This window comes from Hymenobacter metallilatus (genome assembly GCF_003944705.1).
GTDB lineage: Bacteria > Bacteroidota > Bacteroidia > Cytophagales > Hymenobacteraceae > Hymenobacter > Hymenobacter metallilatus.
This window is the reverse complement of sequence record NZ_RWIS01000008.1, coordinates 1-57,171: the sequence shown is the minus strand read 5'-3', so window position 1 is coordinate 57,171 and position 57,171 is coordinate 1. Positions and strand designations below refer to the sequence as shown.

At 60.3% G+C, this 57,171-nt stretch carries 47 protein-coding genes and 1 tRNA gene (1 of these 48 only partly in view); 25 read left to right on the top strand and 23 right to left on the bottom strand.

What is annotated here, in order from left to right; translation table 11 throughout:
• The 4 genes from EI290_RS12810 to egtB form a co-directional block, all read right to left on the bottom strand.
• Positions 1-326, bottom strand: partial view of an MATE family efflux transporter gene (locus tag EI290_RS12810; RefSeq protein WP_125430840.1) — the 5' portion only. Its footprint begins 1,048 nt before the window's first position; 326 of the gene's 1,374 nt are visible here — the first part of the coding sequence; it begins with the start codon at positions 324-326; the stop codon falls past the left edge of the window.
• Between the two features lie 82 nt (positions 327-408).
• Positions 409-1,518: a pyridoxal phosphate-dependent aminotransferase gene (locus tag EI290_RS12805; RefSeq protein WP_125430837.1), complete on the bottom strand. Its 1,110-nt coding sequence runs from the start codon at positions 1,516-1,518 to the stop codon at positions 409-411.
• Positions 1,519-1,614: 96 nt separating this feature from the next.
• Entirely contained in the window at positions 1,615-2,673 is a 1,059-nt protein-coding gene (gene egtD / locus EI290_RS12800; RefSeq protein WP_125430834.1) for an L-histidine N(alpha)-methyltransferase, read from the bottom strand.
• A gap of 71 nt (positions 2,674-2,744) precedes the next feature.
• Positions 2,745-4,046, bottom strand: a complete 1,302-nt coding sequence (gene egtB, locus EI290_RS12795) for an ergothioneine biosynthesis protein EgtB (protein WP_125430831.1) — start codon at positions 4,044-4,046, stop codon at positions 2,745-2,747.
• Between the two features lie 263 nt (positions 4,047-4,309).
• On the opposite strand from egtB, the gene EI290_RS23035 reads away from it, so the two are divergent.
• From EI290_RS23035 to EI290_RS12780, 3 genes are all read left to right on the top strand, one after another.
• Positions 4,310-4,543, top strand: a complete 234-nt coding sequence (locus tag EI290_RS23035) for a KGG domain-containing protein (protein ID WP_125430828.1) — start codon at positions 4,310-4,312, stop codon at positions 4,541-4,543.
• Positions 4,544-4,697: 154 nt separating this feature from the next.
• Positions 4,698-5,768, top strand: a complete 1,071-nt coding sequence (locus EI290_RS12785) for an o-succinylbenzoate synthase (protein ID WP_125430825.1) — start codon at positions 4,698-4,700, stop codon at positions 5,766-5,768.
• A gap of 397 nt (positions 5,769-6,165) precedes the next feature.
• The gene (locus EI290_RS12780) at positions 6,166-7,443 is read left to right on the top strand and encodes a retropepsin-like aspartic protease (protein WP_125430823.1); all 1,278 of its coding nucleotides are present in this window, start codon (positions 6,166-6,168) and stop codon (positions 7,441-7,443) included.
• Here the strand turns inward: EI290_RS12780 and EI290_RS12775 are convergent.
• Positions 7,440-9,962: a reprolysin-like metallopeptidase gene (locus EI290_RS12775; protein WP_125430820.1), complete on the bottom strand. Its 2,523-nt coding sequence runs from the start codon at positions 9,960-9,962 to the stop codon at positions 7,440-7,442. The two genes, EI290_RS12780 and EI290_RS12775, sit on opposite strands and share 4 nt — an antisense overlap.
• A gap of 216 nt (positions 9,963-10,178) precedes the next feature.
• On the opposite strand from EI290_RS12775, the gene EI290_RS12770 reads away from it, so the two are divergent.
• The 4 genes from EI290_RS12770 to EI290_RS12755 all read left to right on the top strand — a co-directional run bounded on the left by EI290_RS12770 (position 10,179) and on the right by EI290_RS12755 (position 15,130).
• Entirely contained in the window at positions 10,179-11,330 is a 1,152-nt protein-coding gene (locus EI290_RS12770) for a lysophospholipid acyltransferase family protein (protein ID WP_125430817.1), read from the top strand.
• A gap of 174 nt (positions 11,331-11,504) precedes the next feature.
• Positions 11,505-12,428, top strand: a complete 924-nt coding sequence (locus EI290_RS12765) for an alpha/beta hydrolase (RefSeq protein WP_125430814.1) — start codon at positions 11,505-11,507, stop codon at positions 12,426-12,428.
• Positions 12,429-12,635: 207 nt separating this feature from the next.
• Positions 12,636-13,148, top strand: a complete 513-nt coding sequence (locus tag EI290_RS12760; RefSeq protein ID WP_125430811.1) for a phasin family protein — start codon at positions 12,636-12,638, stop codon at positions 13,146-13,148.
• Positions 13,149-13,441: 293 nt separating this feature from the next.
• Positions 13,442-15,130 (top strand): ABC1 kinase family protein, encoded by a 1,689-nt coding sequence (locus EI290_RS12755; RefSeq protein WP_125430808.1) that lies wholly within the window; start codon positions 13,442-13,444, stop codon positions 15,128-15,130.
• Positions 15,131-15,179: 49 nt separating this feature from the next.
• Here EI290_RS12755 and EI290_RS12750 read toward each other — a convergent pair whose 3' ends face one another.
• Positions 15,180-15,665 carry a nuclear transport factor 2 family protein gene (locus EI290_RS12750; RefSeq protein ID WP_125430805.1) on the bottom strand — a complete coding sequence of 162 codons (486 nt, stop codon included), beginning with the start codon at positions 15,663-15,665 and terminating at the stop codon, positions 15,180-15,182.
• A gap of 344 nt (positions 15,666-16,009) precedes the next feature.
• Between EI290_RS12750 and EI290_RS12745 the strand changes: the two genes are divergently transcribed.
• Positions 16,010-17,080: a hypothetical protein gene (locus tag EI290_RS12745; RefSeq protein ID WP_125430802.1), complete on the top strand. Its 1,071-nt coding sequence runs from the start codon at positions 16,010-16,012 to the stop codon at positions 17,078-17,080.
• On the opposite strand, the gene EI290_RS12740 is transcribed toward EI290_RS12745, so the two are convergent.
• The 3 genes from EI290_RS12740 to hppD all read right to left on the bottom strand — a co-directional run bounded on the left by EI290_RS12740 (position 17,077) and on the right by hppD (position 20,844).
• The gene (locus EI290_RS12740; RefSeq protein WP_125430799.1) at positions 17,077-17,592 is read right to left on the bottom strand and encodes a hypothetical protein; all 516 of its coding nucleotides are present in this window, start codon (positions 17,590-17,592) and stop codon (positions 17,077-17,079) included. The genes EI290_RS12745 and EI290_RS12740 overlap by 4 nt on opposite strands.
• Positions 17,593-17,716: 124 nt before the next feature.
• Complete coding sequence (locus EI290_RS12735; RefSeq protein ID WP_125430796.1) at positions 17,717-19,453, bottom strand: phospho-sugar mutase; 1,737 nt, start codon at positions 19,451-19,453, stop codon at positions 17,717-17,719.
• Between the two features lie 257 nt (positions 19,454-19,710).
• A complete protein-coding gene (hppD, locus tag EI290_RS12730) occupies positions 19,711-20,844 on the bottom strand; it encodes a 4-hydroxyphenylpyruvate dioxygenase (protein WP_185816978.1) in 1,134 nt (377 codons plus the stop codon).
• 201 nt (positions 20,845-21,045) lie between these two features.
• Between hppD and EI290_RS12725 the strand changes: the two genes are divergently transcribed.
• From EI290_RS12725 to EI290_RS12715, 3 genes are all read left to right on the top strand, one after another.
• On the top strand, positions 21,046-21,432 hold the full coding sequence (locus EI290_RS12725) for a hypothetical protein (protein ID WP_125430793.1): 387 nt from the start codon (positions 21,046-21,048) through the stop codon (positions 21,430-21,432).
• 117 nt (positions 21,433-21,549) lie between these two features.
• A complete protein-coding gene (locus EI290_RS12720; RefSeq protein WP_125430790.1) occupies positions 21,550-21,897 on the top strand; it encodes a DUF952 domain-containing protein in 348 nt (115 codons plus the stop codon).
• A gap of 125 nt (positions 21,898-22,022) precedes the next feature.
• On the top strand, positions 22,023-22,814 hold the full coding sequence (locus EI290_RS12715) for a hypothetical protein (RefSeq protein WP_125430787.1): 792 nt from the start codon (positions 22,023-22,025) through the stop codon (positions 22,812-22,814).
• Between the two features lie 57 nt (positions 22,815-22,871).
• Here EI290_RS12715 and EI290_RS12710 read toward each other — a convergent pair whose 3' ends face one another.
• From EI290_RS12710 to EI290_RS12670, 9 genes are all read right to left on the bottom strand, one after another.
• Positions 22,872-23,396, bottom strand: a complete 525-nt coding sequence (locus tag EI290_RS12710) for a DUF2911 domain-containing protein (protein ID WP_125430784.1) — start codon at positions 23,394-23,396, stop codon at positions 22,872-22,874.
• 101 nt (positions 23,397-23,497) lie between these two features.
• A complete protein-coding gene (locus EI290_RS12705) occupies positions 23,498-25,426 on the bottom strand; it encodes an ABC-F family ATP-binding cassette domain-containing protein (RefSeq protein WP_125430781.1) in 1,929 nt (642 codons plus the stop codon).
• A 123-nt stretch (positions 25,427-25,549) separates the two neighbouring features.
• Entirely contained in the window at positions 25,550-25,783 is a 234-nt protein-coding gene (locus tag EI290_RS12700; RefSeq protein ID WP_125430778.1) for a hypothetical protein, read from the bottom strand.
• Between the two features lie 189 nt (positions 25,784-25,972).
• A complete protein-coding gene (locus EI290_RS12695; protein WP_125430775.1) occupies positions 25,973-26,407 on the bottom strand; it encodes an organic hydroperoxide resistance protein in 435 nt (144 codons plus the stop codon).
• A 40-nt stretch (positions 26,408-26,447) separates the two neighbouring features.
• Positions 26,448-26,903, bottom strand: a complete 456-nt coding sequence (locus EI290_RS12690) for a MarR family winged helix-turn-helix transcriptional regulator (protein ID WP_125431235.1) — start codon at positions 26,901-26,903, stop codon at positions 26,448-26,450.
• A 166-nt stretch (positions 26,904-27,069) separates the two neighbouring features.
• The gene (locus EI290_RS12685; RefSeq protein ID WP_125430772.1) at positions 27,070-27,369 is read right to left on the bottom strand and encodes a rhodanese-like domain-containing protein; all 300 of its coding nucleotides are present in this window, start codon (positions 27,367-27,369) and stop codon (positions 27,070-27,072) included.
• Between the two features lie 85 nt (positions 27,370-27,454).
• Positions 27,455-29,317, bottom strand: coding sequence for a T9SS type A sorting domain-containing protein (locus EI290_RS12680; RefSeq protein ID WP_125430769.1), 1,863 nt, complete (start codon positions 29,315-29,317; stop codon positions 27,455-27,457).
• A gap of 149 nt (positions 29,318-29,466) precedes the next feature.
• Entirely contained in the window at positions 29,467-30,252 is a 786-nt protein-coding gene (locus EI290_RS12675; RefSeq protein ID WP_125430766.1) for a PASTA domain-containing protein, read from the bottom strand.
• A 153-nt stretch (positions 30,253-30,405) separates the two neighbouring features.
• Positions 30,406-33,231 (bottom strand): D-alanine--D-alanine ligase family protein, encoded by a 2,826-nt coding sequence (locus EI290_RS12670; protein WP_125430763.1) that lies wholly within the window; start codon positions 33,229-33,231, stop codon positions 30,406-30,408.
• Positions 33,232-33,482: 251 nt separating this feature from the next.
• Here EI290_RS12670 and EI290_RS12665 point away from each other — a divergent pair, with 251 nt between their 5' ends.
• The gene (locus EI290_RS12665; RefSeq protein ID WP_125430760.1) at positions 33,483-34,667 is read left to right on the top strand and encodes a phosphoglycerate kinase; all 1,185 of its coding nucleotides are present in this window, start codon (positions 33,483-33,485) and stop codon (positions 34,665-34,667) included.
• 228 nt (positions 34,668-34,895) lie between these two features.
• Here EI290_RS12665 and EI290_RS12660 read toward each other — a convergent pair whose 3' ends face one another.
• From EI290_RS12660 to EI290_RS12650, 3 genes are read right to left on the bottom strand one after another with little or no spacing between them, the layout of a single operon-like run.
• A complete protein-coding gene (locus EI290_RS12660) occupies positions 34,896-35,546 on the bottom strand; it encodes a hypothetical protein (RefSeq protein WP_125430757.1) in 651 nt (216 codons plus the stop codon).
• 45 nt (positions 35,547-35,591) lie between these two features.
• Positions 35,592-36,848 carry a site-2 protease family protein gene (locus EI290_RS12655; protein ID WP_246008943.1) on the bottom strand — a complete coding sequence of 419 codons (1,257 nt, stop codon included), beginning with the start codon at positions 36,846-36,848 and terminating at the stop codon, positions 35,592-35,594.
• Positions 36,832-37,470, bottom strand: a complete 639-nt coding sequence (locus EI290_RS12650; protein WP_125430754.1) for an HAD family hydrolase — start codon at positions 37,468-37,470, stop codon at positions 36,832-36,834. The genes EI290_RS12655 and EI290_RS12650 overlap by 17 nt, the downstream gene beginning before the upstream one ends.
• Positions 37,471-37,588: 118 nt before the next feature.
• Here EI290_RS12650 and EI290_RS12645 point away from each other — a divergent pair.
• The 11 genes from EI290_RS12645 (at position 37,589) to EI290_RS12595 (ending at position 51,475) form a co-directional block, all read left to right on the top strand.
• Positions 37,589-37,662: transfer RNA gene (locus EI290_RS12645), tRNA-Ile, on the top strand.
• Between the two features lie 723 nt (positions 37,663-38,385).
• Positions 38,386-39,366, top strand: coding sequence for an aspartate carbamoyltransferase catalytic subunit (locus EI290_RS12640; RefSeq protein WP_125430751.1), 981 nt, complete (start codon positions 38,386-38,388; stop codon positions 39,364-39,366).
• 117 nt (positions 39,367-39,483) lie between these two features.
• A complete protein-coding gene (locus tag EI290_RS12635) occupies positions 39,484-40,761 on the top strand; it encodes a dihydroorotase (protein WP_125430748.1) in 1,278 nt (425 codons plus the stop codon).
• A 110-nt stretch (positions 40,762-40,871) separates the two neighbouring features.
• Positions 40,872-41,192, top strand: a complete 321-nt coding sequence (locus EI290_RS12630; RefSeq protein WP_125430745.1) for a hypothetical protein — start codon at positions 40,872-40,874, stop codon at positions 41,190-41,192.
• A 92-nt stretch (positions 41,193-41,284) separates the two neighbouring features.
• Positions 41,285-41,797, top strand: coding sequence for a 5-(carboxyamino)imidazole ribonucleotide mutase (purE, locus tag EI290_RS12625; protein ID WP_125430742.1), 513 nt, complete (start codon positions 41,285-41,287; stop codon positions 41,795-41,797).
• Positions 41,794-43,044: a 5-(carboxyamino)imidazole ribonucleotide synthase gene (locus EI290_RS12620; protein ID WP_221766259.1), complete on the top strand. Its 1,251-nt coding sequence runs from the start codon at positions 41,794-41,796 to the stop codon at positions 43,042-43,044. The genes purE and EI290_RS12620 overlap by 4 nt, the downstream gene beginning before the upstream one ends.
• A 174-nt stretch (positions 43,045-43,218) precedes the next feature.
• Positions 43,219-44,241, top strand: coding sequence for a N(4)-(beta-N-acetylglucosaminyl)-L-asparaginase (locus tag EI290_RS12615; RefSeq protein ID WP_125430739.1), 1,023 nt, complete (start codon positions 43,219-43,221; stop codon positions 44,239-44,241).
• The gene (locus EI290_RS12610; RefSeq protein WP_125430736.1) at positions 44,238-44,981 is read left to right on the top strand and encodes a copper homeostasis protein CutC; all 744 of its coding nucleotides are present in this window, start codon (positions 44,238-44,240) and stop codon (positions 44,979-44,981) included. The genes EI290_RS12615 and EI290_RS12610 overlap by 4 nt, the downstream gene beginning before the upstream one ends.
• A 183-nt stretch (positions 44,982-45,164) precedes the next feature.
• On the top strand, positions 45,165-47,513 hold the full coding sequence (locus EI290_RS12605; protein WP_125430733.1) for a glycoside hydrolase family 20 protein: 2,349 nt from the start codon (positions 45,165-45,167) through the stop codon (positions 47,511-47,513).
• 90 nt (positions 47,514-47,603) lie between these two features.
• Positions 47,604-49,904 carry a GH92 family glycosyl hydrolase gene (locus tag EI290_RS12600; protein WP_125430730.1) on the top strand — a complete coding sequence of 767 codons (2,301 nt, stop codon included), beginning with the start codon at positions 47,604-47,606 and terminating at the stop codon, positions 49,902-49,904.
• 152 nt (positions 49,905-50,056) lie between these two features.
• The gene (locus EI290_RS12595; RefSeq protein ID WP_125430727.1) at positions 50,057-51,475 is read left to right on the top strand and encodes a glycoside hydrolase family 125 protein; all 1,419 of its coding nucleotides are present in this window, start codon (positions 50,057-50,059) and stop codon (positions 51,473-51,475) included.
• A 31-nt stretch (positions 51,476-51,506) separates the two neighbouring features.
• On the opposite strand, the gene EI290_RS12590 is transcribed toward EI290_RS12595, so the two are convergent.
• Together EI290_RS12590 and EI290_RS12585 are read right to left on the bottom strand one after the other, a co-directional pair.
• Complete coding sequence (locus EI290_RS12590; protein WP_246008942.1) at positions 51,507-53,582, bottom strand: HelD family protein; 2,076 nt, start codon at positions 53,580-53,582, stop codon at positions 51,507-51,509.
• Between the two features lie 118 nt (positions 53,583-53,700).
• A complete protein-coding gene (locus EI290_RS12585; RefSeq protein WP_125430723.1) occupies positions 53,701-54,285 on the bottom strand; it encodes a hypothetical protein in 585 nt (194 codons plus the stop codon).
• Between the two features lie 329 nt (positions 54,286-54,614).
• Here EI290_RS12585 and EI290_RS12580 point away from each other — a divergent pair, with 329 nt between their 5' ends.
• Positions 54,615-55,691, top strand: a complete 1,077-nt coding sequence (locus EI290_RS12580; RefSeq protein ID WP_125430721.1) for a T9SS type A sorting domain-containing protein — start codon at positions 54,615-54,617, stop codon at positions 55,689-55,691.
• A gap of 227 nt (positions 55,692-55,918) precedes the next feature.
• On the top strand, positions 55,919-56,944 hold the full coding sequence (thiL, locus tag EI290_RS12575) for a thiamine-phosphate kinase (protein WP_125430719.1): 1,026 nt from the start codon (positions 55,919-55,921) through the stop codon (positions 56,942-56,944).
• Positions 56,945-57,171 lie beyond the last annotated feature (227 nt).

Sequence of the window (57,171 nt, the reverse complement as noted above, 5' to 3'; positions counted from 1 at the left end):
AGGCCGAACAGGGCCAGCCCTATGCCCGCTATGAGGCTCATCCACACACCATTAACCAGCAGCCGGCCCAGGGCCGGTACGTCGCGGCGGCCGTCGGCGGCGGCTACCAGCGGCGTGATGCCCATGGTAGTGCCCAGGCCCAGCATCATCACCACCGTACTCACGTTCACGCTGAGCGACACGGCAGCCAGGGGCACTTTGCCGGTCTGGCCTACCACAATACTGTCGCACACGTTCACCAGCACGTGGCCGAGTTGGCTGAACATGACCGGGTACGCCAGGTCGAGCGTGGGCCAGAAGTGGGAGCGGAAAGCAGAGCGGGACATACGGTAGCAGCAAATACGGCCGCAAAGGTACGAGGAAGTGGCCCGGCTCCGGGCAGGGCGGCCACAACGGTTCCTGCTTTGCCTACACCGCCGCGGGTAGCTTGCGCAGGGCTGCCGAAAACCGGTTCAATGCTTCCCGCAACAAAGGTTCCGGCACGGCATACGACATGCGCACGAACCCCGGAGCCCCGCAGGTGCTGCCATCTACCACCGCCACGCCGGCCTGCTCCAGGCGGCTTACCAGCTCCCGGGAAGCTTCGGCTGCGGCCAGGCCCGGCGTCAGGTAGGCCCGCAAGTCGGGGAAGGCGTAGTAAGTGGCTTCGGGTAGGGCGGGCAGTACGCCGGGGAGCCGGTGCAGGTGGTCAAGCAGCAGGTTGCGGGTAGTATGCAGCTGGCTCACCAGCCCGCTGGCTACGCTGGCGGCGCTCTGCGTAACGGCCAGGGCCGCGTACTGTGCCGGCACCGATACCGCCCCGCCCGTGGCGTGGCGGTAGGCGGCGCACTGCCGGGCCAGCTCCGCGGGTGCCACCAGGTACCCCACGCCCCAGCTAATGAGTCCCAACGATTTGCTGAAGCCATTTACAACCAGGTGCTGCCCGTGCGGGTCCGGAAACTCCAGCAGGGAGGGCGTGGGCTTGGTGGCGAAACTCACCAGGTCGTAAATCTCGTCGCTGAGCACGTACAGCGCCGGAAAGTCCTGGGTAACGGTCAGCAGGTCCGCCAGTTCCTGGTAGTGGTACACCCGGCCGGTGGGGTTGTTGGGGTTGGAGAAGAGCAGTACCCGGGTGCGGGGCGAAATAGCCGCCCGCAGCTGCGCCGGGTGCAGGGTATAATTGTCCTCGGCGGACAGGGGCAGCTCCCGCACCGTGCCTCCGGCCCGGCTCACCAGCTCCCCGAACCCAAACCAGTTGGGAGTAGGCAGCAACACCTCGTCGCCGGGGCGCAGTATAGCCGTTAACAGGGCCGAAAGGGCAGCTTTGGCCCCGGGCGTTACCACCACGTGCTGCGGTGCTACGGGCGTGGCTTCCAGCTGCTGGTAGCGGCGGGCAATGGCTTCGCGCAGCACGGGCAGGCCGGCGGCATCGGCCACGGGCAGCTGCCCGGCCTGAATGGCGCGGATGGCGGCCTCCGCCGCAACGGCCGGGGTCAGGAAAGTGCCGTACCCGGAGGCCAGGCTGATGGAATCGGTCATAAAAAGTCAGCGGCAAGACACCCGGCCCAACGCAGCGTGGGCGGCTGTGCAAGAAAAAAAGATGGTAAACCCCAGGGCCGTTACCAGCCCAAACCCTTACGCGGGTTGCAGCAGCACGTCCGCAAAAAAGTCCTGCTCATCGGTGAAGATGTGCTGCACGGCCAGGCCGGCCGTTTGCGCCAGCTCGGCAATGCCCGGGCGGGTAAACTTATAGGAGTTTTCGGTATGCACCATCTCCCAGGCCGCAAAGTCAACCGCCCAGTCCAGGGCCGCAAAGCGCACCGTTTGGGCGCGGGTGCTCACCAGAAACGAGCGGACGGCCCCCGCCAGTGGGTCGTAGTCGGTGTAGTGCTGCCAGTGCGCCAGGTCGAAATCAGCACCCAGCTCCCGGTTAAGGCGGTGCAGCAGGTTGAAGTTAAAGGCGGCTGTCACGCCCTGGCTGTCGTCGTAGGCGGCCCGAATCTGGCGCGGGTCCTTCTGCAAATCGAACCCCACCAGCAGCCGGTCGTCGGGGGTGAGCGGCTGGGCCAGGTTGCGCAGAAACTGCAGCCGGTCGTCGGGCAGGAAGTTGCCGATGTTGGAGCCCAGAAACAGCACGGCTTTGCGGCCGGGACGGGCGGCCATCAGGCGGAGGGCATCGGCATAGTCGGCCACCACGGGCTCCACGCGCAGGTCGGGCAGTTCCGTTTGCAGGCTGGCGGCCAGCCCATCCAGCGCCGCCGCCGAAATATCCACGGGCACGTAGGTGAACCGGGCCCCGGTTTGCAGCAGGTGGCGCAGCAGAATCTTGGTTTTCAGCCCGTCGCCGGCGCCCAGCTCCAGCAGAAAAAAGGGCTCCTCCGGGCGCTGAGGCCGCAGCGCCTCCCCAATGGCGACCTGGTGGCGCGTGAGCAGAGCAAACTCGGTGCGGGTGGGGTAGTACTCCGGCAGGGCCATAATCTGCTGGAACAGCCGGCTGCCTTCATCATCATAGAAATACATGGATGAAAGCGTCTTGAACGGGCGGCTCAGTCCCTCCCGCACGTGGTGGGCCAGGTCGGTAGGCGTAGGTTCGTTGTGTGGGGTTGGTTGTTGGCTGTTCGTGAGTGATTTGGCGTGCTGGGAGGTGGGTTGTGGGAGAGTGGCCGCAGGGGTGGGAGGAGAATCAGACGACATGCAGAAGGGAGAAAAGACGACAACCGTCAGGCAACAAAAAACGAAAAACCAGCAACGAAAAACCGACCCCGCTACCGCGCCAGCCGGATGCCCGTGAACTGCCAGCGTTTGTCGGCGTGGAAAAAATTGCGGTACGTGAGCCGGATATGGCTTTCCGGTGTTGCGCAGGAGCCGCCGCGTAGCACCAGCTGGTTCAGCATAAACTTGCCGTTGTACTCGCCCAGCGCCCCGGCGGCCCGCTCGTAGCCGGGGTAGGGATGGTAGGCCGAGTACGTCCACTCCCAGGCCTCACCCAGCAGCTGATGGCACTGGTCGGCGGCCGCATCGGGGGGGAGGGGCTGGGGGTCGTAGAGGCCACTTTCCAGGAAGGTACCGGCGGCGGCATCCGGCCGGAACTGGCGGGCGGCAATTTCCCACTCCTGCTCAGTGGGCAGGCGGCAGCCCCGCCAGTGCGCATAGGCATCGGCCTCGTAAAAGCTGAGGTGCGTGACGGGGGCGGCCATACGTACGGGCTGGAGCCCGTGGTGGGTGAAGCGGTGCCAAGTGCCTTGGTGCTGCACCCAGTACAGCGGCGCTTCCCAGCCGTGCTGCTGCACCAACTCCCAGCCTTCCCCCAGCCAGTGCTGAAAATTGCGGTAGCCGCCGGCTTCCATAAATTCCAGATACTCACCGTTGGTTACCAGCCGGTTTTGCAGCTCGAAATCCGCCACATAGGTGTCGTGGGGGGCCTGTTCGTTGTCAAAGCAGAATCCTTCTTCCTGAAAGCCAATCCGGTACATACCGCCCCGCACGGGCAGCCAGCGTACGGGTGGGGTCGGTGCCGTCGGCGCGAGGGGCGGGGCAGGTTGGTAGGCCGGAGCCAGCGGGCTGGTACTCAGAATGTACTTGATATCGGTTACCAGCAGCTCCTGGTGTTGCTGCTCGTGCTGCAGACCCAGCTCCAGAATCGGCCAGGCGGCTTCGGGCAGCAGCTCCGGCTGCGCGAGCAGGTGCTGCATCTGCTCATCCACAAACGCGCGGTAAGCATACACCTCCTGCAAGGCCGGCCTCGACAAGGTGCCCCGGTCGGCGCGGTTCACGCGGGAGCCCAGCGAGTTGTAGTAGGAGTTGAACAGATAGGCATAGTCGGGGTGGTACACGGTGTAGCCGGGCAGGTAGGGCTTGAGCAGGAAAGTCTCCCAAAACCAGGTAGTGTGGGCCAGGTGCCACTTCGGCGGACTCACGTCCAGCGTAGGCTGCACCACCGTATCCTCGGGCAGCAGTGGGCGGCACAGGGCTTCCGTCTGGTGCCGGATGGCGGCGAAGCGCGCGGCAGCGGCCGTGGCGGAGTGGGAGGGAGCCGCAGGCGGGGCGGGGGCAGATAAGACAGACATATGCAGGAAAACTAGCCGGATAACTTCCAGTGAATAACGGGAAAGCCAGGCAGTAGTTTTCAGCTTGGTCCCGGATACTGGGTGCCGGGGAATGTACGGAGTTGCTCCGTATTAATACGGAGCAACTCCTCAGTACAAAGTGGTATTCTGCTGTAAGATCTTGGTATTTTGGGTTTTGAGGGCGTTCATACCGCAACTATGGTGCGTACAAAGAGAACTTTCCGCCGTAGCCAAACATCCATTTCCCCTTCACCTAACCTGCTATGAACACCAAACCAATCACTCGCACTGCTCCCGAGGCTCCCGTTGCCAAACGTCCACGAGGCTTTGCCGCCATGGATGAGGCCACACAGCGCCGCATAGCCAGCGAAGGAGGCCGAGCCTCCCACCTGAGTGGCCGCGGACACCGTTTTACCTCAGAAGAAGCCCGTGCAGCCGGCCGAAAGGGGGGCCAGGCTAGTCGCGGCCGCGGCACTCAGGGCACCGCCGCAGAATAACGCCCACGCTGAGGATACCGACGGAGCCGGTTCTGCCGGTTCTGTCGCTTGTAATGCGCCGCCTGCGGCCCGGGTTTTCGGGCGGCAGGCGGCGCTGACGTTTTCGGTGGGGTTGTATATTGCCGCAGCTCCTCCATTTTCTGCCTCCCTGCCCATGCTTCAGCTGCGCTATTCCCGGCGTGATTTGCGCTTCAACTTTCCGGCCCGTACCTCGCGTGGGGCCCTCGCCGAGCATACTGCCTACTACCTGCACCTGCAGCACCAGGAGCGGCCACAAGTGGTGGGTGTGGGGGAAGCAGCTCCGTTAGCAGGTCTAAGTCCCGATTTTCGCCCCGATTTTGAGGCTACGCTAGCGGAGTTTGTGCGGGAGTTCAATGGCCGGCAATTGCAGGAGCTCAGGCCCACGGAGGCGCTGGAGCTGGTGGCCCCCGAGTGGCCGGCCCTACGCTTTGCCCTCGAAACGGCCACCCTCGACTGGCAGCAGGGCGGGCAGCAGCGGCTCTACGATAACGCTTTTAGCCGGGGAGAAGCCGGAGTGCCCATCAACGGCCTGGTATGGATGGGCGACGCCGGCTTTATGCGCCAGCAAATAGAGCAGAAGCTGGCCGATGGCTATACCTGCCTCAAGCTGAAAATCGGGGGGCTTGATTTTGCGACGGAGCTGGCAATTCTGGCCGAAATACGGGCCCTGGCCGGCCCCGAGCGCCTCACGCTGCGCGTAGATGCCAACGGGGCATTCAGCCCTGCCGAAGCCCTGCCGAAGCTGGAGCAGCTGGCCCGCTTTCAGCTGCACTCTATTGAGCAGCCTATTCAGGCAGGGCAGTGGCGGGAGCTGGCCGCGCTGTGCCAAACCTCACCCGTGCCAATTGCCCTGGATGAAGAGCTGATTGGCCTTACGGACCCGCAGCAGCAACAGGCGCTGCTGGATAGTATTCAGCCCGCCTACCTCATTCTCAAGCCTACGCTGCTAGGGGGGCTGCAGGCCGCCCGGCACTGGATGCAGCTGGCTGAAGCGCAGGGCATCGGCTGGTGGCTGACTTCGGCGCTGGAGTCCAACGTGGGGCTGAATGCCATCAGTCAGCTGGCGGGCTCGTTTGCCACGCCGGGGTTTCCCCAGGGGCTGGGTACCGGCCAGCTTTACCACAACAACATTTCGTCGCCCTTGTATATCCGTGGCGGTTACCTACACTATAGCTCCCAAGCCACCTGGGAGATGCCCGGGTAGATGGTCCCCGCCCCCAGTCCGGACGAATGGAAGCGCCAGTGCTTTCCGGACGGCAGGTCAGGTATGGCCACTTGCCTTTATTGAATTATCCGGGTGTGAGCCGTTCTGATACTCGCTTGGTCCTTGGCGGAGGTAAGTAGCCCGGAAAGCAGCCGTCTGCGCTGGGTGCTGAGGGGACAATGGCCTGGTTTATGAACTCATACTGTACGGCTAATTGTCTGCCAGAATGGAGGAAACAGGCCAAAGATGCCGGTGCGCAGTCTGCCAGAGGTCGGCTTGCCGCCTCCAGGGCTGACAGGTAGCGAGGAGCCGTTTTACCGGGGTGTTTTTTCACTGGCCGGGGAGGTGCACTAGTTGGGTTTTTTCAGTAACTTACCAGAGTTCATTTACATGGGGTATGTTGCTGCCAATCTGTACGCTGGTATTTGCGGGCCGTAGCCGGGTGGCTTGGATCTGTGCCGGCCTGCTGCTGCTGATTTTAGGAACTGGGCAGGCCCAGCCCGCAGCATTCCAGTTCCGCAAACCCTCCATCCGGCAGGCGCAGGTACCCTTCGTACTTCAGCGCAACCTCATCGTGCTGGAAACCTTCCTCAATGGCAAGGGCCCCTACAACTTCCTGCTCGATACCGGCATTGGTACCTCCCTCATCACCGACCCCTACGTGGGCCAGGAGCTGAACCTGGCCATGGAAGGCCGGTTTCTGGTAGCCGGTGCCGGCGAAGAGCGCCCACTGGAGGCGTTTCAGGTACCCTCGGTGGCCGTACGCCTACCCGGAGGAGCGGAGGCGGCCGGGCTGTCTTTTCTGATTCTCTCCGACGATGTGCTGAACCTGTCGGGCTACGTGGGTATGCCGATCCATGGGCTGCTGGGCTCCGATGTGTTTCGCAGCTTCGTTGTGGAAATTGATCCGGAAATGCAGGTGCTGGTTCTGCACAAGCCTGCCCAGTACCGGCCTCCCCGCGGGCGGCGCTGGGCACGCATTCCGCTGGACATGGAAGGCCGGAAAACGTACGTAACGCTGCCAGTGCAGCTTAGCGAATCCCTGACCCTGCCGCTGAAACTGGTGTTGGACACGGGTGCCGGGCATGCACTTTCCCTGGAAACCACCTCCGACAGTCGCCTGCAGATACCCGCCACTCACATTCGTACGCCCCTGGGGCGCGGCCTGAGCGGCAATATCAACGGCTGCCTGGCCCGGGTACGGGCTTTGCAGCTAGGACAGTACACGTTATCAACCCTGGTTACCTCCTTCCCCGATGCCTCCGACGTAGCATCACGGGCCGAAACGCCCCGTAATGGCAACCTGGGCTTCGAACTGCTTAAACGGTTTAAAGTCATCATCGACTACGAGCATAACGTACTTATGCTTAAGCCAAACAGCACCTTCAAGGATCCGTTCGAGCATGATATGTGCGGGTTCGATCTGCTGGCTACCGGCCCCGATTACCGCAAATACAAAATTCTGCGGATAGAGCCCGACGGACCAGCATTCCACGCGGGCCTGCGGGTAGGCGACGAAATCCTGTCGGTGAATCTGATGCCGGCTGAGTTTTTCAACCTGAACCAGTTCAGTCGCCTGCTGCACTCCGAAGACGGCCGCCGGCTACTGTTCGTGGTCAGGCACCCCGATGGGGAGCTGTTTACGACCACCGTGCAGCTCAAGCGCCAGATTTAGGGTTGCAACTGCACCCGGCCCTGGGCTGCCGGACGCCCGTCTACCGTTAGCCGCCACGTGTACAGGCCGGCTGGCAGAGCCGGCAACACCAGCGGAACATCCGTGGTGCCCGCTGCAAGCGGCAGGGCCGGCAGGGTGGCCGCCCGGCGCCCCACCATATCATACAGCGTAACCTGTCCGGCGCCGGCCGCGGGGAGCTGCACCGTGAGAGTGCCCTGGCCTGGCGGCAGCGGATTCGGCCAGATACTGGCCCTGCTTGCAGGCCGTTGAATAAGTACACTCTGCACGCTGCTGTAACTACCGGTCTGTCCGCCTTCCTCTACCTGGCGCAGGCGCAGGTACCAGCGGCCCACTCCCAGGCCCGGAAGGCGTAGCTGGTAGCTGTGGCTGTGCTGGGTGCTGCCCTGGCCCGCTATAAAGGCCACTGCCCGGAACTCCTGCTCATCGGGGCCCTGTGCCTGCACCTCAAAGCCGGCATTGCGGATTTCCTGAGCCGTAGCCCACTGCAGCAGAGCCACTGAGCCCTCGGCAGAGGCCGTAAACCGGGTAAGTGTAACCGGTAGCGGCCCGCTCAGGGTAATATCAGCGTTGTTGATGTCAAAGAAAATGTTGTTTACTGCCTCTATCCGCAGCCGGCCGGTGGAGGTACGCACATTAGGAAACACAATGGATTGGCTACCATCATTGGGAGTACTGGCCGCCAGCACGTATGGAAACGTCTGGCCCCCATCGGTGGAAAAGCTGATGCGCACGTTGGCCGCGTTGATGGGAGCAGAGCTGGTGCCATTGACGCTCCAGGTAACCGAAAATGAGCTAAGCGGAGCCTGAGTAAGGGACGAATTGGCAGCAGTGAGCAGAAAGGGGCCGGCAGTAGTGGTTGTAACGGTGGTGCTGGCCGAGCCCACCCCACCGCCACCCGCCCGGTTGTCGCGGGCCGTCAGGCGAAAATTGATGGTGCGGGCCACCGTCGGTAGAATTTCGCCCAGGGTAGCCGTATTGCTCAGAATATCGGCCAGCCGCGGGAAAGTGCGCGTTCCGCTGGCAACCGGGATAAAGCTCCGGAACAAAGGCGCCGAAGTACTGGTGGCCGCCGCCGCGGGGGCACCGCCCTGGCTGCTCTGGTCCATTTGCTCCCAGGCGTAGGTGAGGGCATCATTGCCGGCATCCGTGGCCGAGCCCGTAAGCGTGAAAGGGGTGCCCTGCGGAATAGTATAGCTGGCCCCGGCTGTTACTACCGGGGCCTGGTTGCCGGTAGCCACGTAAAGCGGGCAGGACCCGCCGTAGTTGGTACGGGTATCCAGCACATAGCTCCGGATTTCATCCTGGCTGATGGCGTGGAAATAGGCATCGGAGCGGGCCTGAATGTTGTCGGCAGCGCAAATACCAGCGTAGGCCATAATGGTGGTGCCGCTGCCGGGCTCCATGGCTGTTTGGCGGTTGCGGTTACCGTTGCAGCTCCCCGATACACTGTTGAAAGTATGGTTGCCGCCGAACTGATGACCTACTTCGTGGGCCACATAGTCCACGTAAAATCCGTCGCCCACCGGGTTAGGCAGGCCCGTTACCCCGCGGGCTTTCAAGTTAACATCACACACGGCCTGCAGGGCCGCAATACCCCCACCTCCGGTACTGAATACGTGCCCAATGTCGTAGCCAGCCGTCCCGATTACCGCATCCACGGTAGTCTGGTTCTGGTTCAGCATGCTGGTGCCATCGTCGTTGGTGTAGGGGTCGGTGGCAGCATCGAGGTAAATGAGCCGGTCGTTGCCCCCAATGAGCACCAGCCGGATAGCCAGCTCCTTCTCATAGATACCCGTTACGCGGTTAATGGCTGTAACCATGGCAGCCAGCACATTGGCCTTGGTGGTTGGTACGGCGGGTACGGCATTGGCCGTTACGGCAGTAGCATACTCCCCGGTGCAGGCCAGTGCCAGCCGGTACGTGAGTAAGGTATTGCCAAAAGCGGCAGCCTGGGCCCGATTAGCCACCGCCGGTAGCTTGTTGGCCGGATTATGCGGAGTGCAAAGCCAGGGCTGGGCTGCGGGGGCCAGTGCCGTGCGGGTGGCATACAGGCCGGCCGCCGCATCAAGGGGCTCAATGAGTACCCGGCCGGCAGGGCTACCCAGCAGCAGGCCGTGAAAGCCCTGGGGAGTAAGGTCGAAGCGGCCGGAAACAGCCGGGTTCTGCAGGCTCTGGCCCGCGTACGTCTGGATGCTCGGATAACGGGCCGCCAGCTCCGGAGCCAGTACTGGTACCCGCCACACCCGGAAGGTTTCAGTTGAGCCATCGGGCAGGGGTAAGGGCAGCAGCACCCCCGCAGCTGCCTGGGTTTCGGGCGGAGCACTCCGCAGTGTGGCTTCTAGGGCCGCTGCCTCAACGGCCACGTTCCGGCCGCCCCGGTGCTTGCTTAGCGCCGTAGCCACCGGGTGCCAGGCCACAGAAGGAGTAAGCCGTTGAGCCAGGGCTGGGGCAGCGCCGGCCCAACTCAACCCAGCCGCAAGGAGTAAGCGTGCAAGCATATCGGAAGGAATAATGAGTAGAATTGCAATATATGAATTTAATAATTTCAATAAATAATTGACTTTGTTAAATATTTATTGAAACGAATATAGTAGTGCTACTCGCTTTACGAGCCAGTGCATGGTTTTTCATTCAGGGCTGAGTTAGCAAAATGAGTACATTAGAAGCCCATCCATTGGATACATTTCCACTGCCGCCGTCCCACCCAACCTCGTATGGCCTATCCTTCTGCTGCTCAGCCACAGCTGCCGCCCGCTATTCAGGCTAATCAGCATATCTACTCCGATTACTTCGATGAGCAGTTTGTAGAAACCCTGGACCGCAACGTGCTGCAACTGCTGGATCGGGTGTGGTTTCGCTCCGAGCTAATTGGGTTTGAGGACTATCCACAGCGCAACAACCCCGAGCGCCCCCTGATTTTTGCCTCCAACCACTCAGGCATGGCCTTTCCCTGGGATGCCATTGTGGCCCTCTCGCACCTCTGGCGCCGCCTGCCCGACCAGCGCGACCTGCCCCGGCCCCTGTCGGCCCCCATGCTCTCCCAGTCGGTGCTCATGAACCCGTTTCTGGTCAAGGACTTCTGGAAGCGAGCCGGGTGCGTGGATGCCACCACCCTGAACTTCGAAACCATGATGTTCTACAACGACCATAACCTGATGCTGTACCCCGAGGGCGTACCCGGCATTGGCAAGGGGTTCAACAACAAATACCGGCTGCAGCGCCTGGCCACCAGTATTGTACGCCTGGGTATTCAGCACCGCACCGATATCATCCCGTTTTATACCATCAACGGCGAATACCTGAATCCCTACACCTACAGCTGGGAGTGGGTGAACCGGCTGAGCAAAAAAATCGGCATTCCGTTTATTCCGGTGGGGCCGGTTATTCTGCTGGTGCTGCTGCAGCCCTGGTTTTTTTACATGGCCTTTCCGGCTAAGCTCACTTTTGTGCTCGGCACCCGCATCAAACCCTACGAGCTGACGGACAAGACCACCGAGCAGCTTACCCGCGAGGAGTACGAGGCCCTGGCCAATGAGGTGCGCGGGCGTATGCAGCAGGAAATGGACACCGCCGTGCAGCAGTACGGCCAGCACCCTTACCGCTGGCGGGAGCTGTGGCAGCGCATTAGGGCCAACTGGCGCTATTTTCCCTTCTTCCTGCCCTGGGCCTGGCCCGCGCTGTTTCAGGAGTTTGAGCGCCAGTACCTGCGTCACGGTCAGCGCGACTTTGACCTGGATTTGCGCAGCCCGGGTACCTACTGGCGCATGTTGTGGCGCAATCCTTTCACCCTCACCTTCTTCATTCCCGTATTAGGCTGGATTCCCATTGCTATCCGCGGCTACCGGGGGCATAAGATTAATCAATAAAAAAGTAAAAAAGCAGCCGTAGAAAACTGCGAATTCCGCTTGCAGGAGCAGGTAGCCCAAGGCAATAGTCAATTTCGACCGGCACTTTTTTTGCATCTGCGGGCTTATGCGTACTTTTTACCAGCTAGTTTTTTCGATTCGCGCGCTCCGTCCTCAATTCCCACCAGTACCTCAATGCCCTCTACCCAACACCTGCTGCTGAAGCAAGTATTAACGGCTGCTACCGGCCCGCTGGCGCGGCGGCGGCCCCGTTTGCCCGCCATGCGGCTGGCGTTTGAGTTGCTGTCCTTTGGCCAGCTCATGCCTTGGAATGTGTTTCTGGAGGATGCCTCGGTTGAGGGAATGCCGGCCGAGTGGGTGCGGCCGGCCGGCGCCGATACCAGCCGGGTACTCCTGTACCTGCACGGTGGCGGCTACGTTTTGGGCTCCCTGAATACCCACCGGGCCCTGGTAGGCACGCTGGCCCAGCGCTGTGGGGTTACAGCCCTGGCCATCAACTACCGTAAAGCACCCGAGTATCCGTTTCCGGCGGCGCTGGAGGATGCCCTGCTGGCCTACCGCTGGCTGCTGGCTCAGGGCTACGCGCCTACCAACATTATCGTGGCCGGCGACTCGGCGGGGGGCGGCCTGGCCCTGGCGCTGCTGGTGGCGTTGCGGGATGCCGGTGAAGCCCTGCCGGCCGCCGCTGTCGGCCTCTCGCCCTGGACCGACCTGATGCTGCCCTCGGGGCGGCTGCGCCAGGTGTGCCAGGAAGAAAGCCAGGTGCTGGAGGCCCTCGAAATTCGGGGATGGGGGCCGTTGTACGCGGCGGCTACTTCCCTGAAGCATCCGCTTCTGTCTCCCGTACACGCCCACCTGCACGGGTTGCCGCCCCTGCTCATCCAGATTTCCAATGCCGAAGTGCTGGGCGATGATGTGCAGCGCTTCGCCGAAAAAGCTCGTGCGGCTGGTACGCCCGTTACCCTGCAGGTGTTCGATGGGCTGGTGCATTGGTGGCATTTGTTTTGGCGGTTACTGCCCGAGGCCCGCACCGCCCTCGACCAGGTGGCTGCGTTTACTACCAGTATCTGGAGCCACTCTTTGGCCCGCGCTGCCTGAAACAGGCTAATAACTCATACCGCCACCTGACATTATCCAGGGCTCATCAAATGATGAACAAAAAATTACTCTCATCTTCAACTATATAGCAGTGTTTTCGTAGGTTTGTCCAAAGTAGTAGGCTTGCATACTATTTTGCTCGGCAGGGGCCTGCCTGTTTCACGCTTTACTTCATTCTCACCCCTTTACCTCTAACCTCTCAGCCCTATGGAAGATCTGTTTAAAAAGTTCATCAACGCCGGCGTTGGCTTTGCCTCCCTGACTAGTGACCGGGTGCAGAAAAGCATTGATGCGCTGGTGAAAGAAAGCAAGCTGTCGGAAAAAGAAGGCGCCAAAATTATGGACGACCTGAAAAAGAACACCGACGCCAAGCGTAAGGAACTGGAAAAGCAGGCCCAGGGCCTGGCAGCCCGCCTGCTGAAAACGGTAGGGGTAGCCCCCAACGCAGAGGTAGAGGAGTTGAAGCGCACCGTGAAAGGTGGCAAGGCTACGCCCGCCTCGGCCCCCAAAACGGCCGCTGCCCCCAAAAAGGCCACTGCTCCTAAGACGGCCGCTAAACCAGCCGCTAGCTCAGCCACCAGCAAAGCTGCCGGAGCCGTGAAAAAAGCTGCCACCGCCACCAGCGCCGCTGCTGGCAAAACACAAAAATCGGCGGCAGCCAAAGCTGGAGCTGCTAAAAAGGAAGACGGCAACGCGGCGTCTGCCGACAGCAAGTCATAAGGTGCCGCTGTAGGCCCGCAAAAACCCCGCCCACGGTTTGTGGGCGGGGTTTTTTCATCTGTCATCCGGCGTGGGAACAATGACAATTTTGTATGTGCGGACGTTTTGCTCCGCAAACGCCTGCGGCGGGCTGCGCGCCGGCAAGTGGGATGCGCTTGAGGAACACAAGGTCGTTTGCAAGGGGCCAACGGCTACTGCATGGCTGCTACAGCCGCCGTTCGGTGCTATTTTCGTGACGGACGGGCCCCAGAAAAATCCGTGCAAACCGAGAAATCCGTCTAAACCTGTGCTATATGTTTAAAAACACCATTTCCAACCTCACGCGCATCCGGCAAGTAGCCGAGGTGCTGATTCGCTACGGGTTTGAGGATGTGGTGACGAGCACGGCCCTGCGGCGGCTGGTGCCCCAGAGTCGGCGCCGCTCCTGGCAGGAAGGGGAGCAGGCGGTGTTTGAAACTACCCGCTGGCAGCGCATCCGCATGATTATCGAGGAACTGGGCCCCACCTTCATTAAGCTGGCCCAGGCCCTGAGCAACCGCGCCGACCTGCTGCCCGAAGCGCTGATAGATGAGTTTGAGAAGCTGCAAAGCAACGTGCCGCCCTTCCCCGTAGCCCAGGCCCGGCAGATTATCGAGCAGGAGCTGGGCCGGCCGCTGGCTGAGGTATTCGCTGAGTTTGATGAGGTACCGCTGGGTTCGGCCAGCATTGGGCAGGTGCACGGGGCGCGGCTGCTCTCGGGCGAGAAAGTGGTAGTAAAGGTGCAGCGCCCCGACGTGCAGGAAAAAGTGCGGACCGACCTGAGCCTGCTGCACGAGCTGGTGCGCCTTACGGCCAGCTTCCTGCGCCGCCAGGGCCTGAGCAACCCCCAGGATATCGTGGATGCCTTCGAGCGGAGCATGATGAAGGAGCTGGACTACACCTCCGAGGCCCGCTCGATGGAGCAGTTTCGCAAGCTGTACGAAGACTACGACTCGTTTTATATTCCGCGGCCCTACCGGGAGCTAAGTACCAACCGCATTCTGGTGATTGAGTACGTAAGCGGCTGCAAAATTACCGACAAGCCCCAGCTGCTGGAGTGGGGCCTGAGTCCGGAGAAAGTTGCCGAAACCGGCATGGATATTTACCTGACCCAGATTTTCGAGTTTGGGGCCTTCCACGCCGACCCCCATCCCGGCAACGTGCTGGTGCGCCCCGATGGTACCCTGGTGCTCATCGACTTTGGGATGGTAGGTCGCCTTACCCGCCAACAGAAATACGCCTTTGCGGGCGTATTTATTGGCATGGCCCGGCAGGATGCCCGCAGCATGGCCCTAAACTTCCGCCGCCTAGCCATTACCTCCGAAATTCCCGACATGCGCGCCTTCGAGGCCGACCTCAGCCAGCTGATTGAGGATTTTGCCCTGCTCGATGTGAAGGAAATGAGCATGTCGGACCTGGCCGATGCGCTACAGGGCATTATTTACCGCTACAAGCTGCAGGTGCCCGGGGCCGTGTTCCTGATTCTGCGGGCCCTGGTGATTCTGGAGGGCATTGGCAAGGTACTGCACCCCCGCTTCAATACCTTCGAGTTTGTGCGACCCTACGGGGCGCGCATCATCGGGGAGCAGTATTCCATGGAAAATATCCAGAGCGAGGCCCTGTACACCGGTACCCAGTTGCTGGCCCTGCTGCAAACCCTGCCCGGCGACATTCGCCAGATCATGCGCAAAATATCACGCGGGGATTTGCGCGTGCGGGTTGAGCTAAGCGGCTACCAGCTGCTCCTGCGCAAAGCTGACCAATTGGTAAGCCGCAGTATTATGGCCGCCATTACGGTAGCGGTGATTTTGTTTGCGGGGCTGAGTTTGCTGGGCCGTTACTCACCCGCTATGCCGTATTACAACGGGCTGCCCGGTATTACGTGGTGGAGCCTCTCGGTGGCGGTATTTCTGGTGCTGCTGCTGTTGCTGCTGGATGGCCGCCAGGAAAAGCGGCGGGAGTAGCCCAAGTTGCCTGGATTACTCCCGCTGCCATAACTCAGCATGAGGTTAGCTATTTCGTAGCCACTGTCACCGGGCCTACTCGCACCGACTGGCTATCCACCACCACCCAGCGCCCTTCCCGGCGTACCAGCACGTGCATACGCCGGTATTCGCCGCTGATATCCTTCCCGTTTTCGGTTCCGGCAGTTGTGATGTTATGCCGGAGGACGGCCATATCAGGACCGTAAAAGCGCACGTTGTATTCGCTGGGCTGATTGGAGGAGGTTTTAGACTTGCCCGACTCCATATCTTTTATCATCTCAGCTTTGGTTGCTACCATGCCATCAGCTTCGGTAAACAGGCAGTCGTCGGCCACGAGCTTACGAATAAAAGCCATGTCGTTGTTCACGGCGGCAGTGGTCCAGTCTTTATCGAGCTGAATAAGCTCTGCCTTCGTTTTCTCGGCATCGAAGGACATTTTACCAGCGGTTTTCTGCTGAGCCACTGCCACCGTACAGCTACAGGTGAGCAGGAGTAAACACAGGGTGCGTTTCATGGGACAAGGGGGTTAGGTGTAACGCCGCACGCATCCTGAAACCACATCACAACGCCGCAGCACTTATTTAATATAGTAAAAATTTTATATATGATTCGCTCAGGCGTGCTGTGTATGGCAACCATAACTAGCAGGATGCAAGCTGGTATAGGGTGTAATATTGAAGTCTGATATTATAAATAGATAGTGGTTGTAAATAAATGAATTAATCGGTTTATGTGGCTTCATTTGAAGTCTGAATCAGCTGAATTTTATCAGGTGCGAGCAACAATGGCCAGCTGAATAAAGCCCACTTTGCTCCGGCTCACTAGTACCCGGTGAGTCGAACTCCAAGCACACGTATTATGCAGCTGTTGCTCCTTACCCCACTACGCCGACTTACGGCTACCCTGTTGCTGAGTGTAAGCGGGCTGGCCACCCTGGCCCAGACCACCGGCGCCGACCAGGAAACCTACGAAACCCAAAAGCGCCTGAGCGTGGGCGTTACCAAGTACGCCGAAGCCCGCGCGGCTCTTACTGGCTTTATCCGGCGGCGGGCTTTGCGGGTGCAGAAGCAGGAAGAAACGCCCGAGCAGCTTACCGCCGAGTTCAGCCTCTCCGCTACCGATTTGCCCCGGCTGGACTCCCTGGCTGCGGGCCTGGGCTACGTGCTGGAAAACAACCTGAACACCCACAATCTGGCCTCCCGCCTACAGGAGCTGGGGGCCGATGAACGAGCAGAAGCGGCCCGGTTGGCCAATATGCAGAGCCGGCTACGGGAGGAGAAACTGCCGGCCGATGAGCGAATAGCCCTGCAGAATGACGTAGTACAACGCGAAACCCGCCTGCGCCAGCTGCAACAGCAGCAGCTGCTGCTCAGCAGCCATCAGGGCCAGGCCTACGTGTCGCTCCGGCTGTTCGATGAAATCAGCTTCCCCACGGGCAACCGGCGCGTGAGCTTCGTGAATATGCCGGGCGTGGAGTATGCTTATCTGCGGCTGGACAACCCCAAAGTGGGCCTCACCAGTCCGGCTTATCAGGGCTACGCCATCAAATACTTGTTCACGCGCGGCAAGAGCTACTTCAACCTGGGTGTGTACAAGCCCACCACCGCCAACAAAACCGATTCAGCTTTCGTGAATGAGCTGTTTGTCATCAACTTCGGGCAGGATTTCTACCCGCGCAATTTTGGCCAGGGCCGGCGGCGCTACCTCAACCTGTACACCAGCTACCAGGTGGGCGGCTTCATCCTGAACCGCAACGACGATACGCATAACGACTTCATCCCGAACCTGAACCTGGGCCTGGGCGTGGAGCTCATCAAAACCCGCCACATTTTGCTGGATACTAAGGGCAGCTACTTTGTGCCCCTCAACAGCCGCAGCCGCGACCTGCGCGGATTGTTGGGGCAGGCCTCGTTCAACTTTGTGTTTTAAGACGGTTCTGCCTCCTGTAGCACTTCCTGGTGCTTGTGCTGGTCGAAGCTGACTACTTCTATGCCCAGCGCCAGGCCCAGGAAACAGCCAATCCGTACTGCTCTTGAGTAGTTATGCGCACTGGTTACAACAACTGCCTGCGGGCTACCCGGAACCGACAACAGAATGGTATACTCGTTGCCCATATTGTATTCTGGGCCACCAGCGTCGCCGGTTGAAACGGACGTAAACGAGAAGTACTTTATCACTACACGCTGAACCGGGGGAAGCTGCTGCCAGGGCCCGGAGATAAAACCGAGCAGGCGGTGACCCAACCGGAAGCGGCGGCGGCTGGTGTCCACGGATAAGGTATGCGTATGTGCACCAAACATCAGCGCCAATACACCACTCAACACGGCCAGTACTGTGACGTGGTAATACTGGCACAGCGCCGCCACCGCCAGCAGCAGTGTTGCGGAGAAATAATCGGCAGAGGTTAATACCAGCGTAACAACGGGTTTCTTGTGAGCCATAACCGCCACAAGGTATGGAACAGCACTCTGTGCCGGTTATAGGCAAAAAAAGGTCTGCGTTAAAAACTAAGAAGCCTGAACTATGCGAGTTCAGGCTTCCGCATCTGCTGATGAATACAGTAGCTTATTTCAGCTGCATATCATCAATGATGCGCTGGATTTTCTCGCCGGCCAGCTTGTTGGCCAAGTCAAAGTCCACGGCGGATTTCAGAGGTTGCCGCACGCTGAAATAGAACTTGATTTTGGGCTCGGTGCCGCTGGGGCGGGCCGAGATTTTGCTGCCGTCTTCCAGAATGAACTGGAGCACGTTGGAGCTTTCCAGGCCGGTTTCAGTTTCGAGGTTGGTGCGCAGGTCGCGGATGCGGCCGGTATGGTAGTCGCGCAGCTCCACCACGGGCAGGCCGGCAATGGTGCGGGGCGGGTTGGCCCGTAGCTCGGCCATCATTTCCTGAATTTCCTCGGCCCCACGCTGGCCTTTTTTGGTGAGCGAAATCAGGTGCTCCTTATAAAAGCCGTAAGTGCAGTACATCTGCACCATTTCCTGGTACAGGGTACGGCCCTGGTCTTTGGCGGCCGCCGCCATTTCGGCCAGCAGGGCACAGGCCGAAATAGCGTCCTTGTCGCGCACGAAGTCGCCAATCATGTAGCCGTAGCTTTCTTCGCCGCCCCCGATGTAGTTCTGCTGGCCTTCCAGGTCGCGGATGATGCCGGCAATGTACTTGAAGCCGGTCAGCGTCTGGTAGGCTTTCACGCCTTGGTGGCGGGCAATGTCGCCTAGCACGTCACTGGTAACGATGGTGTACACGATGAAGTCCTGGTCGGTGGTTTTGCCGGCCTGGCTGCGGGCCGAGAGCAGGTAGTGCGTGAGCAGGGCAGCGGTTTGGTTGCCGTTTACCAGCACCCACTCGCCATGGTTGTTTTTCACGGCAATACCCACGCGGTCCGAATCGGGGTCGGTGGCCAGCACCAGGTCCGCGTCGAGGGCTTTAGCCTGGTCAAGGGCCATCTGCATGGCTACTTTCTCCTCGGGGTTGGGCGACTGTACCGTGGGAAAGTTGCCGTCGGGCGTGGCCTGGGCCTCCACGATGTGCACGTTGGTGAAGCCCAGCTGCGCCAGGGCCTTGGGCACCATGGTAATGCCGGTGCCGTGCAGCGGGGTGTACACAATCTTGAGGTCGTGCTGGCGCTGAATAGCAGCAGGGTTGATGCTCAAGGCTTTCACCTGAGCCAGGTAGGCCGCATCCAGCTCCTCGCCGATCAGGTGAATGCGTGAGTTGTTGGCCTCAAACCGCACGTCGGCCACCGACTGAATGGCCTCTACTTCCCGGATAATGTTCTTATCGTGGGGGGCCACTACCTGGGCCCCGTCGTTCCAGTACACTTTGAAGCCGTTGTACTCCTTGGGGTTGTGGGAGGCCGTTACCACGCAGCCGCTCTGGCAGCCCAGGTGGCGGATAGCAAACGACAGCTCGGGCGTGGGCCGCAGGGCTTCAAATAAGTACACCGTAATGCCGTTGGCCGAAAAAATACCAGCCACCAACTCGGCAAACAGCCGGCTGTTGTTGCGCGAGTCGTGGGCCACGGCTACCTTAATTTCCTGACCCGGGAACGACTGCACCAGGTAGTTGCTCAGGCCCTGGGCCGCCATACCCAGGGTGTAGCGGTTCATCCGGTTGGAGCCCGCCCCCATGATGCCGCGCAGCCCACCCGTGCCAAATTCCAGATTCCGGTAAAACGCATCCGACAGGAAATCATCCTGATTAGCGGCCAGCAGCTCGCGGATTTCGGCTTGCGTTTGATGGTCGTAGCTGGGCGTGAGCCAGTTGTTGATTTTGGCGTGGATTTCGGGCGTGAGGGCCATACGAAAGTGCTTTTGGGGGGATAAAGAGGAGTTCAGAGAACGGGAGTAAAGAAAAGAGGTTTTCCCGTCATTGCGAGGACGCAACGAGTAGTTAGGGTAAAGCTAAAAGCTAGTTCCCCTCCTTGGAAAGGAGGGGCTAGGGGTGGTTGATTATTGCTGAACGATGATTAGAACTAGCTCTAAAACTTGTTCTGCCGTTCATCAACCACCCCTGGCCCCTCCTTTCCAAGGAGGGGAACTAGACTTTAAAATTCTGCTTACAGATTGCCGCGCAAAGCCTGCTCCCGCTCAATGGCTTCGAACAGAGCCTTGAAGTTGCCTTTGCCGAACGACTTGGCTCCTTTGCGCTGGATGATTTCGTAAAACACGGTGGGGCGGTCCTCCACGGGCTTGGTGAAGATTTGCAGCAGGTAGCCTTCCTCGTCCCGGTCCACCAGCAGGTTCAGGTCACGGATGCTGTCCAGGTCCTCGTCGATTTGGCCCACGCGGTCCAGCAGGTCCTCATAGTAGGTGTTGGGCACCTGCAGGAACTCCACGCCGCGGCGGCGCAGCTCCGTTACGGTTGCCCGAATGTCGTGGGTGAGCAGGGCCATGTGCTGTACGCCGGCACCGTGGTAGAAGTCGAGGTACTCCTCAATCTGGCTCTTTTTCTTGCCTTCGGCGGGCTCATTGATGGGGAATTTTACGTAGCCGTTGCCGTTGCTGACTACTTTGCTCATCAGGGCCGAATACTCGGTGCTGATGTCGTCGTCGTCGAAGGTGATGAGCAGCTTGAAGCCCATTACGTCCTCGTAAAACTTCACCCACTGGTTCATTTCGCCCCAGCCCACGTTACCCACGCAGTGGTCCACGTACTGCAGGCCCACGGGAGCACCCTGCGGAATGCCGCTGGTTTTAGCCACGAAGCCGGGCAGGAAAGGCCCGTTGTACTTGCTGCGCTCCACGAAAGTGTGGATGGTTTCGCCGTAGGTGTAAATGCCGGCCATAGTTACCTCGCCGTGCTCATCCGATACGGTGTAGGGCTCAAAGGCGGGCCTGGCACCGCGCTTGGTGGTTTCCTCGAAGGATTTACGGGCGTCGTCCACCCACAGGGCCATTACCTTCACGCCGTCGCCGTGCTGGGCCACGTGGCGGGTGATGTCGGAGTCGGGCAGGAGGGAAGTGGTGAGCACCAGCCGGATTTTGTTCTGCTGCAGCACGTAGCTGGCCCGGTCGCGCTGGCCGGTTTCGGGGCCGGCGTAGGCCACCAGCTCAAAGCCAAAGGCGGCCTGATAAAAGTAGGCCGACTGCTTGGCATTGCCCACGTAAAACTCCAGATAATCAGTGCCGTTGAGGGGCAGGAAGTCGTGGGCGGGGTGGGCCTGCACGGCCGGTGAGGTCATGGTTTCCATAGAGAAACAGCTTGGGTGGCGGGTGGAAGTGTTGGTTGGGGTAAAAATACTGGTTTGGTCTAAATGATTCCCGTTGAAGGTCAACGATTCAGGAAAGGCAAGCCTAAACCCGCGCGGAAACGTATGTAGGCCGGGGCCGGAAGCGCGGGAAACTGCTGATTCCTCCCCACCTTTGCACCTTCACCTACTACCTTACCTAGTATGAATTCGGAAGAGCTGAACCGCGCCCTGGTGGCCCTCATCGAGAAGAAAGCCGAGCTGCACAAGCTCACCTATGACGATGCCCGCTACGACGACGTAGAGGAAGAGCTACACGACCTCGAGGACGATTTCAACGACGAATACGGCGCTTTCCTGGAAGCTGCCCTGGAAAAAGTACACAACGACCTGGGCTCCGACACCGACGTGCTGCTGCCCACGGCCTACCTGCCGGCCAACACCAGCGGCACGCCCACGCCCAAGGAAGGCGTCTGGATTGACTCCGAAAAGTACTCGGGCAAAGAGGCCCGCCTCACGCTGGTGCCCAACCCCACGCGCCTACTCATCACGGTAGGTAAAACGGTGCAGCAGGAAGTGTGGAAAGCCTAAATTTTTGAAAGCTGAGTGTTGAATTATGAATGATGAATTTTCAGCTTACATAAGCTGGTAGGCTGTCTGAACGGCTAATTCATCATTCATAACTCATCATTCAACACTCAACTCTCCATGCTCTACCGCATTGCACAGCCCGCCGACTGGCATCGGGCGCAGGAAACCGGCTTTTTTGAAAGCGCCGATTTAGCGGCCGAGGGCTTCATTCATGCTTCCGAGCCAGGGCAGGTGCTGGAAACGGCCCGACTGTACTACCGTGCCAGCCCCGGGGCAGTGCTGCTGGAAGTGGATGAAGCCGCGCTGGAAGCGGCAGGCATTCGGGTGGAGCGGGAGTGGGCCGAGCGACGCCAGGCGTATTTCCCGCACGTATTCGGGCGTATTCCGCTGGCGGCGGTGCGGCGCTTCTGGCCGTTTCCGGTGGCCCACGATGGTGCAGCCCACCTGCCCGTTGAAATAAATTAGACAAAACTGGAACTATTCTTGCAACGGCGCTATCAGCGGCCGGACCACCTGCTGGTCCGGCCGTTTTTGTTACAGTCTGATTCTTTTATTTAACGCCGATGCTTACTGCTACCCGTCTGTTTTCTATGCTATCAGCCGGAGGGCTGGCCCTGCTCTTATCCGCCTGCGGGGCCAGCACCTTCCTGGCCGTGGAGCCAGCTAATTCCAATGGTCCCTGGGTGAACGGGCACCCCACCAGCGTAGTCAGCCACCCCGATAGTGTGTACGTGCGCGCAGGCTTCCTTCGAGCCGACGATAACGAACTGGTATTTGAGGTGGCCTACCTGAACTACTCTGATAAGCCCATTCTCATTGCGCCCGAAACGTTCTACTACATGGCTGTGCCCGATACCCTGGCCGACAGCACCCGCGTACCAACCCAGTATTTCGCGGGCCGCCGCTTAGCCGCCGACCCGGAAGTGCGGCTGGTTCAGCTACAGGCCAGATTGAAGGAGCAGGAGCGCAAAGCCACTAACGTGAGCTGGTTTGAAATCCTGACCACCGTGACCGACTTAGCCGAAGACGTGTCCAGCATCAAGAAAAAGGAAACCGACCAGCAAGTTGCGGAGCGCGAAGCCCGCCACCAGGATAACCAGGCCTTTTTCGATAACCAACGCCTCGACCACGCCGACCAGGCACAGCAGCTGTACTCGCAGACCACAGCGCTGGAAGCCGTAGTGCTACGCAAGAACACGCTGGCTCCCGGCCAAGGTTTGCGCGGGCAGGTGTTCTTTCCGCGCCTGGATGTGGCGCGGAAGCTACGCCTAGTGGTGTTCTTCGATGAGCGGCCGGTGCAGTTCATCTTCAACCAAGCGTTGCGGGGCACCCGGCAATACCAGCCTGCTCCTGCCGCTGTAGCGCAAACAGAACCTCGTTAACACAGAAAAAGCCAGCGGATGCTTCCGCTGGCTTTTTCTGGAAGTAAAGCGCAAGTGCTATTTCAGCGCAACCAGCACTTCCTGGTTTTCCCAGCGCAGAATCAGGCCCTGGGGCGTTACCTCATACACCAGCCGCTCGGCCATGCTGGGGGCTTTGCGCGGGGTGGTCGTTACGCGGAGGGCGTCCTGCTTTTCATCGTACTTGAAAGCGCCCCACTGCTTGGCCGTTTTGTTGAAGATAACCGTCCATTGTTTCTCCGTTGGGATGACAAACAGCGCGTAGGTACCGGCGGGCAGGGCTTTGCCTTCTACCATCAGGGGTTGGTCGGTGGTGAAAGTGGTGGCTTCGTTGGCACCGGCCCGCCACACCTGGCCGTACGGAACCAGCCCACCCCAAATGGCGCGGCCCTTCACGGCGGGGCTGCTGTAGGCTACTGTTACGGTGGCTTTGCCGATTTTGCCGGTGGCCGTAGCGGCTGGGCTGGGCTTTTCTTTGGGGGCATCCTGGGCCTGACTGTGGCCGGCCCAAAGAATACCAACCAGCAACAGCAGTAGCACGCGGAAAAGACGAAGATTTTTCATTGGTGTGGGAAGGAGAGTGATGAAAAAAATACCCAGCCCCTTGGCAGAGGCTGGGTAAATTACAAAGTCGGCACCAATTGGTTTTAGCGGCCCACCAGCGGCTACACGAAGTCGGCCAGCTCCAGCCAGCGCAGGCCCTTGTCGTCGAGGGCAGTTTCGGTGCGTTTCAACTCAGCGGCCCAGTCGGCCAGCTCTTGGTGGGAGCCGGTGCCGGAATTGAGTTTCTCAATCAGCTCTTCTTTGCGAGCTTCCAGCTGCCCGATTTCCTTTTCCAGGGTTTCGTACTCTTTTTTCTCGGCGAAGGTGGCTTTGCGCTTGGGCGGGGCCGCCGCCACAGGGGCAGCTACCGGGGCCGGAGCCGGCGCGGCGGCTACGGCCTTGGCGGCGGCGCGGGCGGCTTTGGCTTCCTTCTCGGCCGCTTCCAGGGCGGCTTCGGTTTCCCGCTCGGCCAGGTACTCGCGGTAATCGGTGTAGTTGCCGGGGAAGTTAAGCACCTGCCCGCCGGGCTCCAGCACAAACAGGTGCTCGGCCAGCTGGTCGAGGAAGTACCGGTCGTGGCTGACGATGAGCAGGCAGCCCGAGAAGTGCAGCAGGAAGTCCTCCAAGATATTCAGCGTACCGATGTCCAGGTCATTGGTCGGCTCGTCGAGAATCAGGAAGTTGGGGTTCTTGATGAGCACCCGCAGCAGCTGCAACCGGCGCTTCTCGCCCCCGCTCAGCTTGCTGACCAGCGTGTACTGCTGGGCCGGCGGAAACAGGAACAGGCTCAGAAACTGGCTGGCCGTAAGCACGTCGCCGTTGGCCAGCTCAACCACTTCGGCCACTTCCTTCACAATGTCAATTACGCGCTGCGAGGGGTCGAATTCCAGCTCCGTCTGGGTGTAGTAGCCGAACACGGTGGTCTGGCCCACGTCCACGGTGCCCGAGTCGGGCTGGAGTTTGCCGGTGAGCATGTTCAGCAGCGTGCTTTTGCCCGCGCCGTTGGGGCCCACCAGCCCGATGCGGTCCTTCTTTTTGAATACGTAGCTGAAGTCGTCCAGCACCACGTTGTCGCCGAAGCGCTTGTTGAGGTGACTGGCTTCGATGATTTTGCCGCCCTGGCGGGTGGTTTTCACGCTCAGCTCCACCTGCTGCTTGCTCAGGTTGGTGCTGGCCTTCTCCTTGGTCACGTAGAAGGCGTCGATGCGGGCTTTCTGCTTGGTGCCGCGGGCCTGGGGCATACGGCGCATCCACTCCAGCTCCTTCTTGAACAGCTGGCGGGCCTTTTCCACCTCGGTGGCTTCGCGCATTTCCCGGTCGGCCTTCTTCTCCACGAAGTAGGCGTAGTTGCCCTGGTAGCGGTACATCTGGCCCTTGTCCAGCTCCACAATTTCGTTGGCCACCTTGTCCAGGAAATATCGGTCGTGGGTTACCATGAGCAGCGTCAGGTTCGGCGACGACAGGCGGTTCTCCAGCCACTCAATGGTGGCCAGGTCCAGGTGGTTGGTGGGTTCGTCCAGCAGCAGCACGTCGGGCTCCTCAATGAGCACGCGGGCCAGGGCCACGCGCTTGCGCTGCCCGCCCGAGAGCATGCGGATATTGCGGTTCAGCAGCTCGCCCAGAATGCCCAGCCGGCCCAGAATCTGCTGCACCTGCGCCTCGTAGTCCCAGGCGCTGAGGGCATCCATGCGCTCCATCACGCGCTGCAGGTCGTCGGGGTCGTGGTTGGGGTCGTTTACCACGTGCTCGTATTCCTTGATGGCTTTGAGCGTATCGTTCTGGCTGGCGAAGATGGTTTCCTCCACCGTCAGCGTTTCATCAAAGTCGGGGTTCTGGCCCAGGTAGGTTACCCGGATGCCCTTGCGCACGCTTACCTCGCCGGTATCGGGCGGCTCAATGCCGGCCAGCACCTTCATGAGGGTAGTTTTACCGGTGCCATTGATGCCCACAAAGGCCACGCGCTGGCCCTGTTGCAGGCCAAAGTTCAGGTCCTTAAACAGCCAACGGTCGGCGTAATTTTTTCCGAGGTTCTCGGCAGATAGCAAATTCATGCCGCAAAGGTACACTGTGGTGAAATGGTGAGTTGGTGAAATGGTGAGTTTTATGTTCAATCTGCGTCAGCCATGCTGGCAAAACATCAAACTCACTATTTCACCAACTCACCATTTCACTGATTATATCACCCGTACCCGGTCCCGGTTGGTGTCGTCGCGCAGGATTTCGAGGCCCCGGTAGGCCAGGGGACGGCCGGTATTGTGGGTCAACTCGCCCCCGTCGGCGTGCAGGTGGGCCACATCCAGAATCAGCTGATTGTATTTCCGTTCCCCCAGCTCAATGGCAACGGGGCGGCCGTGGCTGGAGCTGAAGGTGGCCAGGGCCTGGTCAATTTCTTCCAGAATTTTACTCATAGTGCAGCAAATGGGGCGCGGTCAGTGCAGAAATATAAAAAGTTGTCCGGATTTATTCGGGCCCGGCCCACCTGAGGCTGCGTGCAGCTCCGGGAAAACACAGAAGAGGAACCCCGCCTTGCCCCGGTTGACCTGGGTTGAAGGCAGTGTTCCTCTTCGTATTTTTTTCCTTGGTTCCGAACTGCCCGCTTAAGCGTTGGTTGTGGTGGTCAGGCTTACCTCAATATTGCCTCGGGTAGCGCGCGAGTAAGGGCAGATGCCGTGGGCGGCTTCCACCAGCTGCTCGGCCTGCGCCTGCTCAAAGCCAGGCAGGTTCACGTGCAGATCGGCCGAGATGCCGTAGCCGCCATCTTCAGCCTTCCCAAAGCCGATGAGCGCCTCCACCGTTACGTCCTGCAGCTTCACGCCGGCCTGGCGGGCGGCCACACCCAGTGCCCCTTCAAAACAGGCAGCATAACCGGCGGCAAACAACTGCTCGGGATTGGTCGCGCCGGCTTTGCCGGGGCCACCCATCTCCTTTGGGGTGCTCAGTGTCAGGTTCAGCACGTCATTGTTGGTGCTGATGGCGCCGTCGCGGCCCCCTTTGGCTTTGGCCTGAGCCGTAAATACTTTCTCGATTTTCATGAGAAACAGAATAAAAAGTAGAAAAGGAAGAAAAGCTGATTTATCTCAGCCGGGTAAGTAGTTGAGTGAGCTGGTTGCGCAGGGCCTCAAACTCGGCCTGCGGCAAGCCCATTTTTTCAAAGAGCTGCTCCGGAATACGGCAGGCGGGTTGCTGCAGTGCCACCCCGGCCGGCAACAGCCCGATAATTACGGACCGCTCGTCGCGCGGGTCGCGGCGCCGACTGATAAGCTGGCGCTGCTCCAGGCGTTTCAGCAGGGGGGTAAGCGTACCCGAATCAAGAACTAGGTGCTCGCCTAATTCCTTTACAGTCCGTTCCTGATGCTCCCACAGCAGTAGTAGTACCAAGTACTGCGGATAAGTGAGGTCAAACTGCTCCAGCAAGGGTTGATACGCTTTGGTAATCATACGCGAAGCGGCATACAGAGGAAAGCATAGCTGGTTTTCCAGTTGCTGTAGCGGATTCACGGGCGTAAGAGGGGCAGGTGCTGCGTCCATGGATACAAAGAAAGACATTTTAATTGAATACAATTAAGTTGTGTGCAATTAAATTCAATGCAAGCAACTGCATTTGGATTTATGGCTTGGTTATCAGATTATTACTTGTAAAAAAAGGTCGTACGGCATTACGCCGTACGACCTACAAAAGCGAAACTAGGTACGGTTACGCTTGCTGGTAACCCTGCATTCCTCCAATGAGGTTGCGTACGTGGTCGAAACCATGCTGCACCAGAAAAGCCTTAGCCGAAGCGGAACGGCCGCCGCTTTTGCAGTGCACCACAATTTCCTGATGCTTTAGATCTTCCAACTCGTCGAGCTTGGTGGGCAACTCTCCCAACGGAATCAGACGGCTACCGTCAATACGGCTTTCCTCGTTTTCCCAAGGCTCCCGAACGTCGATGATCAGGGGGGCAGAGCCATTGGCCTGGCGCTCTTTCAGCTCGGTGGCGGTGATGTCGTTCATATGGGCGACTACAGAAAAAGGGTGGTAAAATGGCGGCTGATAGCCGGGGCCGTAAGGTTAACAAGAAAGCGGTAAACTGCCGCTGCTACGGCTGGGTTATTGACAGCCGCTTGGTTACAAGAAGTCCGTCGGCTCGGGTGAGGCGCACAAAGTACAGGCCTGCCGGCAACGGCAGCCGCACCACTGGCTGCCCGGCCTCTGCTGCGGGCTGCTCCCACACCACCCGGCCCACAGCATCCAGCACAGCGGCCCGGGCATAGCTCCCCGCAATCTGCACCCAGCCATCCGGCGTTGGGTTAGGATAGAGCTGATACTGCGCCACTACTTCGGCCGGGGCGGCCGTGGCCGTTACCACGCCGGTTGTCACGGGCCGCAGCATCAGGGAGCCGGCGGGGCTGTAGCTACTGGCCGTGGAAGCGGGGCTCCAGGCCCCGAATGAGTTGATGAAAAAGGAGTTAGCCGGTGGAGCATTGTTAAGATCCAGCAGAAACTGTACGAACTGCGAGGTAGGCGGATGGCCGTAGCCGGCGTAGAACCGGCCGCTCACCGGCACCGGCGCATCAAACGGAATTTCGATGAACGTCTGGCCAGGTGGTAGCGTGGTTGGAATGGTGAAGCTTTTGGTGGCCTTGGGCGTGGCCGCCGGTTGCCCACTGCCATTGTCGTCCCAGATGTTGATGGTAATGGTTCGGCCACCTGCCGTAAGCAGCAGCGGCGCCAGTCGGATAGCCCGGATCTGGTCGGGGCGGTTGAGGTCGAAGCGCAGGGCGTGGTAGCTAGCGGGGCCATTGCTGGCCGGCGGCAGGCTCACGGTTGCTTCGGCCGTACCATCATCATAGGCGTAGTAGTCGGTTAGGTCCGTGAGGCGCGTGATGGTGTCGTTGGGCAGTGTGAGCGGGTTGGTTTCGTTGCTAAGCAGCACCAGGCGCTGCCGCAACTGCTTGGCGGCGGGGGTGGTGGGCACTGCTGCCAAGCGAGGGTTGCCTATAATGGGCTGCTGGCGCAGGCCGGCATCCAAGGAGCGGTTACCCTGCAGAAACCGGTTGCTGCCGCCACCCACCACATCCAGATAGCCTTCCCAGGAAATAGGTGTGGGGGCGGGGCCGGCATCGAGGTTATTCATGCTGGTGGCGGTTCGGTCAGTCAGCTCCTGGGCGGCGTTGAGGTTGAACTGCACCACCGGCATAGCTGCAAACCGCTTCAGGGCGCTGGGCAAAGGCTTGCTGAGGGCAATGTCGCGGTAGCTGGAGTCGGTGGCGGTGCGGTTCCGGTCAAGGCGCACGTAGTCCATGCTCCAGGCGTCGCGGTTGTTGTACAGGTAGCCGCTCACCCGAAACCGAAACTGGAAATTCGGGTGCAGAAAACCCGCCTGGTTAACCGGCAGCGCCTTAAAGCGGAAGTTAGTAGTGTCGCCGGGGCTACGCAGCTGCCACACCTGCTGCCACTGGTCGTTTACATCCTTAAAGTCAACGTAGAGCGCAATGGGCCGGGAGCCGCTGGGTGAGGGCGGACCGATAACACTGCCTGCCTGCCAGAAAAAGCTCAAGAACACGTTGCTGCCCGTTGACAGGCCACCCAGATTGAGCGCCTGGGAAGTGAGGGTGTCGGCGTCGCCAATCATGGAAACCACGCCCCGCGGCTGTCCTTTGCCGTTCAGCCCATCAAGGGTGGCCACGCCCCGGCTAATGGGGCGGCGCGGGAAGCGGTTGTTGATGAGGGCACCGCCGGCCGTTTCCCAGCGCTGCCCGTCGGGAGCACCTTCTTTCTGCCGGGAGAAATCATCGAAGAATGGCAGGGTCAGGGCCGTAGGCCGCTGGGCCGCCGCCGGTGCTACCAGGGCATGAGGCGGCTCCGCGCCCAAGGGCTGCACTACCTGAGCCCGCCCGGCGGCTGGCAGCAACCCGAGCAGCACGGCCGCGCCGCATAAAGAGCGTAACGAAAAAGTCATGAAGGCAAAATAAGGAATTCGCCGCGGGGTAGCGGCAGAACGGTATTCCCTCACGCCTAAAAGCGGCAAAAGGTTCGTTGGAGCACAACGAACCTTTTACGGTGTTAGTGTCATCGGATTGTCATTCCGACCGATGGGAGAAATGACAGTTACTCTACGGCTTTCACCGGCTCCTTGCCGGCCACCCACAAATCAACCAGCTGGCCCATGCGGATGGTGGAGCCGGTAGTAGCGGCTGGGCGCTGCTTTACCACGCTGCCTTCCGTTTGACCATCCTCGGGCTCCTGGTAGAAGATTTCGCCTACTTGCAGGCCCTGACCCACCAGCAGGGTAGTAGCCTCATCGGCGGGCATGTTTACGAGGTTAGGTACGGGAAATTCCTGGTTGCCCAGACCGTCGCCCACCTCCAGGTCCACGCGGGTGCCTTTGGTGATGGATGCGCCAGCGGCTATTTCCTTGCCGTTCACCAGCTGTTTCAGCACCGCATCCTTCTGGATGTTCGGCACAAATTTCAGCTGGCCCACCACCAGGTCGTAGCTTTTCAGAATCATCTGGGCGTTTTTCACCGAGCCATCCGTGAGCTTGGGCATCTTGATAACGGGCGGGTTTTTCATGGAAACCGACACGTAGATTTTACGCCCTTCCTTCACTTTTTCGCCCGCCTTGGGCTCCTGGGTAAGTACCGTGCCCGGCCGGATGCCGGCATCGTAGGTGCTGTCGTCCACGAAATAGGCGAGGTCCCGGTCGTCGAGGTAGTCCTCCAGGTCAGCCTGATTCATACCGGTAATCTTCGGTACCACAATGGTTTCGCCGTGGTTGGTGGTAATGGGCAGATAGACAAAGAAGAAGCCGAGCACCAGGGCGGCCGTGGCTACCGCAATAATCAGCACATGCTTCAGCAGGTCGGCCGGCGTATCGGAGCGAAAAAAGGACATAGGAGCGTAAGCTTTGGCTTGCGTAATCGGCCCCGCACATGGGGGCCGGAGAGGGTGAGGAAATAAACGGGTGGCGTAAGCCAAGGCTTGCGCCGGGCGCCGGCTGCCCAGGTAACGCACGGCGCAAGCTTTAGCTTGCGCCACGGTTTTCGATTAGCTTAACTGCTTTTCCGTGCGCTGCTTGCCGAACTCCAGAATCCGGTCGATGAAGTCGTAGGGCGTGTAGCCGGCCAGGGCCGTTTGGTGGAAGATGCAGGTGGCGGGCGTCATGCCGGGCAGGGAGTTGACCTCAATGATGATGACCTCAACGGCCCCGTTCTGGCGCACCCGCACAAAGGCATCGATGCGGGCGTAGCCCTGAATATTCAGGATTTCGGCCACCCGGCGCAGCTCCTTTTTCACCTCCTCCGACACGCGCTGCCGCTCCGAGAGGTCAGCGGCGTAGCGGGCCGGGGTGATGTTCTGGCCTTCGCCGGCCAAAAACTTCTCTTCCAGGCTCAATACCTCGCCGGTAGCCAGCGCTTCGGAGGCCTCAAATACCTCAATCTGCAACTGTCCGTTCTCGTCCCAGTGCGTGAGCAGGCCGCCGGTTACTTCCAGGAAGTGGGCCGCGCCGTCCCGGTCAATGAGAGTTTCCACCAGGAAGGCTTCCTTCTGCGGAAATTCCTCCTTAAAGCCCAGGCTAAGCGTGGTAGCGTCGGCGGGCATGAGGTCTTCCTGGCTGCGGAAGATAAGGCGGGTAAAAGCCTCCAACTCCTGGCGGCTCTTGATTTTCTTCACGGCCGAGGAGCAGCCGTCGTCGGCGGGCTTGGCGATGAAAGGGTAGGGAAATTGAGTTTCGAGGCTGCGGTAAAAGCCCTCGGCGTCGGCGTTCCACTCCAGGCGGTTGGCCATACGGTGCTCGGCTACGCGCAGGCCGGCCTCTCGCAGGCGCTTGTTGGTTTCGAACTTGTTGATGGTGATGCTGGAGCTTTCCACGCCCGAGCCGTTGTAGGGCAGCCCGAATTTCTCCAGCTCCCGCTGCAACGCACCGTCCTCGCCGGGGCGGCCGTGCAGGGCAATGAACACCTCATCCACCATGCCCGCCAGTTCCTCAAACGATACGCGCCGGGGCTGGGCTGTGGGCTGACCGGCGTAGGTGCTGGTAATGCCCTGGGCCTCGCGGCGGATGCGCTCCAGAATGGGGTGCAGGCCGTGGCCCGCTTCCATGTGCTCCACTTTCTCCCGGATGTCGTCGGCGTTGTCCTTCAGCATCACGTTGATGGGCAGCACGTAGAGGCGGAATTCCTGGCTGTTGCCGGTCAGAAACACCGGCACCGGCTCATACTTGATGCTGGAGCTGAGCTTCTCGTAGATGTTCCGCCCACTCTCCACCGAAATGTGCCGCTCCGAGGAGTAGCCACCCATAATTACGGCTACTTTGGTGCGGGTGCGCTCCTCCGAGGCCCGGGCCGCTACGGCTGCATCCAGTTGGGCCAGCAAACCAGCCAGCTTCACCGGCCGCAGCCCCCCGCGCCGCCGGGCCGCTATGGAGGTACGAATAAGGTAGGTGAGGAACTGGCTCGGGTTCAGCCCGATTTCGGCGGCCTGGTGGAAGAAGAACGAAGCCGGCAGCATGCCGGAGGTAGTGTTCGGGTCGTTGAGGAAAAGCTGAGTTTCTGGTTTCTGGTTTCTGGTTTCTGGCTGGTCGTTCGAGCTAGCAACTAGCAACGAGGAACCAGAAACTATAAATCCATCGAGGCGGGCGTACACCTGAAACCCAAACGTGCGGAACATTTCCTCGCAGGCCTCCCGGATGCGCTGAATGTCGGCCTCGGGTAAATCGATGGGCGTGACCTTACGGGAGAGGCCAGGCAGGTACTTCGAGCGGTAGTCGAACATTTCCTCGCCCTTCACAATTTCCGTGGGCGGCAGGGCCAGGGGCTGCCCGTCGGCGTCTTCCACTACAATGCAGGAAAACTCGCGGCCCTGCACGAAGCTCTCCACCAGCACCTGCGTTTCTCCTTCCACGCTGGTCAGGCGTACGGCTTCGGCCTTGGCAAGCCGCTGGTTAAGGGTAGTTAGCAGTTGTTCAGGCTGGTGAATCAGTTGCGCGTTGTCAGTTGCCGGTTGCCAGTTGGCAGAAGCGGCCAGCTCGTTTGGAGCAGGCAACTCAAAACTGGTAACTGGCAACTCAACTACCACCGGCAAGCCAATACCGTCCCGGATGTCTACCAACTGCTGCAGCCACACCACTTTCTGCGTGTCCGACAGCGCCTGCCATTCCGTTTGCGTGACGGTTTTGCGGAACAGGCTGCGCTCCATAGCGGTGGCAAACTTGTTCACGTCGGCTTCGCGCAGGATGCTGATACCAATGCTGCTGCCCTGGCGCGGGGCCTTGAATACCAGCGGCAGGCCCAGCTCCCGTACTAGGTAGTCGAGGGTGGCCTGCGCATCGGTGGCGTCCCATTCCTCGGCCGTAATCAGGCGGAAATCGGGGGTGGGACGGTCCAGGGCTTTGAGCAGTTTCTTCTGGGCAATCTTATCGATACCGAAGGCCGAGGGCAGGATGCCGGAGCCCGAATACGGAATGCCGTACCACTCCAGCAGGCCCTGAATAGCCCCGTCCTCGCCGGCCGGGCCGTGCAGGGCCAGGAAGGCGAAATCAATCAGGCTGGCTAGCTCCCGGGGTTCCACGCGGCGGCCCACTTCCGAGATGATGCGGTCCTGCTCCTCCAGGCTCAGCTCACCCAGGCTTTCGAAATACATCTGCACCGGCAGTTCCGTGCGCGGCAGCGCCGACACGGGCGGGTAAAAGTCCCGGATGGTGCCTTTGTAGATGTACTCCCAGTTCAGCAGAATGAAGTTGCCCCGGCTGTCCACGAATACGGGTACGGCCTCAAACAGGGACTTATCCAGATTATCGTACACGGTGCGGCCGCCCGCAAAGCTGATTTCCCGCTCGCGCGACGGGCCACCGAAGAAGATGCCAATTTTCATATCGAAGGCAAAGATAGATAATGAGGTGACAGGTGAGGAGGTGACAAGTGGGTACGGGATGCAGAGGCGTAGCCGCAGTATCTCGCGTGCTGATGAAATAGTGGTAACAATGTCAGCACGCGAGATTCCTCGACTTCGCCTCCGGTCCCTGGCTTGATACGCCACATGCTCGGAATGACGTTCTGCTTGTCACCTGTAACCTCATTTACCATTCCCTATCTTCGCCCCAGCCAAACCCCATTTCCTGTTCCATGAAAACGCTTGATCAGTACAACTTCGCCGGCAAACGCGCCGTGGTGCGTGTCGATTTTAACGTGCCGCTCGACAAAAGCTTCGCCATTACCGACGATACCCGCATCCGGGCTGCTACGCCTACCATCAAGAAAATTCTGCAGGATGGGGGCTCCGTGGTGCTTCTGTCCCACCTGGGCCGGCCCAAAGGAGGCCCTGAGGATAAGTTTTCCCTCAAGCACCTGGTGGCTCGCTTAAGCCAGGAGTACGGCCAGGAGGTACAGTTTGCCGCCGACGCCCTGCAGGCCGAAGCCCAGGCCAGCGCCCTGCAGCCCGGCCAGATTCTGCTGGTAGAGAATGTGCGCTTTTACGCCGAGGAAGAGAAGGGTGCCCCCGAGTTTGCCGCCAAGCTGGCCAAGCTCGGTTCCGTGTACGTGAACGATGCCTTCGGGGCGGCGCACCGCAAACACGCCTCCACCGCCGTTATGGCCGAGTCGTTTGCTGCCGAGGACCGCGTGGGCGGCTACCTGCTGCAAGGCGAGCTGGACAACGCCAAAAAAGTATTGGAGCAAGCTGAGCGCCCTTTCACCGCCATTATGGGTGGAGCCAAGATTTCCGACAAAATCCTCATCATCGAGAAGCTGCTCGACAAGGTGGATAACCTGCTCATCGGGGGTGGTATGGCCTACACGTTTGCCAAGGCCCAGGGTGGCCAGATTGGCAACTCCCTGCTGGAAGCCGACAAAATGGACCTGGCCCTGGAGCTAATTGAAAAGGCTAAGGCCAAAGGGGTAAACCTGGTGCTGCCTACCGACAGCCTCATTGCCGATAAGTTCGCCAACGACGCCGCCACCAAAGTAGCTTCCAACCACCAGATTCCGGACGGCTGGATGGGCCTGGACCTGGGCCCCGAGTCCATTAAGGCGTTCAGCGAGGTGGTGCGCAATTCCAAAACCATTCTCTGGAACGGCCCCATGGGAGTATTTGAGATGAGCAACTTCGCCAAAGGCACCGAAACCGTAGCCCAGGCCATTGCCGATGCCACCCAGCAGGGGGCCTTCAGCCTCATCGGGGGCGGCGACTCGGCCGCGGCTGTTAACCAGCTCGGCTTCTCGGAGCAGGTAAGCTACATCAGCACCGGCGGCGGCGCCTTGCTGGAGTACATGGAAGGCAAAGAGCTGCCCGGCGTAACGGCTTTGGGGTAAACGGTGAAATGATGCGGGCGTGAGCTGTCAGTGCGGGCAGCACCCGCAGGGTAGCGCCGCTACTCTGGCCTTCACAAAAAGCCAAGCCTCAGAATGCAAAAAGCCCCTGACGTCTGCGCTGGCGTCAGGGGCTTTTTGCATACGTCTGCGTTTCGTGCTTGAATATGGAAGGGTTGGGTGCGCGCTGCCCGCACTGACAGCTCACCTCCTCGCTACAGCATCATTTTACTAGTTCACGTACGGCGTTTCCAGGTCCTGGCCCATGAGCTTTACCGGGTCCAGGGAGAGGCGGCCGGTGAGGCGGGTGCTCAGGGTGCGCAGTTCGTGCTCAGACAGCACGTGCAGCTGGTGCAGCCAGTGCAGGCGGTGCAGCTGCAGCTCAATGGGGCCCAATGGATTTACGGTGGCGTACTCCTCGCGCAGGTAGGCATGGGCCCGCAGCCGCATGGCATCCACGAACGTGTCGAGCGCGTCCCGCTGGCCCGGCTGGTGCCGGAGGGTGAGATGGATGCGGTTGGTAATCAGCTGCACCCGCCGGCCTCGGTAGCGGCGGATGAGTATCACCGCCAGCAGGCCCAGCAGAAAGCCACCGCAGGCCACCCATAGCTCCATGGGCAAGGGGGCCTTATCGTGTAGCAGTCGGCTCAGACCCTGTACCAGCACCCAAATGGCTACCCAGGTACCAGCTGGCGGCATCCGGAGGGGCCCCGGCCGGTGGTATTCCAGCCCTACCGGCAGCAGCTCTTCGTAAGGAATTTCTGTTTCCAGCCACGCCTCACCCCGGCGGTTGCGCTGACTGATGTGCAGCCCGTGCTGCCGGAGCAGCAGCAGGGTAGTACCCCGAAAAATATGTGATTGAGCGAATTGCGGAACGGTCATGTAAGCGTGCCGGCAACGGCAGAAAGCAGGGGCCGGCTAAAATATTCAGCGAAAAACAATGGGAGAAGGGGTGAAGCAGAGCACAAAAATAACCAGCATCAGCCAGCCCAGCACTTTACGCCCTTTGGAAAGCGGCTGCTCATTGGGAGCCGGCGGATGAAAGATGCCCATAACCCGGGCCAGCAGCAGCCCGAACAGCAGCCAGCCCGGATTTCCATCGGCCGTGGGCAAAGCGGAGGCCAGGGCTATTTGCCCCAGCCAGACGGCCGCCGCCAGGAAAAGTGCCCGGCGTGGGGTAGGCATTGCCCTACGAAACACCAGCCACAGATAGACGCCGTAAGGTGCTGCTCCATACAGCCACATATCGGGGTTGGAGTACAACGAGAACAGCCCTAATCCCGCGTAGAAGATAAAGGCCGTGAACAGCACCACCGACACCCGCGCCGCCCGGCGTGGCCCCAGCAGCCCGTATACAATATGGCCTCCATCCAACTGCCCAATGGGCAACAGGTTAAGGGCCGTAAAGAACAGGGCCAATACCCCCGCTACCAGCACCGGATAATGCACCAGCTCATTCGGGTGGGGCATCCGGCCCGGCTCGGCCAGCCACGCCGCCATACCGCGAAACAACAGCGGCTGCGACAAAACCAAACTGGTTGCTGGCTTCACATGCTGGTAGGCATACTGCGCATACTCGGGGCCGAAGGGGCGGTATTCCGGATGAAACCCGTACAGATACTCCAGGGGCGGCACATGCGTAAGCCCATAACCCAGCACGGCCACGGCCATTATAAACCCTGCCAGCGGCCCGGCCAGTCCTACATCAAAAAACTCCTGCCGGGAAAACATTCGGTCCTTTATGCGGATAATTGCGCCAAAGGTGCCAATGCCCAGGGGAAGGGGAATAAAAAAGGGCAGCGTGGCCCGAATGCGGTAATAGCGGGCCGTAAAATAATGCCCGAACTCATGCACCGTTAATACTCCCAGAAAGGGCACTGAGTACCACAGACCGGATTTCAAAGTCGCCCAGACCTGCGCCCACGGCTGTAGCAACACCCCGAAAGGCAACCAAGCGGAAGCAAGAAACCGATTATTCATCAGTTGCACCCCCGCCAGAGTGGCCGTCAGAACCGTGGCCACAAATAAGCTCAGATGCAGGGCATAGCGTAGCGGGCGGGGCCACGGTGCCCGCTCATAGCGCCTGAAAACCGCCTGGGCATCCTGGGCGGCCGCCGAGTGAGAAGAAAAAACCGGCGCGTCGGGCAGCGGCGGGAGCGGTGAGTTTTCAGTTGGGGAAGGCACGGAGGGCGGCGGGCAAAGCGTCTTGCAGCGTGAGTGGCGGAGTCAGGAAAAGCGTGTGCAGTCCCAGGCGCTGGGCCGTAGCAATGTGCTGAGGACTGTCTTCAATAAACAACGTTTCTTCGGCCTTCCAGTTCATCTCCCGCAAGGCATGGTGGAATATTTCTTCGCCCGGCTTGCGCAGGCCTACCTGCTGGGAGTAAAACACCCGGTCCAGGCAGTCGGCAATACCCTGCTCTAACCCGTACTGGTCTTTCAGCCGGCGGTTTATTTCCTCAATATGAATGTGATTGGTATTTGATAGGAGGGCCGTCTGGTAGCCCTGGGCCCGGAGTTCAGCAAGAAGGGCCAGGCGTTCAGCCGGTACATCCAGCAGCATAGCGTTCCAGGCCGCGTCCAGTTCCGCATCGGTGGCTTGCAGGCCGTAGTGCTGCCGCAACCCCGCGCGGAATTGCGCGGAGCTGAGCTGGCCGGTTTCCAGCTGGTCGAACAGCTCGGCCTGAGCCGCCTGGGTGAAGGCAATAGGGCTGCCGTGCCGCTGCATCGCCTCCACCGTCAGGCTGTAATCAATGTTGATAATGACGCCTCCGAAGTCGAAAAGCAAGTTGGGCAACTGGTGGGGCATAAGGGCTGGGCTGATGAGCTGGCAGAATGTTTTTCCTGCTTAACGTAATTGCAAATTCCGTCGCAAAAGTCGAAGTTTGCACAGCTGAAATCAACTGCTTAGTAGCTGATGAAGTCAAGGGCCTATAGCTCAATCGGTTAGAGCAACTGACTCATAATCAGTAGGTCACTGGTTCGATTCCAGTTGGGCCCACGCAGTAAGCCGGCAACATCTTGATATTCAAAATGTTGCCGGTTTTTGTTTTGCCGAATGATTCATGCCGCCAGGCTGTATTCACCTGCCACCCTCCGGCTTGGCCGGATGAAACTCCAGGGCAACAGGTGTCGCAACCCCGGATGCGCTGCGGTTGCGGCAGCTTCCTGACCGTACGCTCAACTCATACCGCCTGCTCCCTCAAGTGCCGGCCTGCCCAGGCATAGGTAGAGCCCAGGATATGGAATGGAGTATTGTGAATAGATGAGTGAAAAAAATTACTGGCACTGATGCGTTACCGGGCGCAACAATGCCGTAGTTTTGCAGCATGCTTCAACCAAAAAACTTGTTGATGAAGCGTGGGGACCTGCTCGGCAAGGAACCACGAGTGGACCGGATGGTCTTCTCGCCTATCGGTTCTTCCGATTTTGCCTCTCGTATTTCTATTGATTTTTCTGGGTGTTGCCCCGCTACCGTTTCGGATTTCGAAACGGTTTTTTTATGTCCGTTGCATTCGTCGGTTACCATTCCGGGGCCCTGGCATCGGGTAACTGCTACTCCTAAGCCCTTATTTTCAGCGGGGCCAATACCAGCTGCGGATGGAGGGAGCAGCCGGCCTCCCGGCTTGCATCGGTTACCCCCTTTTTCCGTTGCGAACAGGCTTCAGTAAGTCCTTTCCTTGTGCGTTTCAGCTAGTCAACCTCACTTTTCCTCCACTCCGGTATGGCACGTAAAGACCTGCTCGACATTGCATCCCTTCACCGCGAGGAAATCGAGTTTTTGCTCGACCAGTCCACCTCCTTCAAAAAATTATTCACCCACTCGGTGAAAAAGATACCTGCCCTGGAGGGCAAGTCCGTGCTCATGCTGTTCTACGAGGCCAGTACCCGCACGCACTCCTCCTTCGAGGTAGCGGCCAAGCGCCTTTCGGCGGAGGTGACGAACTTCAACGTTGACCACTCCTCCATCACCAAGGGCGAATCGGTGCGCGAAACAATTGAGACGCTGCAGGCCATGCGCACCGACTACATTGTGGTGCGCCACAGCCACTCCGGCCTGCCCGGCATGATTGCCCGTCAGACCACGGCCTCCGTCATTAATGCCGGCGACGGGGCGCACGAGCACCCCACCCAGGCCCTGCTCGACGCCTTCACCATCCGGGAGAAGTTTCCGGACCCCCGGGGCAAAAAAGTTCTCATCATCGGGGATATTCTTCACTCTCGCGTGGCGCGCTCCACCAGCACCCTGCTGCAAAAGCTGGGCATTGAGGTGGCCTACCTCGGTCCGGGGTCGTTGGTGCCGAAATATGTGCCGGAGAATATCCGCCGCTTCACCGATTACGAGGCGGCCATGGCCTGGGCGCCCGATGTGGTGTACCTGCTGCGCGTGCAGATGGAGCGCCAGGACGTGCAGTTTTTTCCCAGCGTGCGGGAATACCACCGGGTGTATGGCATTACCACCGCCCGGCTGGCCGAAATCCGCGACCGGGGCCTCTACATCATGCACCCCGGCCCCGTAAACCGGGGCGTAGAGCTCTGCGACGCCGTAATGGACTACGAGCGGAGCCTGATTACCAACCAGGTTGAAAACGGCATTTCCATTCGTATGGCCGTGCTCGACTGGCTTACGCCGGGCGGGGAGTTTCCGCGGCAGGAGGCATATGCCGCCCGGCAGGGGACTGGCTCAACCCTGCTGGCACCCTAAGCACCTGGCCCAGTAGGTGGTCACGCTTCATCTGGCATCCACTGGTCAGGCATGACGTTCATTTTCAATAACCAGAGTCTTTCCCCCCCTTTACCGATTCACAACCCTCTTCCATCCATGCTCCTCCTTCAAAACACCCGCATCGCCTCCGAAAATTCACCTGTGCTGCTCGAGCGTGATGTTCTGATTGTCGAAGGAAAAATTCAGGAAATCGGCAAAAACCTGCCCACTCCCGAGGGTACCCGCGTTATCGACGCGCGGGGGCGGGTGCTGATGCCGGGCATGTTTGATGCCCACGTCCATTTCCGCGCCCCGGGCTTTGAGAACAAGGAAACCATTACCACGGGCAGCGAGGCGGCCATCAACGGGGGCATTACCGGCGTGGTGATGATGCCCAACACCCGCCCGGCTCTCGACTCGGCCACCGCCGTTGATAATGTGCTGGAGAATGCCAAGCACCGGTCCCGCATTCCGGTGTACACCTCGGGCTGCGTTACCAAAAACCGGGAGGGCAAGGAGCTGGCAGAAATTGAGGGTATGCGCGCCCTCGGAGTGAAGATGCTCACCGACGACGGCGACACTACCAGCGACCCGGCCGTGCTGCTGCGGGCCATGCAGTACGCCACCGAGTTCGGGATGTTTTTTGCCAGCCACTGCGAGGTGCCGGAGCTGGCCGGCCCCCGCGCCCTCAACGAAGGCGTGATGAGCTACCGGCTCGGCATCAAAGGCTCGCCGGCCTGCGCCGAGGAAATTATCATCGACCGGGACATCCGCCTGGCCCGGGCGGCGGGCGCGCATGTGCACATTCAGCACGTATCCAGCAAGCTCGGGATGGAAACCATTCGCTGGTGGAAGTCCCGCGGCGACGTGCGGGTAACGGCCGAAGTGGCCCCGCACCACCTGCTGTTCACCGACGAGCACATTGGCGACTACGACACGAACTACAAAATGAACCCGCCGCTGCGCACGCAGGCCGATTGTGATGCCCTGCTGGAAGGACTTATCGAAGGCGTGTTCGACCTCATTGCCACCGACCACGCCCCGCACACTCCGTTCGAAAAAGCCCAGGATTTCGTTAGCGCGCCCAACGGCATCACCGGCCTGGATACGGCGCTGGTGTCGCTCTACCATTACTTTGTGGAGCCCGGCAAATTCGGCTGGGATCTGGTGGTGAAGCGCTATTCGGCCGAGCCCCGCCGCCTGATGGGCCTGCCGGTACCTACCATTGAAGTGGGCCAGGAGGCCAACTGCGTCTTGTTCGATACCGCGGCGGAAACGACCTTCACAAAGGAGTTTATGAAGTCCAAATCCCAGAACACCCCCTTCATCAACCAGACGCTGAAAGGCAGCGTGGACATGGTGATTCTGGGTTCGGAAATTCTGCTGGAGCGCTGATAAATAGAGCGTGTCCTGCTCATCTGGCGTCCGCATGTGGCGCATCAAGCCAAGAACGGAGCGCAGAATTTCTGCCGCTTCGCTTACGAACGGGTTAGCTACACGGCATAATGGGAATTTCACCGCAGACAGGCGAAAGTACGGCATACGTGGTAGGCTGCTACGAGAAGGCCTCTTACAGCTATTTTACCCCTGTTGCATTTGTATTGCTAGGGTTTGTACTGGATTTTTTTCTGCCGCTGGCACTGCTCACGGCACTGCCTTGCAGCGTTATCGGCTTGTACTTCTCTTACAAAGGCTTTAAAGCATCCGGCAGGCTGGGCTACTTAGAAAAAAAGGATGTTGGCTACGCCAATATTCTACTAGGTATCCTTCTTTTTGTGGCTGGATTAGTTAGTGCCGGCTTTGCTTACGTTTGGATTAGCGGTTAGCACTTTTCCTCAGCGAAGCGGTAAAGATGCTTCGGCAAGCAGCCGCCAGGTGAAGCAGGATAGCCCATCAGCATGACGACCAAATAACTCCGATGAATACACCTTCCTTTCCCAATACCCCCAAACCCCTCATCGGCGTGGTGATGGGTTCCAGCAGCGACTGGGACACCATGCAACACGCCGTGCAGATTCTTACGGACTTTGGCGTGGCCCACGAGGCCCGCGTGGTGTCGGCCCACCGTATGCCCGACGACTTGTTTGCCTACGCCGAGCAGGCTGGCCCGCGCGGCTTACAGGCTATTATTGCCGGCGCGGGCGGGGCCGCCCACCTGCCGGGTATGCTGGCCGCCAAAACCACGGTGCCGGTGCTGGGGGTGCCGGTGGCCAGCCGCCATTTGCAGGGCGTTGATTCGCTGCACAGCATTGTGCAAATGCCCAAAGGAGTGCCGGTGGCCACGTTTGCCATCGGCAATGCCGGGGCGGCCAACGCGGCGCTGTTTGCCGTGAGCCTGCTGGCCCTGCACGATGCCGCTCTGGCCGCCAAGCTGCGGGACTTCCGCGCTGCCCAAACCGAAGCCGCCCGCGCCATGACCCTGCCGTTATGAGTGCCGATAATCACATGGCAGCTCGGCCCTTGATCTATCCGGGCAGTGTGGATGCGGCCGGCCGGCCGGCTACGCTGGGCGTGCTGGGCGGCGGCCAGCTGGGCCGCATGTTTGTGCACGCCGCCCAGCGCCTGGGCTACCTCACTGCCGTGCTGGAGCCCGACGCGCAGAGTCCGGCCGGGCTGGTGAGCCACCACCACATCCAGACCGCCTACGACGACCCCGCCGGGCTGGCGCAGCTGGCCGGGCTGTGCCAGGCCATCACCACCGAGTTTGAGAACGTGCCGGCCCAGGCCCTGCAGACCCTGGCGCATACCCGGCCCGTGGCGCCGGGCGCAGCCGTAGTGGGCATTGCCCAAAACCGCATCGAGGAAAAAGCCCACTTTACAGCCTGCGCCGACGTGTCGGGGGTAACGTGCGCGCCCTACGCGGTGATTGAAACGCCCGCCCATTTGCAGGCTGTCTGCACTGAGCGGCCCGATTTGCTGCCCGGCATCCTGAAAACCGCCCGCCTGGGCTACGACGGCAAGGGCCAGGTGCGCGTACAGACGGCCGATGCGCTGGCCGCCGCCTGGGCGGAGCTGGGCGGGGTGGCCTGCGTGCTGGAAAAGATGCTGCCGCTCACGGCCGAGTGCTCGGTGCTGGTGGCGCGCGGCTGGGACGGGCAAGTCGTCGTCTTTGCTCCGCAGCGCAACGTGCACGTCGACGGTATTCTGGCCCTAACCCACGCCTACGAAGGCGCTGTGCCGCCGCCGCTGGCCGCCAGGGCCGCCGCTGCCGCCGTGGCCATTGCGCAGCACCTGGACTACGTGGGGGTGCTGTGCGTGGAGTTTTTTGTGGTAGACGACGGCAGTGCCCACGGCGGGCTGGTGGTCAATGAAATGGCCCCGCGCCCGCACAACAGCGGCCACTACACCCTCGATGCCTGCAGCGCGTCGCAGTTCGACCTGCAGGTGCACGCCATGACGGGCTTGCCCTTGCCGCAGCCGCGCCAGCATTCCCCCGCCATCATGCTCAACCTGCTGGGCGAGGTGTGGTTTGACGCCAGCGGCCAGCCGCAGGAGCCCGACTGGCAGGCCGTGCTACGCCTGCCGGGCACGCACCTGCACCTTTACGGCAAGGCGCAGGCGCGCCCCGGCCGCAAAATGGGCCACCTGACCATCACCGGCCCGGATGTGGCCAATGTAAAGGCAGTGGCACGGCGCGCGGCTGAGCTGCTTAATTTGCCGGGGCTGGATTTCATGTAGCGTGCTACCTCAATTTGGGGTAAGCTGGCCCTACCTGTGGTATGAGGCAGAAGGATGAGGGGCGCGGCATCTGGCCCGCTGCCGTGTTGCCTGGGGTTGCGCCAGGCAACACGGCAGCGGGCCATCATCCAAAAAACAGTTTCTTTGAAGAAATCCATCCTGCCTGCTTCGCCTATGCCTACTCGTCGTAAATTTCTCTCATCCTCAGCCGCTGGCTTGGCTACATTGGCTGTCAGTCCGGCCGCGGCAGCCATAAGCCTGCCACCGGCCCCGGTGGTGGGTAAGCCCTTGGTAATTTCTACCTGGGACACGGGATTGGCGGCTAATGCGGGGGCATGGAAAGTGCTGAGTAAAGGCGGCCGCGCCCTGGATGCGGTGGAGGCCGGTGTGATGGTGACGGAAGCCTCGCAGAACTGCTGCGTGGGATTGGGTGGTAACCCCGACCGGGAGGGCATCGTGACCCTGGACGCCTGTATTATGGACGAGCAGTTCAACTGTGGCAGCGTAGCAGCCCTGGAACGCATCAAGCACCCCATTAGCGTAGCGAGGCGTGTGATGGAGCGCACTCCGCACGTAATGCTGGTAGGGGAGGGGGCCCAGCAGTTTGCCGTGGCCCAGGGCTTTCCGCTGGAGCCCCAAAAACTCAGTCCCGATGCCGAGAAGGCCTACCAGGAGTGGCTGAAAACCAGTCAGTACAAGCCCGTAGTCAATATTGAGAATTCGGGTACGCGCACCCCTGGTCCGGTAGGTGGAGCCAACAACCACGATACCATTGCCATGCTGGCTCAGGATGCGCAGGGCCGCTTAAGCGGCAGTTGTACCACCAGCGGGATGGGCTTCAAAATGCGCGGCCGCCTCGGAGATTCGCCGCTGATTGGTTCGGGCCTGTTCGTGGATAATGCCGTGGGTGCGGCGGCGGCTACGGGTCAGGGCGAAGACGTAATTCGTATTGCCGGGGCCCATACCGTAGTGGAGCTGATGCGACAGGGCATGACGCCAAAAGCTGCCTGCAAAGCGGCCGTGGAGCGCATTGCAAAGATTAAAGGCGATAAGGCCCGTACCATTCAGGTCTGCTTTATTGCCATTAATGCCCAAGGCCAGCACGGCGCATTTGCCCTGCAAAAAGGCTTCAGCTACGCCGTTTGCGACGCTCAGAATCAGCAGCAGCTACTGCAGGCCGATTTTCTGCTGCTATGAGGCCACGGGTGCTGGAAATCTGTGCGGGCTCGGTGCAGTCGGCGCTGGCCGCAGAGGCAGGAGGTGCCCACCGCATCGAGCTGTGCCAGCAGCTGGAGCAGGGCGGCACTACTCCTTCGCACGGGACTTTGGCGCGGGTACTGGCGCGGGTTCGCCTGCCGGTGTTTGTGCTGATCCGGCCGCGCCCCGGGAATTTCTGCTACGATGCGGAGGAGCTGGCCGTTATGGCTGCCGATATCCGACACAGTCGGGCGCTGGGGTGCGCGGGTATTGTGCTGGGGGCCCTGGATGAGGCGGGCGGTGTGGATAGGGCGGGTTGTCGGATGTTGATGGAAGCGGCCGGCCACTTGCCTGTTACCTTTCACCGCGCTTTTGATGCCTGCCCCAATCAGGCCCAGGCCCTGGAGGACGTGATTAGCCTGGGTTGCCACCGCGTGCTGACGGCGGGCGGGCAGCCGACCGCGCCGCAGGGGCTGCCGCAGCTGGCGGCGCTGGTGCGGCAGGCGGCCGGCCGCATCAGTGTAATGCCGGGTGCCGGGCTTACACCCACCACTATTCAGGCGGTAGCCCGGTACACCGGCGCTCACGAGCTGCATGCCAGCGCAAAAAAAATGGTACTAGGCTTATCGGCGGCACGCGCGTCGGAGTTTGATGTGCCGCGCTGGGAAACCGACGCGGATAGTGTGCGGGAACTGGTGGCCAGGCTAGGCGCTGACAGCGGAGAAACTGCCGGTGCCTAGCTTGGTCACCAGCTCCATGGCTACTGGATGAGCTACCTGCCGCAGGAGCTACCCAGGCCCGGTAACGGGGCACTACCGGCCGGAGCATAGCTTCGGAGAAATATCTTCGCTCAGCTGCTGAGTGCCGGAGTCCGGGTTTCTGGAGCCGGAGCTACTTCCCAATCTGCTTAACGTAGCGTTGCTGTGAAAAAAAATACGTGGATATCAGGAGGACTAGTGCTGGCCCTGGGCAATGCCGGTGGCCTGGCAGGTGGGCCGGCTCAGGCCCAGCAACTGGCCGAAGCAAGTAGTTCCATCTCCCTTATTCCGCAACCGGTGCGCCTGCGGGCGGGGAGCGGAAGCTTTGCCATTACGCCGGCCACGACAATTTATATCGACCCCCAAAACGAGGAGCTGCGCGCCATTGGGCTGGCACTGGGCCAGCAGCTGAAGCAGGCCACCGGAATGCAGCCGCCCGTAAAGCCCGCCACTGTGGGCAAGCCGGTTACCGGCGGAATTTTCCTGACGCTGCAGCGGCCGGTTGATACGCTGGGAGCCGAGGGCTACACGCTTCATGTGCAGCCTGCACGGGTGGTGCTGGCAGCCAATACGCCGCAGGGCGTTTTTCTGGGGCTGCAAACTATTGGGCAGCTACTGCCCGCCCAACGCGGGGCCGGGGCCGTGCGCTTGCCCGCCGTGGAGGTAGTAGACAAACCCCGGTACAAATGGCGGGGTATGCACCTGGATGTAAGCCGCCACTTCTTTCCGGTGGAGTTTATCAAGAAGTATATCGACTACCTGGCCCGGCACAAGATGAACACCTTCCACTGGCATCTGACCGACGACCAGGGCTGGCGCATCGAAATCAAAAAATACCCCCGGCTGACCTCGGTGGGCGGGTGGCGCGAGGGTACCCTGATTGGGCACTACAGCGACCAGCCTCACCGGTTCGATAGTACCCGCTACGGCGGCTTTTACACTCAGGAGCAGGTCAAAGATGTGGTGCGGTACGCTCAGGAGCGCTACATTACCGTGGTGCCGGAAATTGAAATGCCCGGCCACGCCGTGGCTGCATTGGCGGCGTATCCCGAATTTTCCTGCACGGGCGGGCCCTTCAAAGTGGAGCGGCTGTGGGGCGTGTTCGATGATATTTTCTGCGCCGGCAACGAGCAGACGTTTACCTTTCTGCAGGATGTGCTGGCGGAGGTAATGCCCTTGTTTCCGGGCAACATCGTGCACATCGGGGGCGACGAAGCCCCCAAGACCCGCTGGCATACCTGCCCCAAGTGCCAGGCCCGCATGAAGGCAGAAGGGCTACAGAATGAGCACGAGCTGCAAAGCTACTTTGTGCAGCGCATAGAGAAGTTTGTGAACTCCCGGGGCAAACGCATTATTGGCTGGGACGAAATACTGGAGGGCGGCCTGGCTCCCAATGCGGCCGTAATGTCGTGGCGCGGTATGGAGGGGGGCGTTATGGCTGCCCGCCAGCAGCACAACGTGGTAATGGCACCTGGGTCACACGTGTACTTTGACCATGCCCAGGGCGAGGCCAGTCTGGAGCCGTTGTCGTTTGGCGGCTACCTGCCCCTGTCCAAAGTATATTCCTTTGAGCCTACGCCCCCGACGCTGACTGCCGCCGAGCAGACGTACATTCTGGGTGGGCAGGCCAACATCTGGACCGAGTACATCCCCTCCCAGCAGCAGGTAGAGTATATGGCGTTTCCCCGGATGGCAGCGCTGGCTGAGGTGCTCTGGACCCCGGCCCGGCAGCGGAACTGGACCAGCTTTCAGCAGCGTATGCAGCAGCAGTACCAGCGCTACGCGGCCTGGGGCGTTACCTATTCCCGCAGTGCGTTCAACGTGCAACCGCAGCTCACGCTCAACCCCGCCCAGCGCACTACCCTTGTCAGCCTGCAGATGGATGCGGCCGGCCCCCGCATTGTGTATACGCTCGATGGCTCAACCCCCACGGCTTCGTCGCGGGTGTATACGCAGCCGTTCATGGTATCGGGTTCGGCCACTATCCAGGCCGCATCCTTTGAGAATGGCCGCCTGATGGGCAAGGTTGCAACCCGGGCGCTGCTGATGCACAAGGCTGTTGCCGCCCCTCTCACCCTCACAAACGAGCCCCACCGGAGCTACCGGGGCACAGGCGCATATACCTTGCTGGATGGGCAGCACGGCTCGGCAAACCACGCCGACGGGCAGTGGCTGGGCTTTTACGGTACCGACCTGATAGCCACGCTGGATTTGCAGCAGCTTACCAAAATCAACACGGTGAAAAGCACGTTTCTGCGGGCGGTAGGGTCCGGAATTCTGTTGCCCGCCAGCGTGGAAGTGGCCGTATCGGCAGATGGCAACACGTACCAAACGGTGTATGCTGCCCCGGTACCGGCGCAGGCCACCCAGGCCAGGCCTGCCATTAGCGAGGTACGGGCCGATATGCAGAACATCCAGGCCCGGTTTGTTCGGGTAAGGGCCCGCAATGCCCAGGCACCCGGTGCCGCGAAGCCCGAAACCTGGCTGTTTGCCGATGAAATTGTGGTGCAGTAGCGCCTGAGTTCTGTGCTCAGGCGGCCCATATGAAGCAGGCCGGCTCTTACATCATCCAACAATCGTTTTCCTTTTTCTGGTAAGTAGCGTATGCAGCGTGTTTACACCCGGTTAATTACCGCCGCAGGGCTGCTGGCCTGTGGAGTGACTGCCTGTACCAGCCCCCCGCTGGCCAGCAGCCCTGCGGCCGCCAGCCTACCTCCGCCAGCGGGCCTCACCCGCCACGTTGACCCCTATATTGGCACGGGGGGCCATGGGCACGTGTTTCTGGGAGCTAATGTGCCGTTTGGAGCCGTGCAGCTCGGACCGGTGAACATTACCGAAGGCTGGGACTGGTGCTCGGGCTACCATTACTCCGACTCGACCATCGTGGGGTTTGCCCATACGCACTTGAGCGGCACGGGCATCGGCGACCTAGGCGACGTGACGGTGATGCCCACCACCGGACCGGTGCGCGTGATGGAAGGCCGCCTACAAAACCCGGAGCGGGGTCTGGTTTCCTTGTTTTCGCACGAGCAGGAGCAGGCCCGTCCCGGTTACTACGCCGTGCATCTGAAGCGCTACGGCATCAGGGCCGAGCTGACAGCTAGTGAGCGGGTGGGGTTTCACCAGTACACCTATCCGCAGTCGGAGGCCGCACACCTGGTGTTCGACCTGCAGCAAGGCATCGGCTGGGACCTGGCCACCGATACCCACATCGAGCAGCTCAACGACAGTACCCTCATCGGCTACCGCAACTCCAAGGGCTGGGCCGAGGATCAGCGCCTGTACTTCGCGGCAGTGGTTTCGAAACCCATCCGCCAGTTCAGCAGCGTGCAGGTGCTGGATACGCTGGGCAACACCAGGCCCGCCGCCACCGGCACCCGCATCAAGGGCATAGTTACTTTTGCAACCCAAGCCGGGGAGAAGGTAAAGCTGAAGGTGGGTATTTCACCCGTGAGTTCCGCAGGAGCCCTGGCAAACATCCGGGCCGAAATTCCGCACTGGAACTTCGGGAAAGTGGTAGCTCAGGCCGATGCCGCCTGGAACCAGGAGTTGGGGAAAGTGCAGGTGCAGGCCGATGAAAACCGCCTGAAAACCTTTTACACGGCCCTCTACCATACCATGGTTGCGCCTTCCGTGTTCAACGATCATAACGGCGACTACCGGGGCACCGACAAGCAAGTGCACCGCAACCCGGGCTTCACCAACCTCACCACGTTTTCCCTCTGGGATACTTACCGGGCGGCGCATCCGCTGTTCACCATTCTGCAGCCCGAGCGGGTAAACGATATGGTGAGCTCCATGCTGGCCATCTATCAGCAGCAGGGTAAGCTGCCGGTGTGGCACCTGATGGGCAACGAAACCAACTGCATGGTGGGCTATAGTGCCGTGCCCGTGGTGGTGGATGCCTACCTGAAAGGCTTTACCGGGTTTGATGCCAACCTGGCCTACGAGGCCGTAAAAGCCACCGCCATGCGCAACGAGTTGGGGCTGCAAGCCCTGAAGACGCAGGGCTTTATTCCGGCCGATGGCGAAGTGGAAAGTGTGTCGAAAGGCCTGGAATACGCCATTGACGATTGGTGCATTGCCCAGATGGCGCGGAAGATGGGCAAGGCGGCCGACTACGCCTACTTCAGGCAGCGTGCCAGCAACTACCGGAACTACTTTGATGCAACAACCGGCTTTATGCGCGGCCGCCTTTCCCAACACGAGTGGCGCACGCCCTTCGACCCGTTCAAATCCGTGCACATGAAGAGCGACTTCACCGAGGGCAATGCCTGGCAGTACACCTGGCTGGTACCCCAGGATGTGGAAGGCCTGATTGACCTGCTGGGTGGGGAGCAACGGTTTAGTCAGAAGCTGGATTCCTTGTTCCTGGTACAGGGCAGCATGGGGGCGGAGGCCTCCCCTGATATTTCGGGCCTGATTGGCATGTACGCCCACGGCAACGAGCCAGGGCATCATATACCCTATCTGTATAGCTACGTGGGCCAGCCCTGGAAAACGGCCGACAAAGTCCGCTTCATCACCGACCGTTTTTACACGGCCACGCCCGACGGAATTATCGGGAATGAGGACGTGGGGCAGATGTCGGCCTGGCATGTGTTTTCCTCCTTGGGGTTCTATCCACTCAACCCGGCCAACGGGGCCTACGTGTTCGGTAGCCCGGCCGTGAAGCGGGCCACCATCCGGCTGGCAGCCGGCAACACCCTGACAATTGAGGCCCGCAACTATAGCGCCGCCAATCCCTACATTCAGGCAGTTACACTCAACGGCCAGCCGTACTCCCGGTCCTACATTACGCACCGGCAGCTGCTGCAGGGCGGTAAGCTCACCTTCGAAATGGGGGCCAGCCCCAGTGCCACCTGGGGCGTAGCCCCCGCCGACCGGCCCCGGTCGGTGCTGTAGCACCGGGTGGCAGTATAATACCGGCCCGGGGCCTGAAGTAACTTACTGAGTGGCTGTAAGCGGAAACACCCCTTTCCTCGGCAACCCCGGATTGACGTTCTTGTAGCCTTCTATTGCAGAAAAAACCTCCCACCTAATTCCTTCGCCTCCCCATGAACCGCCGATACTTTCTCCAGGGATTTACCTTGCTTTCGGGCGGTGCGCTGCTGCAACCTGCCTCCGTGTTGGCGGCGGGGCCAGGCTTTCCGGTGGTGCGGCCCGCGGAAGCAAAGCGGCGGTTCCGCAGCCGGGCGGTGGAAGCGGCCATCCGGGAGTTTCAAACAAAGGTGCCTAACCGGGAGTTGGGCTGGCTGTTTGAAAACTGCTTCCCCAGCACCCTGGACACTACAGTAACCTATACTACGCGCCAGGGCCGGCCCGATACCTACGTCATCACCGGCGACATTGATGCTATGTGGCTGCGCGACTCCTCGGCCCAGGTATGGCCCTACCTGCAGTTTGCGCGGAAGGATGCGGAGCTGCGGCAGCTGGTGGCCGGCGTTATCAACCGCCAGACGCGCTGCATCCTGAAAGACCCCTACGCCAACGCTTTTTACGGCGACGATACGCGGGTAGGGGAATGGAAATCGGACCTGACGGCCATGCAGCCTGGGGTACACGAGCGGAAGTGGGAAATCGACTCGCTTTGCTACCCCATCCGGCTGGCCTACCAGTACTGGAAAACCACCGGGGATACCAGCCCGTTTGATGCGGCTTGGCAGCAGGCCATGAAAGCGGTGCTGCACACCTTCCGCGCGCAGCAGCGCAAAGATGGGTTGGGCCCGTACAAGTTTCAGCGCCAAACAGCCACTGCTACCGATACCCAACCCCTGAGCGGCTACGGCTACCCCGTACGCCCGGTAGGCCTGATCTGCTCGGCCTTCCGCCCCAGCGACGACGCTACGCTCTATTCTTTCCTGGTGCCCAGCAACTTTTTTGCGGTGACCAGCCTGCGCCAGGCCGCCGAAATGCTGACCCAACTAGCCCAGGACACCGGCACTGCTCAGCAGCTGACTGCTCTGGCCGACGAGGTAGAAGCCGCCCTGCGCCAGTATGCCGTAGTCGACCACCCCCGGCACGGCAAGCTCTACGCCTATGAGGTGGATGGTTTCGGGAGCCAGGTGCTCATGGACGACGCCAACGTGCCCAGCCTGCTGGCCCTGCCGTATCTGGGCGCCGTATCGGTATCTGACCCGGTTTACCAGAATACGCGGCGGTTTCTGCTGTCCGAAAACAATCCGTTCTTTTTTAAGGGACAAGCCGCCGAGGGCATTGGGGGCCCCCACGTAGGCCAGGATATGATCTGGCCCATTGCCATAACCATGCGCGGCCTTACCAGCCTGCAGGACGACGAAATTCGGGCCTGCGTGCAGAGCCTGCGCGCCACCCACGCCGGCACCGGCTACATGCACGAATCCTTCCACAAGGACGACGCCACCAAGTTCACCCGGGCCTGGTTTGCCTGGGCTAACACGCTTTTTGGCGAGTTCCTGTGGAAGGTGTATCAGGAAAAGCCCCGGCTATTGGTATAGGGCCGCTGGGTCCGGAAAACAGCTCCGCGCCTCAGGCCGGGAGAAAAGCCGTGAGGTCTCCCGAGTAAGTAAGCGTGAGTTGGTGCATGGCCCGGGTACAGGCCACGTACAGCATACTCCGGTCGACCTCCGTTTTGTAGGTGCGGGCCGAGACAAACGGCACAATGACGGCATCAAACTCCAGGCCCTTGGCCAGGTGGGCCGTGGTGATGATAACGCCCTCCTTAAATTTGGTGGACTCATCGGTGAGCAGGTATACGCCGGGTGCCTGTAGCGCCTCATACACTTGCTCGGCTTGCCGGAGGGTTTTGCAGATAACGCCCAGCGAGTGGTTGCCGGAGCCGGGGAAATTTGTCAGTAGTTTCCGGAGGGTCTCCAGCTCTTCCGGCCGGGTGGCGCAGCGCACTACCGTGGGCGCGGGGCCGTGGCGCTCCAGGGGCAGGATGTCTGGGTTGGGTGTGATGCGCTGGGCAAAGGCCGTAATTTCCAGGGTGGAGCGGTAGCTGCGGTAGAGGCGCACCACCTCGGCCTGCGGAAACACCCGTTCAATAGTTTCGGCCGACGATGCGCTGTAGGGGTTTACCGTCTGGCTCACGTCGCCGAGAATGGTTTTGCGGCAGTGGAACAGGCGCGACAGCACGGCGTACTGCACCGGCGTGTAGTCCTGCATTTCGTCTACCAGCAGGTGCTTCACGTGGTCGTAGCCGGGCAAACCCTCCAGGCGGATGCGCAGGTAAATCAGGGGAAATACATCGGCGTACTCCAGGCGCTGGCCGGGGTGAAATTTCAGCAGCTCGGGCCGCCCGAGCCAGCGGTAAAAGTCCCGGTACAGGTCCGGCACGCTGTGCAGGCGGAACATGCGGGGCAGGGCCTCCCCAATAGTGCCTTTTTCCTGGCCCGTGAGCTTGCGGCCCACTGCGTCGCGCACGTGGGCCCGCACGTCGTTGGCTACCAGCGCAAACCGCTTCAGCAGCGGCACCCGGTGGTAGGTCCGGAACTTCTGCTGAATGAAGGCCGCCGACACCACCGTGCGGCCCACCCGCAGCTCCGTTACGGTGAAGTAGGTATTCTCAATGTGCAGCAGGTACTGGTTCAGCTGGCTGAGAAACTCAAACGACGACTTAAACCGGATGCGCTCAATAAAAGCCGCGTCGTGGTGGTCCAGCAGGGCCGAAACCTGGTCGAAAAACGTCTGGAAGGGGTAGCGGTTTTCCAGCAGGTCGGCGGCCAGCTCCTCCATGCCCATCTCCGGAATGTGCTCCTCGCCCAGCTCGGGTAGCACGTTGGAAATATAGTCGGCAAATACCTTGTTGGGCGAGATGATGAGGATGTCTTTGGCAGCAATGGTTTCGCGGAAGCGGTAGAGCAGAAACGCAATGCGGTGCAGGGCAATGGAGGTTTTGCCCGAGCCGGCCACCCCCTGAATCACCATCACCGGGGCTTCCTCGTTGCGAATTACCGCGTTCTGGTCGCGCTGAATGGTGGCGACGATGTTCTTCATCTTATCGTCGGAGGACTTGGCCAGCTCCAGCTGCAGCACGTCGTCGTGAATGTTCACGGCGCTGTCGAGCACAAACTCCAGGCGGCCGTCCCGAATTTTGTACTGCCGCTTCAGCGCAATGTGGCCGTGTACCTCACCCGATGGCGTGGCGTAGGAGGCTTCCCCCAGCTCAAAGTCATAGAACAAGGAGGAAATAGGCGCGCGCCAGTCGTACACCAGGTTCCGGCGCTGCTGCTCATCAAAAAACGAATGCACCCCGATATACACCGGCGCGGCGGCCTGGTGGGGCGTGCCAAAATCAATGCGGCCGAAGTAGGGCGACTGCACCAGCTTGAGCAGGCGCCGTTTCCGGGCTACGGCGCCTTCGCCCGTGAGGGCCATGCGGTTGATGGACTGGTCAGCGGCCACCATATCGGCCTCGTCCATGCCCGACTGGTGCTCGTGGATGTACTGCTTTTTCTGGCGCAGCTCCGTGGAAAACTGCTTCACGGCATCATCCACGCGCCGCACAGCCAGCGTCAGCTTCTCCTTGATTTCTTCCAGGTATTCTCTCTCTTCTTGCTCGGTGACGTTCATCAGGGGCAGCGCTTGGAAAACGGACCACAAAGGTGCCATCAAATTCCGGGCTCCCGAAGCGCCGCAACGAGTTTCTTGCTGGCCCCGGCATAGCGTCACTCCCGCTTCCGGCCGCGGATTGGCCGCCTAATGGCTTGGTTAGGACGGATTACTTCTGCAGGGTAAACAGGGGCAGGGGTTTAAGTTGAGCATATTTTCCGCCTAGCTCCGCCAGCTCGGCGGCATGCACCTGCAGGTAGTTATTGAAGCGCATGGCCGCCTGGTCGTAGCGCACACGAAAACTGACCAGCTCACCATCGGCCGTTTGAATCTGGTCGGTGAGGGTTTTGATGGGTGCGGCCGGCTCCTGGGAGGTTGGCAGCAAGGCGTACACCGCCCGCAGCAGAGAATCCTGGGCCGAGTCGTAGGCGTCAATCTGCTCCGAGTCGGCCATGGATTGCTGGGTGTAGCGGCGGCGCGGCAGCCGGTCGTTGGCGTATTGCAGCTGGGCCAGTTGCTGGCGGTTGGTGCCGGGCTGGGTGGTAAGCTCGCGCAGCAGCTGGCGGGTATCGTGCAGCTTGGCGTTATCGGAAGTCAGCATTTCGCTCCAGCGGGCATCTACTGAATCCTGCAAAATATCCAACTGCACCTTCACGGCCTGGGCCGAAGCCGGGTCAATGGCTTTGGGCGTACGGTTGCAGCTAGCGGTGGTAAGTGCTGCCAGCAGTAGCAGCAAAGAGGTAAGGCGCGGCATAGAAAAACAGGTAGGCTTCATAGACTGGTGTTGCAGCCAAACGAAATTTTCATAAAAAACACTCAATCGGGCGGAAAGAACAAGCTACACGGCAACCCCGCCCACAAAAGGGCGAAGTCGCAGGGCAAATGCTCCCAGAGCAGCCAGCTGCTGAGCTGCCAATAGCTGTCCGTTGCTGTAACCAGGTTTATACTCTGGGTGTTATGGCCGAAGGCCTGGGGCGCCTGGGTTAAGCCAAGCCGTTTTTTTCCTGAATTCGTATTGTCCTGGGCCGCTGCAATTGCCTTATCTTTGCGGTCGGTTCATCCACACCTTTCTATTTCAACTGCATGAAAAAGAGCTACATTCTGGCTTCGGCCCTGATACTGACAGCTGCCACCACCTCGTTTGGTCAGGGTACCGAGCTGTTCATTTCTGAGTACGACGAAGGAGCGCACCAGTCGGGCGTGAGCTACAACGGCGGCACCTCCAACTCCACCGGCAACGAGCGGGCGCTGGAAATCTTCAACCCCACCACGGGCGCTGTAAACCTGGATTCGTATTCCATTCGTCGGTATTCCAACGGCAGCACTGCCGTGTCGGAAGAAGAGAAGCTCAAGCGCACGACCGGGTCCAACGTACTGAACTCGGCTGATGTGTTTGTGTACGCCAACGGCGAAGCGACCATTACGCCGATTCTGAATAATGCCGACCAGTTGGGGGCAAGATATCAGGTTCCAGGTCCTAACACCTTGCAGACCGGTGGAGTAGGGTATTTTAATGGTAACGACGCGCTGGCGCTGGTGCGCTGGACGGGCGCTACGGCCGGTCAGGGCACGGCCGTGTTGGTGGATATTTTTGGTGTAATTGGTCAGGACCCGGGTACCTCGTGGTCGGCGCAGGATGCCAGCGCCACCCTGGTTACTTCGGCCAACCAGTCTCTGATTCGTCGTCCGTCGGTTTCAATGGGTACGCGCACCAATCCCCAGCCTCAGGGAGGTACACCTACGGCCCGCACCGGGTACGATATTTCGGCTGAGTGGCAGTCCTACTCATCGGCTTTTCCGGCTGGCAGCACTACCGTCGACCCTGCTTCGCAGAGCTACGCTCGTTTGGGCGAGCACAACGACTACGCCGGCCCTTACGGCACATACGCCCCGCTGAAAACGCTGGAGAAGTTCAATTCGTCCATCAGCGTATTCCCCAACCCGGCCAGCGGTCAGGCTTTCGTGCAGATTAAAGGCGCTAAAGTTGGCTCGGTAACGGTGCTCAACGGCCTGGGCCAAACCATTACCGCCCAGCCCCGCGGCCTGAACGAGGAAACCGTTTCTCTGGACATTTCGCGCCTCACGCCCGGCTTGTACTTCGTGCAATTCATCTCTCAGGATGGTCAGCTGAAGGTGTATAAGGAGTTGATGGTGAAGTAAACCACAGATTCCGCCGATTTTTTCGCTGATTTCGCTGATTTTTCAGTGCAGACGCACAACGCCCGCGACTTGTCGCGGGCGTTGTTGTTTTCGGGCAGAATTGGGGCAACCGTAGCCGCCGACTACGCCCAAGCGGTGTGTCGTGCCTACCTTTACGCATTCCGCCGTTGATAACGCGCCAATACATCAGCGTAATCAGCGGAAAAATCAGCGTAATCTGTGATTTTATGACGCCTTTAGATAAAGTAGGGGAGTTCGGCCTGATCCGCCGGATTCAGGAAACTGTGCAGCTCCACCAGCCCAGCACCATACTGGGCATCGGCGACGACGCCGCTATTCTGGCCCCGCCGGCCGGACAGGAGGTGGTCGTTAGCACCGATTTACTGGTGGAAGGCGTGCATTTCGACCTTACGTTTTGCCCGCTCAAACACCTGGGCTACAAAGCCGTAGCCGTGAACGTGTCGGACGTAGCCGCCATGAACGCCACGCCTACGCAAATCGTAGTGGCCCTGAGTGTGCCCTCGCGCTTCTCGGTGGAAGCTATAGAGGAGCTGTACGAAGGCATCCGGCTGGCCTGTGAGGCCTACAGCGTGGACTTGGTAGGGGGAGATACCACCGGTAGCCGCGCCGGCCTCACCATCGGCATCACAGCCCTGGGCCTGGCCGAAGCGGGCAAGGCTGTGCGCCGCAGCGGCGCCGGCCCCAACGACCTGCTCTGCGTAACCGGCGACCTGGGCGGAGCTTACCTGGGCCTGCAGGTGCTGGAGCGCGAAAAGCAGGCCTGGCAAGCCGACCCCGAAACCCAGCCTGAGCTGGGCAAATACCCCTACGTGCTACAGCGCCAGCTCCGGCCTGAGGCCCGCATGGACGTAATCCATGAGCTGCGCGACCTGGGCGTGGTGCCCACCAGCATGATTGACATTTCCGACGGGCTGGCCTCCGAGGTGCTGCACCTCTGCCAGGCCAGCGGCACCGGGGCCCGCGTGTTCACCGAGAACCTGCCCATTGCCAACCCCACGCTGGAAGTCGCCGAGGAGTTCAACCTCGACCCCATCATGTGCATGCTCAACGGGGGCGAAGATTACGAGCTGCTCTTCACCGTCCCGCTCTCCGCCCACTCCACAATCAAAAACCACCCCGATATCACCATCATCGGCCATATGGTGGACAAGAGCGAAGGCGCCAACCTCATCACCAAGTCAGGCCAACCCATTCCGCTGCGGGCGCAAGGGTTCAACCATTTCGAGAATTAAAAATTGAGAATTAAGAATTAAAAATTGGCCGTTCAACGATTCCCATCCGGGACGTTGAACGGCCAATTTTTAATTCTTAATTCTCAATTTTTGGTGGTGGTCTAAGCTGTGGTGCATCGTCGGTTGTGCTCGTCAATGACGAGTTGAATGCGCACGTGGTGCATGGCCAAGCAGCGACTGAACGAGCAGGACTTGCGCACCAGCACGGCGCACCGTTGGCGTAAGGA

What these genes read in the sequence shown, in the direction of transcription:
- EI290_RS12785 (WP_125430825.1), top strand. Translation starts at nt 4,698, where the DNA reads ATGCTTCAGCTGCGCTATTCCCGGCGTGATTTGCGCTTCAACTTTCCG.
- EI290_RS12755 (WP_125430808.1), top strand. Translation starts at nt 13,442, where the DNA reads ATGTTTAAAAACACCATTTCCAACCTCACGCGCATCCGGCAAGTAGCC.
- EI290_RS12705 (WP_125430781.1), bottom strand. Translation starts at nt 25,426, where the DNA reads ATGAATTTGCTATCTGCCGAGAACCTCGGAAAAAATTACGCCGACCGT.
- egtB (WP_125430831.1), bottom strand. Translation starts at nt 4,046, where the DNA reads ATGTCTGTCTTATCTGCCCCCGCCCCGCCTGCGGCTCCCTCCCACTCC.
- EI290_RS12610 (WP_125430736.1), top strand. Translation starts at nt 44,238, where the DNA reads ATGAGGCCACGGGTGCTGGAAATCTGTGCGGGCTCGGTGCAGTCGGCG.
- purE (WP_125430742.1), top strand. Translation starts at nt 41,285, where the DNA reads ATGAATACACCTTCCTTTCCCAATACCCCCAAACCCCTCATCGGCGTG.
- EI290_RS12750 (WP_125430805.1), bottom strand. Translation starts at nt 15,665, where the DNA reads ATGAAACGCACCCTGTGTTTACTCCTGCTCACCTGTAGCTGTACGGTG.
- EI290_RS12695 (WP_125430775.1), bottom strand. Translation starts at nt 26,407, where the DNA reads ATGAAAATCGAGAAAGTATTTACGGCTCAGGCCAAAGCCAAAGGGGGC.
- EI290_RS12725 (WP_125430793.1), top strand. Translation starts at nt 21,046, where the DNA reads ATGAATTCGGAAGAGCTGAACCGCGCCCTGGTGGCCCTCATCGAGAAG.
- EI290_RS12760 (WP_125430811.1), top strand. Translation starts at nt 12,636, where the DNA reads ATGGAAGATCTGTTTAAAAAGTTCATCAACGCCGGCGTTGGCTTTGCC.
- EI290_RS12770 (WP_125430817.1), top strand. Translation starts at nt 10,179, where the DNA reads ATGGCCTATCCTTCTGCTGCTCAGCCACAGCTGCCGCCCGCTATTCAG.
- EI290_RS12685 (WP_125430772.1), bottom strand. Translation starts at nt 27,369, where the DNA reads ATGAACGACATCACCGCCACCGAGCTGAAAGAGCGCCAGGCCAATGGC.
- EI290_RS12635 (WP_125430748.1), top strand. Translation starts at nt 39,484, where the DNA reads ATGCTCCTCCTTCAAAACACCCGCATCGCCTCCGAAAATTCACCTGTG.
- EI290_RS12670 (WP_125430763.1), bottom strand. Translation starts at nt 33,231, where the DNA reads ATGAAAATTGGCATCTTCTTCGGTGGCCCGTCGCGCGAGCGGGAAATC.
- EI290_RS12580 (WP_125430721.1), top strand. Translation starts at nt 54,615, where the DNA reads ATGAAAAAGAGCTACATTCTGGCTTCGGCCCTGATACTGACAGCTGCC.
- EI290_RS12715 (WP_125430787.1), top strand. Translation starts at nt 22,023, where the DNA reads ATGCTATCAGCCGGAGGGCTGGCCCTGCTCTTATCCGCCTGCGGGGCC.
- EI290_RS12720 (WP_125430790.1), top strand. Translation starts at nt 21,550, where the DNA reads ATGCTCTACCGCATTGCACAGCCCGCCGACTGGCATCGGGCGCAGGAA.
- egtD (WP_125430834.1), bottom strand. Translation starts at nt 2,673, where the DNA reads ATGTCGTCTGATTCTCCTCCCACCCCTGCGGCCACTCTCCCACAACCC.
- EI290_RS12620 (WP_221766259.1), top strand. Translation starts at nt 41,794, where the DNA reads ATGAGTGCCGATAATCACATGGCAGCTCGGCCCTTGATCTATCCGGGC.
- EI290_RS12735 (WP_125430796.1), bottom strand. Translation starts at nt 19,453, where the DNA reads ATGGCCCTCACGCCCGAAATCCACGCCAAAATCAACAACTGGCTCACG.
- EI290_RS12740 (WP_125430799.1), bottom strand. Translation starts at nt 17,592, where the DNA reads ATGGCTCACAAGAAACCCGTTGTTACGCTGGTATTAACCTCTGCCGAT.
- EI290_RS12585 (WP_125430723.1), bottom strand. Translation starts at nt 54,285, where the DNA reads ATGCCGCGCCTTACCTCTTTGCTGCTACTGCTGGCAGCACTTACCACC.
- EI290_RS12690 (WP_125431235.1), bottom strand. Translation starts at nt 26,903, where the DNA reads ATGGACGCAGCACCTGCCCCTCTTACGCCCGTGAATCCGCTACAGCAA.
- hppD (WP_185816978.1), bottom strand. Translation starts at nt 20,844, where the DNA reads ATGGAAACCATGACCTCACCGGCCGTGCAGGCCCACCCCGCCCACGAC.
- EI290_RS12680 (WP_125430769.1), bottom strand. Translation starts at nt 29,317, where the DNA reads ATGACTTTTTCGTTACGCTCTTTATGCGGCGCGGCCGTGCTGCTCGGG.
- EI290_RS12675 (WP_125430766.1), bottom strand. Translation starts at nt 30,252, where the DNA reads ATGTCCTTTTTTCGCTCCGATACGCCGGCCGACCTGCTGAAGCATGTG.
- EI290_RS12700 (WP_125430778.1), bottom strand. Translation starts at nt 25,783, where the DNA reads ATGAGTAAAATTCTGGAAGAAATTGACCAGGCCCTGGCCACCTTCAGC.
- EI290_RS12765 (WP_125430814.1), top strand. Translation starts at nt 11,505, where the DNA reads ATGCCCTCTACCCAACACCTGCTGCTGAAGCAAGTATTAACGGCTGCT.
- EI290_RS12780 (WP_125430823.1), top strand. Translation starts at nt 6,166, where the DNA reads ATGTTGCTGCCAATCTGTACGCTGGTATTTGCGGGCCGTAGCCGGGTG.
- EI290_RS12710 (WP_125430784.1), bottom strand. Translation starts at nt 23,396, where the DNA reads ATGAAAAATCTTCGTCTTTTCCGCGTGCTACTGCTGTTGCTGGTTGGT.
- EI290_RS23035 (WP_125430828.1), top strand. Translation starts at nt 4,310, where the DNA reads ATGAACACCAAACCAATCACTCGCACTGCTCCCGAGGCTCCCGTTGCC.
- EI290_RS12775 (WP_125430820.1), bottom strand. Translation starts at nt 9,962, where the DNA reads ATGCTTGCACGCTTACTCCTTGCGGCTGGGTTGAGTTGGGCCGGCGCT.
- thiL (WP_125430719.1), top strand. Translation starts at nt 55,919, where the DNA reads ATGACGCCTTTAGATAAAGTAGGGGAGTTCGGCCTGATCCGCCGGATT.
- EI290_RS12640 (WP_125430751.1), top strand. Translation starts at nt 38,386, where the DNA reads ATGGCACGTAAAGACCTGCTCGACATTGCATCCCTTCACCGCGAGGAA.
- EI290_RS12665 (WP_125430760.1), top strand. Translation starts at nt 33,483, where the DNA reads ATGAAAACGCTTGATCAGTACAACTTCGCCGGCAAACGCGCCGTGGTG.
- EI290_RS12660 (WP_125430757.1), bottom strand. Translation starts at nt 35,546, where the DNA reads ATGACCGTTCCGCAATTCGCTCAATCACATATTTTTCGGGGTACTACC.
- EI290_RS12615 (WP_125430739.1), top strand. Translation starts at nt 43,219, where the DNA reads ATGCCTACTCGTCGTAAATTTCTCTCATCCTCAGCCGCTGGCTTGGCT.
- EI290_RS12600 (WP_125430730.1), top strand. Translation starts at nt 47,604, where the DNA reads ATGCAGCGTGTTTACACCCGGTTAATTACCGCCGCAGGGCTGCTGGCC.
- EI290_RS12595 (WP_125430727.1), top strand. Translation starts at nt 50,057, where the DNA reads ATGAACCGCCGATACTTTCTCCAGGGATTTACCTTGCTTTCGGGCGGT.
- EI290_RS12745 (WP_125430802.1), top strand. Translation starts at nt 16,010, where the DNA reads ATGCAGCTGTTGCTCCTTACCCCACTACGCCGACTTACGGCTACCCTG.
- EI290_RS12805 (WP_125430837.1), bottom strand. Translation starts at nt 1,518, where the DNA reads ATGACCGATTCCATCAGCCTGGCCTCCGGGTACGGCACTTTCCTGACC.
- EI290_RS12630 (WP_125430745.1), top strand. Translation starts at nt 40,872, where the DNA reads ATGGGAATTTCACCGCAGACAGGCGAAAGTACGGCATACGTGGTAGGC.
- EI290_RS12650 (WP_125430754.1), bottom strand. Translation starts at nt 37,470, where the DNA reads ATGCCCCACCAGTTGCCCAACTTGCTTTTCGACTTCGGAGGCGTCATT.